56 protein-coding genes and 3 pseudogenes (1 of these 59 only partly in view) are annotated in these 56386 nt (G+C 70.2%); 34 read left to right on the top strand and 25 right to left on the bottom strand.

The annotated features are described in order from the left end of the window. Together ACQPXB_RS28425 and ACQPXB_RS28420 are read left to right on the top strand one after the other, a co-directional pair. A protein-coding gene (locus ACQPXB_RS28425) for a DEAD/DEAH box helicase (RefSeq protein WP_432845062.1) crosses the window boundary here: on the top strand, positions 1–1428 show its 3' portion. 1596 nt of this gene lie to the left of the window's left edge; 1428 of the gene's 3024 nt are visible here — the last part of the coding sequence; its start codon lies off the left edge, out of view; it ends in the stop codon at positions 1426–1428. After that, positions 1421–2152 carry a hypothetical protein gene (locus ACQPXB_RS28420; RefSeq protein ID WP_386944882.1) on the top strand — a complete coding sequence of 244 codons (732 nt, stop codon included), beginning with the start codon at positions 1421–1423 and terminating at the stop codon, positions 2150–2152. Before ACQPXB_RS28425 ends, ACQPXB_RS28420 begins: the two co-directional genes overlap by 8 nt. 42 nt (positions 2153–2194) lie before the next feature. Here ACQPXB_RS28420 and ACQPXB_RS28415 read toward each other — a convergent pair whose 3' ends face one another. Beyond that, positions 2195–2827 carry a GAP family protein gene (locus ACQPXB_RS28415; protein WP_432845061.1) on the bottom strand — a complete coding sequence of 211 codons (633 nt, stop codon included), beginning with the start codon at positions 2825–2827 and terminating at the stop codon, positions 2195–2197. 76 nt (positions 2828–2903) lie between these two features. After that, a complete protein-coding gene (locus ACQPXB_RS28410; RefSeq protein WP_432845060.1) occupies positions 2904–5261 on the bottom strand; it encodes an arylsulfatase in 2358 nt (785 codons plus the stop codon). Positions 5262–5486: 225 nt separating this feature from the next. On the opposite strand from ACQPXB_RS28410, the gene ACQPXB_RS28405 reads away from it, so the two are divergent. Beyond that, entirely contained in the window at positions 5487–6437 is a 951-nt protein-coding gene (locus ACQPXB_RS28405; protein ID WP_432845059.1) for a formylglycine-generating enzyme family protein, read from the top strand. A 22-nt stretch (positions 6438–6459) separates the two neighbouring features. Beyond that, positions 6460–7359, top strand: a complete 900-nt coding sequence (locus ACQPXB_RS28400; protein WP_432845058.1) for an HAD family hydrolase — start codon at positions 6460–6462, stop codon at positions 7357–7359. A gap of 153 nt (positions 7360–7512) precedes the next feature. On the opposite strand, the gene ACQPXB_RS28395 is transcribed toward ACQPXB_RS28400, so the two are convergent. The 7 genes from ACQPXB_RS28395 to ACQPXB_RS28365 form a co-directional block, all read right to left on the bottom strand. Continuing rightward, a complete protein-coding gene (locus tag ACQPXB_RS28395) occupies positions 7513–7710 on the bottom strand; it encodes a hypothetical protein (RefSeq protein WP_432845057.1) in 198 nt (65 codons plus the stop codon). 116 nt (positions 7711–7826) lie between these two features. Then, on the bottom strand, positions 7827–8489 hold the full coding sequence (locus tag ACQPXB_RS28390; RefSeq protein WP_432845056.1) for a GPR1/FUN34/YaaH family transporter: 663 nt from the start codon (positions 8487–8489) through the stop codon (positions 7827–7829). Positions 8490–8664: 175 nt separating this feature from the next. Further along, positions 8665–9771, bottom strand: coding sequence for an NADH:flavin oxidoreductase/NADH oxidase (locus ACQPXB_RS28385; protein ID WP_432845055.1), 1107 nt, complete (start codon positions 9769–9771; stop codon positions 8665–8667). A gap of 48 nt (positions 9772–9819) precedes the next feature. After that, positions 9820–10800, bottom strand: coding sequence for a PDR/VanB family oxidoreductase (locus ACQPXB_RS28380; RefSeq protein ID WP_432845054.1), 981 nt, complete (start codon positions 10798–10800; stop codon positions 9820–9822). Positions 10801–10942: 142 nt separating this feature from the next. Beyond that, a complete protein-coding gene (locus tag ACQPXB_RS28375) occupies positions 10943–12274 on the bottom strand; it encodes an MFS transporter (protein ID WP_432845053.1) in 1332 nt (443 codons plus the stop codon). Between the two features lie 177 nt (positions 12275–12451). Further along, positions 12452–12730, bottom strand: coding sequence for a hypothetical protein (locus tag ACQPXB_RS28370; protein ID WP_366588943.1), 279 nt, complete (start codon positions 12728–12730; stop codon positions 12452–12454). After that, positions 12723–14036 carry a Rieske 2Fe-2S domain-containing protein gene (locus tag ACQPXB_RS28365; RefSeq protein WP_432845052.1) on the bottom strand — a complete coding sequence of 438 codons (1314 nt, stop codon included), beginning with the start codon at positions 14034–14036 and terminating at the stop codon, positions 12723–12725. Before ACQPXB_RS28365 ends, ACQPXB_RS28370 begins: the two co-directional genes overlap by 8 nt. A 288-nt stretch (positions 14037–14324) precedes the next feature. On the opposite strand from ACQPXB_RS28365, the gene ACQPXB_RS28360 reads away from it, so the two are divergent. The 6 genes from ACQPXB_RS28360 to ACQPXB_RS28335 all read left to right on the top strand — a co-directional run bounded on the left by ACQPXB_RS28360 (position 14325) and on the right by ACQPXB_RS28335 (position 18702). Then, positions 14325–15566: a TetR/AcrR family transcriptional regulator gene (locus ACQPXB_RS28360; RefSeq protein ID WP_432845051.1), complete on the top strand. Its 1242-nt coding sequence runs from the start codon at positions 14325–14327 to the stop codon at positions 15564–15566. Between the two features lie 698 nt (positions 15567–16264). Further along, positions 16265–16462: a hypothetical protein gene (locus tag ACQPXB_RS28355; protein WP_432845050.1), complete on the top strand. Its 198-nt coding sequence runs from the start codon at positions 16265–16267 to the stop codon at positions 16460–16462. 295 nt (positions 16463–16757) lie between these two features. Next, positions 16758–16907 carry a hypothetical protein gene (locus tag ACQPXB_RS28350; protein WP_366590570.1) on the top strand — a complete coding sequence of 50 codons (150 nt, stop codon included), beginning with the start codon at positions 16758–16760 and terminating at the stop codon, positions 16905–16907. 134 nt (positions 16908–17041) lie between these two features. Further along, positions 17042–17443 carry a cupin domain-containing protein gene (locus ACQPXB_RS28345; RefSeq protein WP_432845049.1) on the top strand — a complete coding sequence of 134 codons (402 nt, stop codon included), beginning with the start codon at positions 17042–17044 and terminating at the stop codon, positions 17441–17443. Between the two features lie 110 nt (positions 17444–17553). Then, positions 17554–18258: an SDR family NAD(P)-dependent oxidoreductase gene (locus tag ACQPXB_RS28340; RefSeq protein ID WP_432845048.1), complete on the top strand. Its 705-nt coding sequence runs from the start codon at positions 17554–17556 to the stop codon at positions 18256–18258. A 33-nt stretch (positions 18259–18291) separates the two neighbouring features. Further along, positions 18292–18702, top strand: a complete 411-nt coding sequence (locus tag ACQPXB_RS28335) for a YybH family protein (RefSeq protein WP_386944914.1) — start codon at positions 18292–18294, stop codon at positions 18700–18702. Between the two features lie 8 nt (positions 18703–18710). Here ACQPXB_RS28335 and ACQPXB_RS28330 read toward each other — a convergent pair whose 3' ends face one another. After that, the gene (locus ACQPXB_RS28330) at positions 18711–18860 is read right to left on the bottom strand and encodes a DUF4158 domain-containing protein (RefSeq protein WP_432845047.1); all 150 of its coding nucleotides are present in this window, start codon (positions 18858–18860) and stop codon (positions 18711–18713) included. A 227-nt stretch (positions 18861–19087) separates the two neighbouring features. Between ACQPXB_RS28330 and ACQPXB_RS28325 the strand changes: the two genes are divergently transcribed. Continuing rightward, positions 19088–19777, top strand: a complete 690-nt coding sequence (locus ACQPXB_RS28325) for an SDR family oxidoreductase (RefSeq protein WP_432845046.1) — start codon at positions 19088–19090, stop codon at positions 19775–19777. 71 nt (positions 19778–19848) lie between these two features. Here the strand turns inward: ACQPXB_RS28325 and mftR are convergent, their stop codons facing one another. Beyond that, positions 19849–20439 carry a mycofactocin system transcriptional regulator gene (gene mftR / locus ACQPXB_RS28320; RefSeq protein ID WP_432845045.1) on the bottom strand — a complete coding sequence of 197 codons (591 nt, stop codon included), beginning with the start codon at positions 20437–20439 and terminating at the stop codon, positions 19849–19851. On the opposite strand from mftR, the gene ACQPXB_RS28315 reads away from it, so the two are divergent. The 6 genes from ACQPXB_RS28315 to ACQPXB_RS28290 all read left to right on the top strand — a co-directional run bounded on the left by ACQPXB_RS28315 (position 20383) and on the right by ACQPXB_RS28290 (position 25490). Next, entirely contained in the window at positions 20383–21426 is a 1044-nt protein-coding gene (locus ACQPXB_RS28315) for a universal stress protein (protein ID WP_432845044.1), read from the top strand. The genes mftR and ACQPXB_RS28315 overlap by 57 nt on opposite strands. Before the next feature lie 107 nt (positions 21427–21533). Next, the gene (locus tag ACQPXB_RS28310; protein WP_432845043.1) at positions 21534–21815 is read left to right on the top strand and encodes a DUF1918 domain-containing protein; all 282 of its coding nucleotides are present in this window, start codon (positions 21534–21536) and stop codon (positions 21813–21815) included. After that, a complete protein-coding gene (locus ACQPXB_RS28305; protein ID WP_432845042.1) occupies positions 21802–22692 on the top strand; it encodes a universal stress protein in 891 nt (296 codons plus the stop codon). The genes ACQPXB_RS28310 and ACQPXB_RS28305 overlap by 14 nt, the downstream gene beginning before the upstream one ends. A 2-nt stretch (positions 22693–22694) precedes the next feature. Further along, positions 22695–23882: a CHAD domain-containing protein gene (locus tag ACQPXB_RS28300; RefSeq protein ID WP_432845041.1), complete on the top strand. Its 1188-nt coding sequence runs from the start codon at positions 22695–22697 to the stop codon at positions 23880–23882. 94 nt (positions 23883–23976) lie between these two features. Continuing rightward, positions 23977–24594 (top strand): CBS domain-containing protein, encoded by a 618-nt coding sequence (locus ACQPXB_RS28295; protein ID WP_432845040.1) that lies wholly within the window; start codon positions 23977–23979, stop codon positions 24592–24594. Further along, positions 24591–25490, top strand: coding sequence for a universal stress protein (locus ACQPXB_RS28290; RefSeq protein ID WP_432845039.1), 900 nt, complete (start codon positions 24591–24593; stop codon positions 25488–25490). Before ACQPXB_RS28295 ends, ACQPXB_RS28290 begins: the two co-directional genes overlap by 4 nt. A gap of 134 nt (positions 25491–25624) precedes the next feature. Here ACQPXB_RS28290 and ACQPXB_RS28285 read toward each other — a convergent pair whose 3' ends face one another. The 3 genes from ACQPXB_RS28285 to ACQPXB_RS28275 form a co-directional block, all read right to left on the bottom strand. After that, entirely contained in the window at positions 25625–26557 is a 933-nt protein-coding gene (locus ACQPXB_RS28285; protein WP_432845038.1) for a galactose-1-phosphate uridylyltransferase, read from the bottom strand. Between the two features lie 238 nt (positions 26558–26795). After that, on the bottom strand, positions 26796–27287 hold the full coding sequence (locus ACQPXB_RS28280; RefSeq protein ID WP_432845037.1) for a CBS domain-containing protein: 492 nt from the start codon (positions 27285–27287) through the stop codon (positions 26796–26798). Positions 27288–27326: 39 nt separating this feature from the next. Then, positions 27327–27827, bottom strand: a complete 501-nt coding sequence (locus tag ACQPXB_RS28275) for a site-2 protease family protein (protein WP_432845036.1) — start codon at positions 27825–27827, stop codon at positions 27327–27329. 244 nt (positions 27828–28071) lie between these two features. Between ACQPXB_RS28275 and ACQPXB_RS28270 the strand changes: the two genes are divergently transcribed. From ACQPXB_RS28270 to ACQPXB_RS28205, 14 genes and pseudogenes are all read left to right on the top strand, one after another. Beyond that, positions 28072–29073: a zinc-binding alcohol dehydrogenase family protein gene (locus ACQPXB_RS28270; RefSeq protein WP_432856822.1), complete on the top strand. Its 1002-nt coding sequence runs from the start codon at positions 28072–28074 to the stop codon at positions 29071–29073. Positions 29074–29235: 162 nt separating this feature from the next. Next, positions 29236–30117, top strand: coding sequence for a universal stress protein (locus tag ACQPXB_RS28265; protein WP_432845035.1), 882 nt, complete (start codon positions 29236–29238; stop codon positions 30115–30117). A gap of 18 nt (positions 30118–30135) precedes the next feature. Then, positions 30136–30639 carry a CBS domain-containing protein gene (locus ACQPXB_RS28260; protein ID WP_432845034.1) on the top strand — a complete coding sequence of 168 codons (504 nt, stop codon included), beginning with the start codon at positions 30136–30138 and terminating at the stop codon, positions 30637–30639. A 129-nt stretch (positions 30640–30768) separates the two neighbouring features. Continuing rightward, on the top strand, positions 30769–33048 hold the full coding sequence (locus tag ACQPXB_RS28255) for a heavy metal translocating P-type ATPase (protein WP_432845033.1): 2280 nt from the start codon (positions 30769–30771) through the stop codon (positions 33046–33048). 213 nt (positions 33049–33261) lie between these two features. After that, positions 33262–34131 carry a universal stress protein gene (locus ACQPXB_RS28250; RefSeq protein ID WP_432845032.1) on the top strand — a complete coding sequence of 290 codons (870 nt, stop codon included), beginning with the start codon at positions 33262–33264 and terminating at the stop codon, positions 34129–34131. After that, entirely contained in the window at positions 34128–36488 is a 2361-nt protein-coding gene (locus ACQPXB_RS28245) for a phosphoketolase family protein (protein WP_432845031.1), read from the top strand. Before ACQPXB_RS28250 ends, ACQPXB_RS28245 begins: the two co-directional genes overlap by 4 nt. 3 nt (positions 36489–36491) lie before the next feature. Continuing rightward, a complete protein-coding gene (locus tag ACQPXB_RS28240; protein ID WP_432845030.1) occupies positions 36492–37499 on the top strand; it encodes an anion permease in 1008 nt (335 codons plus the stop codon). Next, positions 37496–37663 carry a hypothetical protein gene (locus ACQPXB_RS28235; protein ID WP_432845029.1) on the top strand — a complete coding sequence of 56 codons (168 nt, stop codon included), beginning with the start codon at positions 37496–37498 and terminating at the stop codon, positions 37661–37663. The genes ACQPXB_RS28240 and ACQPXB_RS28235 overlap by 4 nt, the downstream gene beginning before the upstream one ends. Positions 37664–37684: 21 nt before the next feature. Then, entirely contained in the window at positions 37685–38101 is a 417-nt protein-coding gene (locus ACQPXB_RS28230) for a hypothetical protein (protein WP_432845028.1), read from the top strand. A gap of 169 nt (positions 38102–38270) precedes the next feature. Continuing rightward, entirely contained in the window at positions 38271–38909 is a 639-nt protein-coding gene (locus ACQPXB_RS28225; RefSeq protein WP_432845027.1) for a response regulator transcription factor, read from the top strand. 215 nt (positions 38910–39124) lie between these two features. Further along, complete coding sequence (locus ACQPXB_RS28220) at positions 39125–39529, top strand: Hsp20/alpha crystallin family protein (protein ID WP_432845026.1); 405 nt, start codon at positions 39125–39127, stop codon at positions 39527–39529. Positions 39530–39596: 67 nt separating this feature from the next. Continuing rightward, complete coding sequence (locus ACQPXB_RS28215) at positions 39597–42236, top strand: GNAT family N-acetyltransferase (RefSeq protein WP_432845025.1); 2640 nt, start codon at positions 39597–39599, stop codon at positions 42234–42236. Between the two features lie 31 nt (positions 42237–42267). Further along, positions 42268–45005, top strand: a pseudogene (locus ACQPXB_RS28210) (cation-translocating P-type ATPase). An 11-nt stretch (positions 45006–45016) separates the two neighbouring features. After that, positions 45017–46423, top strand: coding sequence for an MBL fold metallo-hydrolase (locus ACQPXB_RS28205; protein WP_432845024.1), 1407 nt, complete (start codon positions 45017–45019; stop codon positions 46421–46423). Positions 46424–46541: 118 nt separating this feature from the next. Here the strand turns inward: ACQPXB_RS28205 and ACQPXB_RS28200 are convergent, their stop codons facing one another. The 5 genes and pseudogenes from ACQPXB_RS28200 to gap all read right to left on the bottom strand — a co-directional run bounded on the left by ACQPXB_RS28200 (position 46542) and on the right by gap (position 49207). Next, positions 46542–47195 (bottom strand): zinc-binding dehydrogenase, encoded by a 654-nt coding sequence (locus tag ACQPXB_RS28200; protein ID WP_432845023.1) that lies wholly within the window; start codon positions 47193–47195, stop codon positions 46542–46544. Further along, complete coding sequence (locus tag ACQPXB_RS28195; RefSeq protein WP_432845022.1) at positions 47189–47335, bottom strand: hypothetical protein; 147 nt, start codon at positions 47333–47335, stop codon at positions 47189–47191. The genes ACQPXB_RS28200 and ACQPXB_RS28195 overlap by 7 nt, the downstream gene beginning before the upstream one ends. A 186-nt stretch (positions 47336–47521) precedes the next feature. After that, positions 47522–47795, bottom strand: a pseudogene (locus ACQPXB_RS28190) (hypothetical protein); the annotation flags it as partial. Positions 47796–47875: 80 nt separating this feature from the next. Then, positions 47876–48163, bottom strand: a complete 288-nt coding sequence (locus ACQPXB_RS28185) for a PLD nuclease N-terminal domain-containing protein (RefSeq protein ID WP_432845021.1) — start codon at positions 48161–48163, stop codon at positions 47876–47878. Positions 48164–48194: 31 nt separating this feature from the next. Further along, a pseudogene (gene gap / locus ACQPXB_RS28180) lies at positions 48195–49207 on the bottom strand (type I glyceraldehyde-3-phosphate dehydrogenase). 167 nt (positions 49208–49374) lie between these two features. Between gap and ACQPXB_RS28175 the strand changes: the two are divergent. Beyond that, the gene (locus ACQPXB_RS28175) at positions 49375–49662 is read left to right on the top strand and encodes a hypothetical protein (protein ID WP_432845020.1); all 288 of its coding nucleotides are present in this window, start codon (positions 49375–49377) and stop codon (positions 49660–49662) included. A gap of 78 nt (positions 49663–49740) precedes the next feature. Then, positions 49741–50007 (top strand): WS/DGAT domain-containing protein, encoded by a 267-nt coding sequence (locus ACQPXB_RS28170; protein WP_432856819.1) that lies wholly within the window; start codon positions 49741–49743, stop codon positions 50005–50007. On the opposite strand, the gene ACQPXB_RS28165 is transcribed toward ACQPXB_RS28170, so the two are convergent. The 4 genes from ACQPXB_RS28165 to ACQPXB_RS28150 all read right to left on the bottom strand — a co-directional run bounded on the left by ACQPXB_RS28165 (position 50000) and on the right by ACQPXB_RS28150 (position 54235). Continuing rightward, positions 50000–51361 carry a wax ester/triacylglycerol synthase family O-acyltransferase gene (locus ACQPXB_RS28165; protein WP_432845019.1) on the bottom strand — a complete coding sequence of 454 codons (1362 nt, stop codon included), beginning with the start codon at positions 51359–51361 and terminating at the stop codon, positions 50000–50002. The genes ACQPXB_RS28170 and ACQPXB_RS28165 overlap by 8 nt on opposite strands. Positions 51362–51364: 3 nt before the next feature. Next, positions 51365–51778 carry an AMIN-like domain-containing (lipo)protein gene (locus ACQPXB_RS28160; RefSeq protein ID WP_432845018.1) on the bottom strand — a complete coding sequence of 138 codons (414 nt, stop codon included), beginning with the start codon at positions 51776–51778 and terminating at the stop codon, positions 51365–51367. Between the two features lie 324 nt (positions 51779–52102). Next, positions 52103–53662 carry an AAA family ATPase gene (locus tag ACQPXB_RS28155; protein ID WP_432845017.1) on the bottom strand — a complete coding sequence of 520 codons (1560 nt, stop codon included), beginning with the start codon at positions 53660–53662 and terminating at the stop codon, positions 52103–52105. 240 nt (positions 53663–53902) lie between these two features. Then, the gene (locus ACQPXB_RS28150; RefSeq protein WP_432845016.1) at positions 53903–54235 is read right to left on the bottom strand and encodes a hypothetical protein; all 333 of its coding nucleotides are present in this window, start codon (positions 54233–54235) and stop codon (positions 53903–53905) included. Positions 54236–54281: 46 nt separating this feature from the next. On the opposite strand from ACQPXB_RS28150, the gene ACQPXB_RS28145 reads away from it, so the two are divergent. Further along, positions 54282–54521: a hypothetical protein gene (locus ACQPXB_RS28145; protein WP_432845015.1), complete on the top strand. Its 240-nt coding sequence runs from the start codon at positions 54282–54284 to the stop codon at positions 54519–54521. A gap of 357 nt (positions 54522–54878) precedes the next feature. Here ACQPXB_RS28145 and ACQPXB_RS28140 read toward each other — a convergent pair whose 3' ends face one another. Then, positions 54879–55739, bottom strand: coding sequence for a universal stress protein (locus tag ACQPXB_RS28140; protein ID WP_432845014.1), 861 nt, complete (start codon positions 55737–55739; stop codon positions 54879–54881). A 5-nt stretch (positions 55740–55744) separates the two neighbouring features. After that, a complete protein-coding gene (locus ACQPXB_RS28135; protein ID WP_432845013.1) occupies positions 55745–56074 on the bottom strand; it encodes a hypothetical protein in 330 nt (109 codons plus the stop codon). Between the last annotated feature and the right edge of the window lie 312 nt (positions 56075–56386).

Genomic DNA, 56386 nt, shown 5'->3' with positions numbered 1-56386 from the left:
ACCCTGCGCCCCTACCAGCAGCGGGGTGTCGCCTGGCTGGTGTTCATGTCGGCGCTGGGGCTCGGCGCGTGCCTGGCCGACGACATGGGTCTCGGCAAAACCGTCCAGACGCTGGCCTTCGAGGCCGTCGAGCGCGCCGGCCACGACCACGGGCCGACGCTGGTGCTGTGCCCGATGTCGCTGGTCGGGATGTGGCAGCGGGAGGCGGCGAACTTCGCCCCGGGGCTGCGTGTCCACGCCCACCACGGCAGCGCCCGCGCACACGGGGACGCGCTCGCCGAGCAGGTCGCCGCGGCCGACCTCGTCGTCACGACCTACGCCACCGCCGCCCGCGACGCCGACGAACTCGAGACGTTCACCTGGCGGCGCCTGGTGCTCGACGAAGCGCACGCCATCAAGAACGCCGACACCGCGACGGCCAAGGCGGTGCGCCGGTTCGCGGCCGGGCACCGGCTCGCGCTGACCGGCACCCCGGTGGAAAACCGGCTGGCGGACCTGTGGTCGGTGCTGGACCTGCTCAACCCCGGGCTGCTCGGCAGCAGGTTCGAGTTCCGGCAGCGGTTCGCGGTCCCGATCGAGCGGCGGGGCGACACCGCCACGGCCGCCGCTCTGCGCCGGCTCACCCAGCCGTACCTGCTGCGCCGGGTGAAGACGGACCCCGCGATCGTCCCCGAGCTCCCGGAAAAGATCGAAATCAGGCAGGAATACCGGCTCACCCGCGAACAGGGCACGCTGTACAGCGCGATCGTCGACGAGATGATGAAGAAGATCGAGAACAGCCGGGGCATCAAGCGCCGCGGCCACATCCTCGCCGCGATCACGAAACTCAAGCAGGTCTGCAACCACCCCGCGCACCTGCTGCACGACGGCTCCCCGATCGGGCACCGCTCCGGCAAGGTCGCCCGCCTCGAAGAGATCCTGGCGGAAATCCTGGCATCGGGCGATCGGGTGCTGTGCTTCACGCAGTACACCGAATTCGGTCATATGCTCGTGCCCCATCTGTCGGAGCGGCTCGGCGTCGAAGTCGCGTTTTTGCACGGCAGCCTGGCAAAAGGGGCGCGAGACGCGATCGTGGAACGCTTCCAGTCCACAGACGGGCCGCGGATCCTCTTGCTCTCGCTCAAGGCAGGCGGTTCCGGGCTCACGCTGACCGCCGCCGGCCAGGTCCTGCACCTGGACCGCTGGTGGAACCCGGCCGTGGAGAACCAGGCCACCGACCGGGCGTTCCGGATCGGGCAGGGCCGCAACGTCCAGGTGCGGAAGTTCGTCTGCCCGGGCACCATCGAGGACCGCATCGACACCTTGATCACGAAGAAGCGCGCGCTCGCGGGCATGGTCGTGGGCGAGGGCGAAAGCTGGCTCACGGAGCTGTCGACGGACGCGCTGCGCGGAGTGCTCACGCTGGGGGAGGACGCGATCGATGACTGAGCCACTCCCGTGGTGGGCGACCCGGTTCATCCGGGCGTTGACGGCGATCGGCGTTCTCCTGCCGGCGCGCGGCCAGGGGCGCGTCGTGTCGCTGGAGGTCGGTGCCGGGCGCGTCGACGCCACGGTGCAGGACGGCCGCCCCCAGCAGGTGCGGATCGGGCTCACGGCGTTCGGGAAAACGGACTGGGCGGCGATCACCCATGCCCTCGCCGCGAAAGCGTCGGCCACGGTCCAGCTGCTCAGCGGCGAGCTGCCCAGTGACGTCGAACAGATCTTCACCGCGCTGCGGCTGCCCTTGTTCCCGTCGTCGGCGCGGGAGGTGTCACTGGACTGCACCTGCCCGGACGTCGAGGTGCCGTGCGGCCACCTCAACGCGGTGTTCTCGGCGCTCGTGGCGCAGGTCGGCGACGATCCGTTCACCGTCCTCGCGTTGCGCGGCCGGGACCGCGAAACGCTGCTCGAAGAGCTGAAGAACCGGCTCATCTCCGCGGAGCCGCTCGATCCGGACGACCGGTCTCCGGCCCTGACCGAGGTCATGGACTCCTTCTTCGACTGCGGTCAGGCCCCGGGCCTGGGCGGCGCGGCGCCGTTGCCCGGGCCGCGAGCGCAGTTCGACGCGCTGCTCGGCCAGGCCCCGCCGTTCGCGATCACGGTGGGCGGTGAAGACGTCACCGAGCTGCTCCGCCCGGCGTACCGGGCCCTCGCCGGAGAGCACGGCGGTTAGCTTCGGCACCCGGTGTTCCCCGGTTCGTCCCGGCGGTGTGGATCACACGAGGTGGGCGATGCCCGAGCCGATGAGGAAGATGCCGTAGCCGGCCGCCACGACGACGATGATGGTGCGGCCGTGTCGTGCCAGCCACGCGTTCACGGCGGTGACCCAGCGGATCGTCGTCTCCGGCCAGATGGCGTGGGCGATGATCGGTATCTCGATCAGCAGCATGTAGATCACGGCGACGAGGATGATGCTCAGCGCCGTCACCAGCAGGCTGGCGTGCGCCTTGGCGATCGCGTGCAGCGAGGCCAGGTACAGCGCCGTCGGCGTGTACATCAGTATCCCGACGCCCAGCAACCCGATCACGCCGAGCTCGCGGCGCTTCTTGGCGGCCTTGGGTCCGCGCGGCGGCCGGAACCAGACCACCAGGGCGAAGGCCACCAGCACCACGCCGATGGTGAGGTCGATCCAGGCCGGCACGGTGTGGTGCTGGGGGCTCTCGGCTCCGCTGCTCTGCAGCACCAGCACCGAGAGGAAGCCGAAGCCGAGGGTGATGAACACGGCGCCGGCCAGGAAGATCAGCGCCCGCTTCCTGGGTTGCGGATTGACCAGCAGGAACGCCATGAACAGCAAGGCGGGCGGGTAGATCGCCGCACCGAACGCGGCGGGAACAGCTTCGGACAACATCGCCGTCGGCACCTCCTCGGGGCCGGCCGGCCGGCGGCGACCCCGGGGGAGGTGCCGTCGGCAGACCGGCGTGCGGCTACTCGCGCATGAGCATCGCCTCGGCCTCGCGCTCCTGGTCGACGTAGGGTTCGCCGCTGACGTCGATCACGACCCGTTTGATGGTGCCGCCGGTGAACCGGTGGGGGCGCTGTCCCCGGTAGTCGTCGGTGACGGCGGCCCCGCTGTCGCGGCCGACGCACAGGCCCTCGCCGGCGAGTTCGAACGCGCCGGGTTGTGTCTTGATGCGGCCTTCGCCGACCTTCTGGTCGCCGTGGTAGAGCGACAGGGTTCCGGTGGCGATGCCGGGCGGGTCCTCACCGTCCTTGTCGAACGAGGCCGCGAGGATCAGGTTCTCACCCGTCGGCAGATCCTCGGTCCCGTCGATCTTCTGCTCCAGCATGCCGACGAAGTTGTAGACGTAGTGCAGGCGGTTGTCCTTGACGTAGAGCGCGTGTCCGCCGAACCGCGCGCCGTGGGCGAACAGCACGCCCTCGGCGCCCTTGCCGGGAATGTCCACAAGGGACCCGATCGAGTAGGACCGGTTGCGGATGTTGACCGCCTGTTGTTCGGGAACGTCGGCGACGTCGGCGTAGTAGACGTACCGGTTGCGGGCCGCGGACAGCTGCGGCCTCGGCGTGTTGAGGATTTCCAGTGGTGACCGGTCGTCGAGCGGGAACGCGCCGTTGGCGTCGGCCTCCGCGAACCAGAGCCGGATCAGCTCCTCGAGCTTCTCGGGCCGTTCGGCCGCAAGGTCGTGCACCTCGGAGCGGTCGACGTCGGTGTGGTAGAGCTGCCACACGTCGTCGTCGAAGTGGCTCCAGCCGCTGATCGTCGGGTGTGTCGTCACGGCCTTCCAGCCCTCGTGCCAGATCCCGCGCGAGCCGAGCATCGAGTAGAACTGGGTGGATCTGGCCGACGGCGCCGAGGGATCCGCGAAGCTGTAGCGCATGCTCACCCCGTCGAGCGGGCTCTGCGCGTGTCCTTTGATCGCCTCCGGCACCTGCACGTCCAGGCAGTCGAGCATCGTGGGCACGAGGTCGATCGCGTGGTGGTACTGGTGGCGGATCTCGCCGCCGTGCCCGAGAACCGCGGGCCAGGAGATGATGCACGGGTCGGCGGTGCCGCCGTTGAACTCGTAGCGCTTCCACATCTTGAACGGCGTGTTGAAGGCCATCGCCCAGCCGTTCGCGTAGTGGTTGTAGGTCTTCGGACCGCCCAGCTCGTCGAGCATCGCGAGGTTCTCGTCGAGGTCGTCGGGGATGCCGTTGAACAGTTTGTTCTCGTTCACCGAACCGTCGGGGCCGCCCTCGCCGCTGGCGCCGTTGTCGGAGACCAGGATGACGAGCGTGTTGTCCCGTTGCCCGGTCTCTTCCAGGTGGTCGAGCAGCCGGCCGATGTGGTGGTCGGCGTGGGCGAGGAAGCCGGCGTAGACCTCGGCCATGCGCGCGAAGAGCCGCTTCTCCCGGTCGGACAAGGAGTCCCACGGCTTCGTGTAGTCCAGCGGCGGGAAGGGCTGCCCGTCCGGGCCTTGGCGGGTCTGGGGAGTGCCGATCGGGTTGATCGGCGGGAGTTCGGTGTCGGCCGGCACGATGCCGAGGTCTTTCTGCCGCGCCAGCACGGTTTCGCGCAGCGCGTCGTAGCCCAGGTCGAATCGGCCGGCGAATCGTTCGATCCACTCCCGCGGTGCGTGGTGCGGCGCGTGGCACGCGCCTGGCGCGCAGTAGAGGAAAAACGGCTTGTCCGGCGCGATCGCCTTGGCGTCCTTGATGAACTCGATCGCCTTGTCGGTGATGTCGTCGGTGAAGTGGTAGCCCTCCTCCGGGGTCTTCGGCTGGTCCACGGGGTGGTTGTCGTACACGAGGTCGGGGTACCACTGGTTCGTCTCGGCGCCGAGGAAGCCGTAGAACCGCTGGAACCCGCGCCCGGTCGGCCAGTTGCGGCGCGTCGCGGCGAGGTTCATCTCGTCGGTCGGGCACAGGTGCCACTTGCCGACGATGTAGGTGTTCCAGCCCCGCTCCTCGAGGATCTCGGAGATCATGCTGTTCTCCGGCGGGATCGTGCCGTTGGCATTCGGGAAACCGATCGCCGCCTCGGTGATGCACGCCATCGCGTTGCGGGTGTGGTTGCGCCCGGTGAGCAGGCAGGACCGGGTCGGTGAGCACAGCGCGGTGGTGTGCCACTGCGTGAACCGCACGCCGTCGGCCGCGATGCGATCGATGTTGGGGGTCTCGATGACGCCGCCGTAACAGCTCATCGCGGAGTACCCGACGTCGTCGAGAACCAGGTACACCACGTTCGGGGCACCCTCGGCCGCCTGTGCTGGTTCGAAGGGTGCCCAGTCGGGCACCGAGTCGCGGATGTCGACGTTGATCTTGCCCTGGAACGAGTTGCTCATGTCACTCCTCGGATCCCCCGGGTGAAGGCGGCCTCGACCACCCCATCCGACCGCGTGCGGCGGCGCCCGGCTTCACCTGCACCAGGTGAACACCGCAGGGGTCGGGCTCGCGCCGTTCCGTCGTGGGGATCGTCCGGCGCAGGTCACCCGGCACGGGTGATGAAGCGCGATCGGGCCCGCTGCGAATGTGTGGCGACGTCGCGCACAGCAGACAGGGGACACCGGATGGCCACGGCGCACACGGGGCAGGGCCGTCGGCCGGCCGTGGCCGCGAAGCCGGACCCGACGACGGGAATGGTGTGGATCGCCGGGCGCACGTTCGCGATGGGCTCCGACGAGCACTACCTGGAGGAAGCCCCGGTCCACGACGCGACGGTCGGCGGGTTCTGGATCGAGCCCACCGCGGTGCGCAACCGTGACTTCGAGCGCTTCGTCCGCGCCACGGGCCACGTCACGCTCGCCGAGCGGGCACCCGATCCGGCGGACTACCCGGATGCGGCGCCTGAGCTTCTCGTGCCGGCGTCGTCGGTGTTCGTCGCACCGCGGCACGAGGTCGACCTGCGCAACGCCTACAACTGGTGGAGCTCCGTGCCCGGTGCGGACTGGCGCCACCCGTCCGGCCCGGGCAGCTCGATCCGCAAGCGGCCCGACCATCCTGTAGTGCACCTGGCGTGGGAGGACGCCGAGGCCTACGCGCAGTGGGCCGGCAAGGACATCCCCACCGAGGCGGAGTGGGAGCTCGCCGCGCAGGGCGGGCTCGACCGCGCCGGCTACGCGTGGGGTGACGAGCTCACCCCCGGCGGCGTGTGGATGGCCAATACCTGGCAGGGCCGGTTCCCGTACACGAATACCGGCGCCGACGGATACCTGGGCACCGCGCCGGTCGGCCGATACCCGCCGAACGGATACGGCCTCCACGACATGATCGGCAACGTGTGGGAGTGGACCGCGGACTGGTACTCCGCCCACGACGAGCGACCCGGCTCCTGTTGTGGCCCGAGTCCGCGGGACCGCAGCATCGCACGGGGTGAACGCGTTCCGCGCAAGGTGATCAAGGGCGGCTCGTACCTGTGCTCGCCGGACTACTGCCGTCGCTACCGGCCTGCCGCCCGCATGGGGCAACCGGTCGACACCGCGACCTGCCACGTCGGTCTCCGCTGCGTGGTCCGGCCCTGACCCCGGGAAGGACGGTTGCCTCGTGCTGACCACCTGGCGTGAGGGCGCGGCGAAGAAGGCGATCACCGAGTTCGTCGAGCACGCCTGGGACGTGCCGGCCGACGAACGGGTGGCGACCTTCGACAACGACGGCACGCTGTGGTGCGAGAAACCGGTTCCGATCCAGCTGGACTTCATCCTGCGCCGCCTCGTCGCGATGGCGGGGGAGACTCCCGAGCTGCGCTCGCGGCAGCCCTGGAAAGCTGCGTACGACAACGACCTGGCGTGGTTCGGCGCGGTGGTCGCCGCGCACTACGCCGGGGACGACACCCAGCTCCCCACCCTCGCGGCCGGGGTGCTCGAGGCGTACGCCGGCATCGGCGTCGAGGACTTCGAAGCCCAGGCGAACGAGTTCCTGACCACCACGCGGCACCCCACGTTGCGCAGGTCGTACGCGCGCTGCGCCTACGCGCCGATGGTCGAACTGCTGGCGCACCTGCGCGACAACGGCTTCAGCACCTACATCGCGTCAGGCGGCGGCCGCGACTTCATGCGGCCCATCAGCCAGGCGGTCTACGGCGTGCCGCGCGAGCAGGTCATCGGCAGCACCGCGACCCTGTCCTACGAGGACGACGAGCACGGCGGCACCATCCGCCACCAACCCGTCCTCGACTACCTCGACGACGGCCCGCAGAAGCCCGTCCGCATCTGGAGCCGCACCGGACGCCGGCCCCTGCTGGCCGCGGGCAACGCCAACGGCGACATCCCCATGCTCCGCTTCACCCACCACGCCGGCAAACCGACCCTGCGCCTCCTCGTCCTCCACGACGACCCCGAGCGCGAGTTCGCCTACACCGCCGGCGCCGAACAGGCACTCGAACAGGCCGGCCGCGACGGCTGGACCGTCATCAGCATCCGCGACGACTGGCACACCGTCTTCTGAGCGGTTGACGCTCTCACCGGGGCTTCCCGCCCACCGGGGCCCGATCCGGAGCCGCCGGCCGACGCGCGATCCACCGACCTTTCCACCACGTGGAAACGCCCGCGGCGCGAAGGCCGCCCGCCGCTTTACCTTCGGGACGGTGATCGACAAAACTCACGGAGGGACCCGATGAGCCCCGTGGTGAGGGCTTTCCTTGGCGGCGTCGAGGTAACCGGGGAGGTCGGCGTCGGCACGGGTGGACCAGCGTTCGTAGGCAGCGCGGCAGGTGGGGAGTACCGAGCGGCCGACCGCGAGCGGGTAGAGCGAGCCCGTGGGCCGGCCGGTGCTCAGGGCGACGACATCGGACGGCACGCTCCCAGGCTTCGTGGTGGATGGTGGCGCTGGTGGCGAGGTCGGAGCCGGCGCTGATCAGGCGCCGCAGAAGATCGCGCAAGCTCTCCGGCGCTTCACCGGCCCACGCGGGGGTGTCAGCGAGTGAGCAGGGGCCGGCCGAGTGGAAGCCCGCGGCCGCCGGTTTCGGTGGACATGAGGTCGGCGTAGAGGTAGACGGAAACGGCGACGAAGGCGAACACGACGGCGCCGCCGGCGCGGGTGAGGCCGGTGGCCCCGGTCATGGTGCCGGCGAGGAGCAGGGCGAGGGCGAGGTCCACCAGGCCGAGCAGGAGGGTGAAGCTCGACGGCAGGCGCAGGGTGACGAGCGTGAGCAGGACGATGGTGACCAACCAGGACAACAGCCAGGTGACCTGGGCGTCGGTGGCGGAAACGACGGAGGTGCCGAACCAACCGTGGGCCAGGCCCAGCGTGAGGGCGGCGTAGCTGGCGTAGAACCCGAAGAACACGGCGAACAAGCTGGCGGACGCGTTCTGCCCGAGGGCCGCGGCCCAGACGGTGGTGATCAACAGCCCGATGACCGTGCAGGTGCCGAGGATGGCGAGCGTGGCGCCGGAGGCACCGCCGGGCATCGCGCCGATGTTGATGAGGCCGAGGCCGACGGCGCCCGCGATGACGGTGGGGATGCCCACGACTCCCGGGTTACCCGCCAGCGGGTTGGCGGTTGGGGCTTCCGGGTCCGTGGGCTTTCCGGTGGCGCCCGCAACGGGGCCTTGTGCGTGCTCGGAGATGACGGTCATCGCGGTGCTCCTTCGTGGTGCGGATCAGATCGGGGCGCCGAGGAAGATGGCGCCCGATACCGCCGGTCGCCCGGGGATACGACCGCGCGTGCTCGAGCCAGTCGTCGAACCGGGCTCACGGGACGGCTCGATACGACGGCGAGCGCAAGCGGCCCGTCCGGCGTCGGCAAGGGCGTCACGGTCGTGCGCGGTTGTATTGGACCGGCGTCCGGACCTCGCCCCCGAGCTCGGTCGCGGCTCGGCGCGCCCAGTACGGGTCGCGCAGCAGCTCGCGCGCCAGCAGAACCGCGTCGGCCCTGCCCGAGGTGACGATCTCCTGCGCCTGCGCGGGCTGGGTGATCAATCCGACGGCGGCGACCGGTATCCCGGCCTCGGCGCGGACGCGCTCGGCGAACGGCACCTGGTAACCAGGACCCCGGACGATCTTCGCATCGGGCACGTTGGCGCCGGTGGACACGTCCATCAGGTCGACGCCGTGCGCCGGCAGCTCCTTGGCGAAGCGGACGGTGTCGTCGGCGGTCCAGCCCTCGCGGTCGTCGTCGGGGTTCTCGGTGAGCCAGTCCGTGGCGGAGATGCGGAAGAACACCGGCAGGTCCTCCGGCCACACCCGCCGGACGGCGTCGACGACCTCCCGGGCGAACCGCGTCCGGCCCTCGAACGAACCACCGTACTCATCGGTGCGGTGGTTGCTGTACGGCGAGAGGAACTGGTGGATCAGATAACCGTGCGCGCCCTGGATCTCCACGACCTCGAACCCGGCTTCCAGGGCACGTTCCGCAGCCGCCGCGAACTCCTGGACGATCTCGCCGATCCGCGCCCGGGTCAGCGCCTGCGGGACGGTCGAGGAATCGCTGAACGGGATCGCACTGGGACCGACCGGCGTCCAGCCGTGCGGTTCGCCCGGTGCGAGGCGGCGGCCGCCGTCGACCCAGGGGCGCTCCACACAGGCCTTCCGGCCCGCGTGCGCCAGCTGGATTCCGGCGGTCGTGCCCTGGGCCTTCAGGAACGCTGTGATACGGCGAAAGCCGTCGACCTGCGTGCGGTTCCAGATACCGAGGTCGTGCGGGCTGATCCGGCCCTCCGGGCTGACCGCGGTGCCCTCGGTGAGGATCAATCCGGTACCACCCGCGGCGCGCGCGGCGAGGTGGGCGAAGTGCCAATCCGTCGGAACACCGACCTGCTCGCCGTCGGGCGCCGCGCTGTACTGGCACATCGCCGACATCCAGATCCGGTTCGGGATCGTCAGCGACCGCAGCCGGTACGGGGTGAAGAGCGTGTTCAACCTCGACTCCTTTGTGGACTTCGGGTTCGGGCCGGGGTCCGGAACCGCCTAGAGATCCAGTGTCAGATGTGCCGTCTTCGCTCGGGAAACACAGATCATCATCACGTTGTTCTCGGCGCGTTCCTCGTCGGTCAGGAGCATGTCGCGATGGTCGGGGACGCCCTCGAGGACAGCGGTCTCGCAGGAGCCGCAGACCCCCTCCTCGCACTGGGACACCTGCCGGACACCCGCGTCGCGAAGAGCGACCAGAATGCTTTCACCGGCGGGAACGGTCCGCCGGACACCCGACCTCGCACACCTGACCTCGAACGCCGCGTCCTGAGACGTGTCGATGTCGTCGGCGGCGAACCGTTCCGTCCGCACCGGAACGTGCGGCGGTGCGGCATTCTCGATCGCGCCCAGCAGACGGGAGGGACCGCAGGCGTAGACGGAGGTGCCCGGGGCCAGCCGCTGAAGCAGCCCTGGGACGTCGAGCCGCCGGGTCCCCGACGGATAGAGGGTCACGCGGTCGCCGTAGCGGGCGGTGAGCTCGGCGACGAAGGCCATACTCTCGGCGCTGCGCCCCGCGTAGTGCAGTTCCCATTGCACGCCGCGAGAACGCGCCTCCTCGATCATGGCCCGGATCGGCGTGATCCCGATCCCGCCGGCGACGAACACCACCGGACCGCTGCCGGCGAATGCGAAGTGGTTCCGCAGGCCACTGATCCGAAGCGTCGCACCTTCGGCCACCTGGCTGTGCAACCAGGACGACCCGCCTCGCGACTCGGGCTCCCGCAGGACGGCGATGCGCAGAAAATCGGCGCCGGGCGGTCCGCACAGTGAGTACTGGCGAGTCAGTCCGGCTTGAGGAATGTCCACGTCGACGTGCGCGCCCGCCGACCACTGTGGCAGCGGCGTCCCCGGCGGTGGCGCGAGATCGAGCGTCATCACCGCATCGGCCACGCTTCGGCGGCGAACGACGCTGAATTCGCTCGGGAAGACGCCGGTGCCACCGGCAACTGTTTCGATGCTGGACGAGGAGAGCGGCACGAGCATCCTTTCAGGGAGAGAAGACGATTTACCGGTGTCCGCGGCGAGGTGCGGGCCGACGTCGCGGTTCGAGCCGCAAGGGCGGCCGACCGGGCGGGCGAGCGGGAGCACCGCTCGCCCGCCGGATCTCGCGACGGTCGGTTCAGGCCACGGCCGGCAGCGTGGCCTGCTCGCGATTCTCCTTCGCTGCCTTGCCGAGCAGGCTCATGGACACGAAGCTGATCACGCACAGGGTGACGGAGTATCCGGCCACGGCCATCCAGGATCCGGTCGCGGTCAGCAAAGCCTGCGCGATGAACGGCGCGAATCCGCCACCGAGGACCGCTGCCACCTGGTAGCTCAGCGAAATCCCGGTGTAGCGCACCTTGACGCTGAAGGTGGCGGCGAGGATCGAGGCAATCGGCGCGTACGCCGCAGCGTTGAAGGCGTTGCCGAGCATGCGCACGGCGAGGATCGCCGCGAAGGACCCGGTGTTGACGATCAGGTAGGTCGGGAAGGCGAGCAGCGCCAACCCGATGAGTCCGACGTAGAAAACCGCTCGGTTGCCGACCCGGTCGGCCACCCGCGCCGCCACGAAAGTCATGCCGGCGTTGACCGCCGAACCCATGATCGTCACCAGCAGCATCGACGAGGCCGGTACTCCGGCGTGCGTCGTGGCGTAGGACAGCAGGAACACCTGGCCGAGGTAGAAATCCGTGCTCGTCACGATCGTCAGGCCGATCGTCAGCGCGACCGAGCGGGGGTACCTGGTCAGCACCTGAAGCAGCGGCGGGCGTTGCGGCCGCTTGCTCTTGGCCGCGAACTCCGGGCTCTCGGGCACGCCCGAGCGCACGACGATCGCGATGGCCACCACCACGATGCTGAGCAAGAACGGGATTCGCCAGCCCCAGGAGAGAAGCGCCTGGCGGTCGAGTGCACCTTGGAGCACGAAGAACATCGCCGCCGAGAGGAGATAGGCGATGGGAACGGCCGCCTGGGTGAAGGCGCCGTAGAACGTGCGACGGTGCCGCGGTGCGTGCTCGATGGCCATCAGCGTGGCGCCGCCCCACTCGCCGCCGGCGGCGAAGCCCTGGAGCAGCCGGAGCAGCACGAGCAGTGAAGGCGCCCAGATCCCGATCGCCGCGTAGGACGGCAGGATGCCGATCGCGACGGTGGCGCCTCCCATGAGCAGGACCGTCGCCACGAGCATCGGGCGACGTCCGTACTTGTCGCCGAGGTGCCCGATGATCACCGCGCCGAGCGGGCGCATGACGAATCCCGCGCCGAAAGCGGCGAACGCGGTGAGCGTGCCCGTCGCCGGATCACTGCTCGGGAAGAAGACCTGGGAGAAGATCAGGGCGGCGGCCGTGCCGTAGATGAAGAAGTCGTACCATTCTATCGTCGTGCCGAGCATCGCCGCCGCGAGTACCCGCGCGGTGCTCACCTTTCTCTGGGGCAAAGTCGGATCTTTCGACTCGGCCGAAGCTTCGATCATGACCGTACCTCCGTTGGTGCGGTGGGATTCGAGGGTGAAAACAGGCTGCAGCTATTTCTCGTACCGGGTTTCGATCTGATCGCGGGCGCCGGAAGCGGCTTTGCTTCGGCATGCCGATGATTCGCTACGAGAGCGAAACAATTAAATGAAGTTCCGCGCGGGGAGTCGTCGATCCGTTCAGGACCGCAGCGACGGACGCGGAATCGGAATTTCCCGGTTGGTCTCCACCCGATGCCGCAGCCATTGCTCGCGCTGCCTTTCGAGCTGGTCATGGGCGTCGAGAGCGTCCCTGCTCTCGGCGACACACCCGGCCAGCTCCGGGTATTCGAGGCGGCAGACCCACTCGCCGCTTTCGGACTCGCGAGTGGACACGTCCATCATGTACGGAATGGACAGTGCGCGCTCGAGGGCGCCGTCGCCAGAGGTGCGGCCGGCGGCTTCGCTCGGCTCAGACACCGGCGGCCAGCGCGGGATCGGTCGTCGGCTTCTCGGTGCCGTCACGGAGCCCTTGCGTCGCGGTGAGCCAGTCGGCGCCGGTCGGCAGCACGACCCCGCCGGAGCGCTGCCGGTAGAGGTCGGGCTCGTTGGCACCGGGGGGAAGTTCGCCGCTGTCGACGAAGGTGCGCAGAGCTCGCAGGATCCTCCGCCGGACGCGGATGACCATCACGTCGGAGCTGCCGAGGTGTTCATGGCGGCGGTCCAGGACGCCTCCCATGCTCTCGGTCATCGCCCGGTCCTCGAGCGGCACGCTGTCGAGGCCGGTGAAGCTGCGCCCACTGCGCTGGGCGTCACGGTCGATGTCGTAGTCGTTGTCGAGCGTACGAGCGGAGCGGAACCGGCCGTGCCAGTCGGTGGTGTTCGGCAGGAGCTTGAGATTCTCGTACGTCTCGGCGCCGATCGCGAGATCGCTGGGCACCTCGTCCGCGGTGGCCAGGTAGACCATGGTGTGCTCGTCGTCGAGGGGCACCCGTGCGGTCACGGTCTTCGAGCTGCCGAGAAGCCCGGTGGGGATCATGGTGTAGAACGGGAACAGGTAGTGGGCGATGCGCCAGTAGGTCTCCTGATCGTTTCCGGCAGGTCGATACGCACCGTAGGACGAGCCGAATTCGGTGTCGACCACCTTGTACCTCGGGGCCCGGTCCTCCAGCATGTGGCGGAGGAAGGTGCCCTCGGGCGCGGCATCGTCGGCCAGGTGCCCCACGTGCAGAAATCCGAAGTGGCTCGTGTCGATGTCGCCTTCGAGAGCCTGGAGCCAGTTGCAGTTGATCTGGAAGACGTTCACCGCCTTCGTCGCGCTCGGTCCCTCGTCGAAGAACTCCAAGGCGGGCAGCGGCGGCGGCTCGGCCTGTGAGCCGAGGTAGGCCCACACGAGCCCGCCCCGTTCGACAACCGGCACGGACCTGGCTCGGACTTTGTCCTTGAAATTGCTCTCGGCCGGCTCGTTCGGCATGTCGAGGCACCGCCCCGAGACGTCGAACTTCCACCCGTGGTAGACGCACCTCAGGCCGCCCTCTTCGTTGCGCCCGAAGAACAACGAAGCGCCGCGATGCGGGCACTGCGCGGAAAGCATCCCCACGGATCCCGAACTGTCGCGGAACGCGATGAAGCGTTCGCCCAGAAGGAGAACGCGGACCGGGTCGCAGTCGGGCGCGGGCAACTCCGTGGACACCAGCGCGGGCATCCAGTACTCGCGCATCATCGACCCCATCGGGGTGCCCGGTCCGACCTTGGTGAGTAGCTCGTTGTCACTCGAGCTGAGCATCGCTTCTCCTCGACTTTGAGGCGCGCCGCGTACACGCAACGCACGAACGGAACCCCTGGTCCGACCCGGGGCAGGAACTCGAACATCGTTCAGCTTCGGTATTTACGCACTTGATCTCGACGCCTGTCAAGCACGTCTTTCGGCAGGTCTGCCCCCGGCAGGTCGACCGTCCGGGGCGGCGGCTGTAGCGTCAGGACGGTGTCGACAGCCCCTGAGAACTCGCCGGCGAGCCCCGCGAACGTTGCCCTCCCGCCTCAGGAACGAGGGCGGACGCGGCATGCCCGGATCGTGCGCGCCACGGCACTCTTGATCGATTCGGCGCCCTCCTCGGGGCGCCGGCCGCTGACGCTCCGCGGAATCGCCGAGGCCGCCGACGTACCCGTGGCGTCGATCTACCACTACTTCCCCGACGTGGACTCGATCGTCGCCGCCGTGGCCACCCAATACGGCAATGAACTCAGCTCCGCTGTCGAAACTGGGGTTTCCCGCCCGACCGAATCCCCGAGTGCGCTGCTGGACACCATTTTCACCATCTATCGAGAGTTCTTCGCGGCGCGACCCGGCCTGCGCGAGCTTTGGTTCGACCGGAAAGCCTCGGAGAAGGTCGTCGAAATCCACCGCTACTTCCGCGCCGGCCTGGCCGAGATCCTGCGCTCGGGAATGCACGTGTATTCGACCGAGCCGCACGATCTTCTGGCTTATCAAACGTGGATCGAAATCACCGGAATCCTCTGGGAACTGGCTTTCCAGTCCGATCCCGAGGGGGACCCGCGCGTAGTCGCGGAGATTCGCGAAGTGTCCGAGCGCTTCCTTCGCAGGCGATTGGGTCTCGAATTTCCCCCGACCGACCGGGAAGGCCGGAAAGACCACGACCAGTCCGGCGCAAGCCTCTCGGCGCCAGCGGGAGAGTCGGCGCCCCATGCCTGGGAGCTGCCACTTCCGCCACAGGCGCGAGGGCGGAAGAACAGGGCGCAGATCCTGTCGGCCGCGTCGGCGATCATCGATTCCCAGGGCCCGCACGGCCCGGACGTGAACGTCCGCGCCATCGCCAGTGCGGCCGGGACGTCACCCGGGTCGATGTATCGCTACTTCGAAGACCTCGATTCCCTGGTGGCCGCGGTCGCCGACACGTACATGCACGACCTCCTGGCAGTTCTCGACGAGGTGGAGGCCGCTTCCGAAGGGCAGGACTTCGCCGCGTTCAACAAGCGCAAGATGGTTGCGTACCAAGCCTTCTTCGCGCGACGTCCGGGCCTGCGGGAGCTTTGGTTCGATCGCCGCGCCTCCGAAAAGGTGCAGGAAATCCATGCCCACTATCGCCGCGTCCTCGCCGAGCGCAACCACCAGGCGATGTCCCGCTACGCCCCCCGTCCCGGGGAACTGTTCGGCCACACGCTGCACATCGAGGTGACGGGCGCCCTGTGGGACCTGGCTTTCACACTGGATCCTGAAGGGCACCCGTACGTGATCGACGAAATCGAGGAGCTCGGCATCGACTTCGTGCGGCGTCTTCGCGAAGGTTCGAGCTGACGAACCGGCACGGATACGGGACGAAGCTTCAACGAAAGTCTGTACATCCGTCGGTTGTCTGTAGAAGGATCTGTCTCACTCTGCCGGTCGGGGGGTGTCGGTCCCCTTGGCGGCACGGGGACAGGGGTCCGAAACCGACGTCACGACGCGCCTTCTCTTGCGCGGCTGGTGGGGCGCTGTGCGGAAGGGAGTGCGCCTGGTGACTGCCGAGATTCGGTCCTGGGCCACACCGACGATGCGATCGTGGTGAGTGCGTCGACGAGTCTGATGCTGTCGTGGTGACTGTGGTGTCGAGTGATCGTTGCAGCCTGTGGAGCCCACCCCGGACGCCAGTGGCCTCGGGGACCAGGATCGCCCGCGGCACCGTAGCCTGCTCAAACGTGTGGGTGACGTCCATCTCAGATATGGACGTTCTAGTCCAGTTGAACCAGGGTTAAGCTGAAACAATCAGACTGCACGGAATGAAATGGACTATATAGTCCAGTACGTTCGCGCTTCACCCAGTTGACACGACGACTTGGCAGAGACCGCACCCGCCTGAAAGTGGACACCGGACGTTGAGATATCAAGCGCCTCAACCATGACAGAAGCGCGAACCAGGCCGCACTGGCCACCGCTCCAGGTTCGCGAATCCACCGAACCCGTTCCCCCGACTTGCCGGGGGTTGGACAGCACCTCGACGACACTCAGGAGGAACGATGAACGAGAAGCCCGCATCCACGATCCACAAGCTCCACGAAGCGGTCGATCTCGAACTTGCCGAGGTCGCCGACAGCGCCGACCCCGAAGGCGACGACGTGCCGGAGCGCGAACTCTACGAGGCGGAACTACGCAGCTTCCACGACGCTGTTGTGGTCGTGGAGAAGGCGGAGGAGACGCGCAACTCCGAAAGTTGATCGAGCGGCACCTGCGTTGCTCGGCCGGCCGCCGCTCATGAACCCACCGTGCGCCGGACGCCGGGACACGGTGCAGGAAGCGGTGCGGGCCGCAGCGAACTTGCCCGAGGTCGGGCTCCGGCAACACCGACCGGACCGCGGGCGGCCACGAGCAGGTGCGTTGCGACCGATGGGCGCCCTGCGGGGAACTTTTCGGGCAATCGTTCGCCGAACCCCGAAAGATTCGCCCCGCGGTTTACGCCAATCGAAGTTGCCGACGGCACAAGCCGCGGCCCCATGGTGATGGGAGACAGCCATGCCGGTGGAGACCACCGAACGGAATTTCGACCCGGACGACCCGGAGTACTTCATCGCCCAGCTCGCACGCGACCGCGAAGCCGCGCCCGCTGAGCCGGCCGCGCCACGGGGCGAGTCGGATGACGCCGGCAGCACGTCACATCCATGACAACCGGGGAGTCACCATTGGGCGACGCAACGCCTCCACCACTGACCATCCTGCAACCGGGAGAGGGAAAGGAAGGGGATCTCGGCGATATCGGAGTGGTCTTCAAGCTCTTCAGCCACGAGACCGGAGGCGCGGTGTCGATCGTGGAACACCCCTTCGCGGTCGGCGCACTGGTCGCTCCGCACCTGCACACCCGTGAGGACGAGTACTCGATCGTGACCGAGGGGGAGATCGGTTTCCGATCAGGCGACCGCGAGGTCGTACTCGGCGCGGGTGGATACATCACCAAGCCACGCGGAGAGCTCCACACGATGTGGAACGCGGGCAAGACGCCCGCGCGGATGATCGAGGTGATCGCCCCGGGCGGCTTCGAAGGGTTCTTCCACGACCTGTCCGACCTGATGGCAGGCAGCCCGCCCGCCGAAGGGGAGATGGCACGCCTCGCGGCCGAGTACGGACTGGAGTTCGCCACCCCCGATTGGCTGCCGGACCTCATCGCCCGCTACGGGCTCACACCACCGCCGGGCCGCGCCTAGCCCTGCCGCGGTGGGCGTGCGTCCTATCGACTGACGGCGGTAGCCGAGTCGAGCAATCCCATCCCGTCACCGAGCCTGCGCGCGCTCGGTCGAACAACCGGAGGAATGTCATGAATCAGAAGGTCGCCGTCATCACCGGTGCCTCGCAGGGTATCGGCGCCGGCCTGGTCGAGGCCTACCGCAAGCTCGGCCACGCGGTCGTCGCCACCTCACGCACCATCACCCCCGCCGAGGACGCGGGCGTCCTCGCGGTCCAGGGCGACATCGCAGACCCGGCCACCGCCGAACGGGTGATCTCCGCTGCCCTCGAGCGGTTCGGCCGCGTCGACACCCTGGTCAACAATGCGGGCGTCTATGTCTCCAAGCCGTTCACCGAGTACACCGCCGAGGATTACGCCACCATCACCGGGATCAACCTGGCCGGGTTCTTCCGTCTCACCCAGCTCGCCGTCGGCCAGATGCTCGCCCAGGGCGGCGGGCACATCGTCACCCTGACCGCCAGCATCGTCGACAACCCCGATTCCCGGGTCCCGTCGGTCCTCGCCGCGCTGACCAAGGGCGGGCTGCAGGCCGCCACCAAGTCCCTCGCCATCGAGTACGCCACTCGCGGCATCCGGGCCAACGCCGTCTCCCCGGGCACCACCCGCACCCCGATGCACGACCCGCAGATGCACGAGTTCCTCGCCGGCCTGCAGCCCGTCGGCCGCATGGTCGAGACCCGCGACGTCGTCGAGGCGGTCGTCTACCTGGAGAACGCGCCGTCCGTCACCGGCGAGATCCTCCACGTCGACGGCGGCATGAGCGCCGGCCACTGACCACGCTCACCCACCCCTTCCGGGAGCACTGCCATGAACCAGAACACCGCGGACAGCGAGACGATCCTGCGCGGCGTCCTCGACGGCTGGAAGGCCGCCGTCGACAAGCATCAGCCCGACCAGGCGGCCGCCCACTTCACCGACGACGCCATCTTCCAGGGAATGCACCCCTACAGCGTCGGACGTCCCGGCGTTGCCGCCTACTACGACTCCCAGCCTCCCGGCCTGACCGCCGAGTACCGGATCCTGGAGACCAGGCGCCTCTCCGACGACCTCGTCCTCGGATACCTCAACGTCGACTTCTCCTTCACCGACCGCCCCACGGTCAACGTCTACCTCAGCATCCTGCTGAAACAGACCGCAACCGGCTGGGCCATCGCCCTCTACCAGGTGTCCAAGCTCGACCAGGACACCACCGGCGAAGCCTCCGACGGGCCGACGTAGCGGGGAGTTTAGACCTGGAGAGCCGCGGGGGGATCACCACGGCGCTTGCCGATCAGCTGCTGGTCCTCGAGGTCGAGGAAGAAGAACCGCTCCAACTCCGGACGCGTCGGCTCCTGGGTGAACGCCTCGTAGGACTCGGCCTGCTCACCGGTCAGCACTCCCGTAGAGGACGTCCGCCCGCGGCTGGCCACAGCCGGCGTCGGGCCGACCCTGTGGCACGCGAAGCTGGAGTGTAGCCACATGTGGATCCGCGCAGCGGAGAGACCTTGTTCCAGGACTTCGCCGAGGAGTGGCTCGACGCGGTGACGCCTCGACTTGAGCTGAACACCGTCGCGAAGTACCGCGTTTCTCGGCAAGCAGTTGTATCCCAGTGGGTGCGTGGCCGTTGATCGGGATCTTCAACGGCCACGCAAGCGGCTATTCGACCAGCAAATGGGCCGGCGAAGTACTACTGCGAGAGGCGCACGAGGCATGCGGATTGCCCGTCGCCGTGTTCCGGTCCGACATGATCCTCACGCACAGCCGCTGCGTGGGCCAGGTGAACGTACCGGACCTGTTCACGCGGTTGCTCCTGAGCATCATCACCACGGGGATCGCGCCGAAGACCTTCTACCGCACCGACGACAGCCGGCCGCCGACGGCACATTACGACGGACTTCCCGTCGACTTCACCGCCGAAGCCGTCAACACCATCGGCACCCGAAACACGCACGGCTACCGCACGTACCACGTGCTCAATCCCCACGACGACGGCATTTCGCTCGACACCTTCGTGGACTGGCCGACCGAAGCAGGCCACCGCATTGATCGGCTCCAGGACTACTCGGAGTGGTTTCGCCAGTTCGGCGACGCGCTGCGGAAACTGCCGGAACCCCAGCGACGTAACACGCTGCTGCCGCTCCTGCACTCGTACGAACGGCCGACGGAACCGGTGCGCGCCGGGATCGCTCCGGCCGAGGAGTTCCGGAAAGCCGTCCGTGACGCCAAGATCGCATCACAGGGCGACATCCCGCACGTCACCAAGGAGCTGATCCAGAAGTACGCGGATGATCTGCGCGCTCTTGCGCTGGTGTGAAGCGAAGCCGGTGTGACTGCGTTACTGCGCCCGCGGACTATCCCACGTGGATACGCCGCGGTGGCCGCGACTCACGCGTCGTCGGTGGACGGGTCCGGTTCGGCGGTCAGCGCGGCGTCGGTGAAACCGGCGGCGAGGGCTTTCATCGCGGCGTCGAGGTAGACGGTGAGGTCGGCGTCCGCGCGGGCGGACCAGCGTTCGTAGGCGGCGCGGCAGGTGGCGAGCACGGAGCGGCCGACGGCCAGTGGATACAGGGACTCGGTCGGCTGGCCGGTGCGGCGAGCGACGAAGTCCGCGATGGCGCGTTCCCAGGAGTCGTAGTGGATGGTGGCGCTGGCCGCGAGATCCGGAACAGTGCTGAGCAAGCGCATGCGCATGCGGAGTTCCGGCACGTCCTCCGCGCGGTAGTGGTTGGCCTCGAGCACCGCACGGCGCACGGCCTCCAGCACGGGCAGATCCTGGGGCATGGCGGCCAGCAGCGAGCGGATCGCGGAGACCTCGTGGTCGAACTCGCTCCACAGCACATCGGATTTGGCGTCGAAGTAGCGGAAGAACGTCCGCTTCGTGATGCCGGCCGCGGAGGCGATCCGGTCGACCGTCGTCTGATGGAAACCCTGTTCGGCGAACAGTTTCAGAGCGATGTGGATGGTAGATCGACTCACCGGCACCTCGCGCGCCGCGGAAGCGGCCCGCGCTTTCGTCCCGCCGGAAAGGGACTTCATGCCCTGACCGGTTCGGCCGTGGGTACGCGACCGTGGGGTGTGCCGCCGAACCTCGGCGGCCGGGAACGGAGGCAGGTCGTGACGGGAACGGCCGTCCGCGCCGCGGTGGTGGTGGGCGTCGACGAGTCGGAGGCGGCCGTCGACGCGGTCCGGTGGGCGGCGGAGGAGGCCGAGCGCCGTGGGTGCGTTCTCTGGCTGTTCCACGCAGGACTGTTCGACTCGGACCAGGCGACCGACGTCGAACGGACTCGGCAAGCGTCGTTGCTTGTCGAGCGAGCTCACCGCTGGGTTGTCCGGGCCGCGCAGGTGGCGCAGGAGGCGGTGCCGGGGATCAGGACCGAGTACCTGGTCCGCCTCGGGCTCGCGGCGGACCTGCTCGTCGAGCTGTCTGCCGACGTCGCGCTGGTCGTGGTGGGCTCGCACGGGATCGGCGGCCTGCGTGGGGCGGTGATCGGTTCCGTGGCGCTGCGGGTGGCCGCGAGCGCGCACTGCCCGGTGGTGATCGCGCGCGGACCCGGGAAGCCCGGCGGGCCGGTGGTGGCCGGCGTCGCCGGGGCCGACGATGACGAGCGCGTCCTCGAGTTCGCCTTCGACGCCGCAGCGCGGCGGCACGTGCCTTTGATCGCGGTCCATGCGTGGCAGGCGGGACTGCTGGACGACCCGGAAATCGTCGAAATGGTCGCGCAGAGCGAGGAAACGGCGTTGGAGCGCCGGCTCGACGAACTGTCCGGCATCCATCTCGGCGTGACCACGCACACCTGCGCGGTCCGCGGTCACTCGGCGGCACGAGCGCTGATGAGCTTCGACGACGCCCAGCTGGTCGTCATCGGCAGCCGTGGCCGCGGGCCGGTAGTGGGCGGGTTGTTCGGCTCGACGGGGAACCGGTTGCTCGCTCAGTCGGCGTGCCCGGTCGCGGTCGTCCACTGAGGGTGGAGGTGGAGCTGGGTGCCCGCTCCGCGCGAGGAGCACGAACGAAATGAGTCGCCGGGCCTGATCGAGGGAGGGCCCGCCCGTAGCCGAAACGAGGAGAAGTGATGCACGCGCAACCCGGAGACTGGCTCGTGGTGAAAGGAGTCCGGGTCGACCTGCCCGAGCACCGAGGCCGGATCGTCGCCGTCGGCTCGCCGGAGGGCGACCCGCCGTTCACGGTCCGCTGGCTCGCCGATGATCACGTGTCGACGGTGTTCCCCGGCCCGGACGCCGTGGTGCTCACCGAAGCGGAGATCACCGCACTCGACGAGCAGGATCGCGCGAGGCTCGAGCGGTTGCGCGCGCTTCGGCGTTCCGGAGGGGGTGTACACAGTGTCCGGCGGTGACAGCCGCGTGGTACTCGCCGGAATCGACGGATCGTCTTCCGCGGTGCACGCCGCGGTCTGGGCCGCGGCGGTGGCGGCGCGCCGTGGCGCGATGCTGAAGCTGGTGCAGGCGTACACAGTGCCGGAACCGGGTATGTCGGGTATGTCGGTCACGGCCGTCCGGGATGGGTTTCGCTCCCTCGCCGAGTCGGGGCTCGCCGAGGCCGAGGGTGCCGTACTGGCGGCGTGGCCCGCGCTGCCGATCGAGCGGTGTGCGGTCGAGGGCAGCGTTGTCGGCGTCCTTCTGCGGGAGAGTGCCGTCGCCAAGCCGGTGGTGCTGGGATCCCGTGGGCTCGGTGGGTTCACGGGGCTCCTGCTCGGTTCGACCGCGGTCGCGGTCGCCGGCCACGCGCCGTGCCCCGTCGTGGTGGTGCGCGGTCGCAAGCCGGACGACGCGCCGCCTGCGACCGGGCCGGTCCTCGTGGGGCTCGACGGATCGCCGGACAGCAACGATGCGCTCGGATACGCGTGCGAAGAAGCCACTGCGCGCGGCACCCGGCTCGTGGCGGTGCACACCTGGAACGAGATCACGCCGGAGGGCGTGCTGCGGAAATCGGACAGCCGCCCCGAGGACGTCGCAGCCGCGGAACGGCGGCTCGTGGACCAGCAGCTCGCGCCGTGGCGCGAGAAGTTCCCCGACCTGCCGATCGACGTAGTGGTCGTGCACGGTCGGCCGGTACGGACTTTGCTGGAGCTCGGTGAGGACGCTCAGCTGGTGGTGGTCGGCAGCCGCGGCCGGGGCGGGTTCACCGGCATGCTCCTCGGTTCCACGAGCCAGGCGCTGCTGGTCCACTCCGCGTGCCCCGTCGCGGTGGTACGCCCGGGGAGCCGGCCATGACCGTGACGACACCGGCGCCGAGCCCGCGTTCTGCGCCCGAATACGCGCTCCTGCACTACGGCATCCACTACTACGACACCGCCGGCCTGCGGCTGCGGCGACACGGCCTGACGCTCAGCCGAGTCGGCCCGAGCTGGCAGCTGGACCGCGGCGACGGCAGAGGGTGCCGGGTCGAGGCGCCCGCATCGGATCAGGTGCCGCACGAACTGCGCCGGCTCGTCCGCGCCTACAGCCGGGACCTCGAGCTCACCCAGGTGACCGGTCCGTGCACGCGCCTCCTGACCCAGGACGCGTGGCCGGCCGGCACCGCTCGGGCCATGGTGCTTGGTTACCTGGAGACGCAGATCGAGGCGCTCGCCCGGGCCGATCTGGCCGTGCGCCTGGGTGAACCCGAGGGGGTGCACGACCTGAGGGTGGCGGCACGCAGGATCCGGGCGGCTCTGCGGACGTTCGCCCCCGTGCTCGGGGGACGCCGGCTGGTCCGGGGCCTGTGCGCGTCGCTGCGCTGGCTCGGTGCGGGTGTCGGGCCGGCGCGCGACACCGAAGTGCAGCGGCACAGGTTCTCGCGCAGGCTCGATCAGGTGCCGGAGGAAGCGGTCGTAGGGCCGGTCCGCGCCGACGCGGAGCGGCACTTCGGCGCAGCGGCCGAGGAATCCGCATCCGAATGCGCCGAAGTCCTCGATTCGCACCGGTACCTCCAGCTGCTGAACGCGCTCGAGGTGTTCGGCGTGGTGCTGCGGGAGCAACCTCGCTCCGATCAGGGCAAGGCGGCGCTCAAGCCGGCCGGCAGTGTGCTGCCGCGTCTCGTGTGGACGGTCGTGGCGGAAACCGACAGGCGTCTGGAAGCCGTGTTCCACGAGTCCGCACCGAAGTCCGTTCACGCGGTACGCAAGAGCGCCAAGCGGCTCCGGTACGCGCTCGAAGCGGCGGCCGAAGCCATGCCGTTCGTCCCGGACCGCGTGCTGGCGGACTGCCGGGCGTTGCAGGATTTGCTGGGGGAGTATCAGGACTCGGTGGTGGCCCGCGAAGAGCTGCGTGCACTTGCCTCGGCGGCGAGTGTGGCAGGGAAACCGGTGTCGACCTACGAACTGCTGATCACGACCGAGGTTCACGCAGCGCAACGGTGCGTGGCCGCGTTGCCCGCGGCGTGGGAAACCCTGCGGCAGGGCCTCGAGCCGTTGCGCTCTTGAGGACGTTGGTCCTCGGCGGCGGTGACTCCGGACCGGCGTGGCCGGTGCTCGGCGCCGCCTACGTTCGAGGCAGCAGAAGGAGAAGGAGAACTTGATGCGCGCACGCGATCTGATGTCCGCACCGGTGGTGACGGTGACCCCGTGGGCGCCGGCCAAAGAGGCAGCGGAAGTGCTTTCGGAGAACGGATTCACCGCTCTCCCGGTGGTCGACGACGACGAACGTCTGATCGGCATCGTCACCGAGGCCGACCTGATCCGCGAACGGGTGCCCGCCGACGTGCGGTCCGGGCACCTCGACCCCGACACCCGCGCGGCGGCGGCCGACGTGACGGTGCGAGACGTGATGACGACGCCGGTCACCGCGATGTCGTCCGGGACCGACGTGGCCGACCTGTGCCAGGCCCTGGTCGACGCGAGGATCCGGGCGATGCCGATCGCCGACGGCAGCCGCCTGGTCGGGATCGTCACGCGCGGCGACGTCGTCCGGGTGCTCGCGCGAGAGGACAGCGCCATCGCCGCCGACGTGCGGCACCGGCTGGAAATCTACGGCGGCACCGGCCGATGGAAGGTCCAGGTTCGCGACGGGGTGGTGCGGATCGTCGACCGCTACGACGACGAAACCGACCGCCACGTCGCCACGCTGCTCGCGCTGGCAGTGCCGGGCGTGGTCGGCGCCGACACCATCTCGTCCGGAGAGGATCCGTGGTCATGACCGAGCGAAACAACACCGTCGTGGTGGGCGTCGACGGATCGGCGGGCGCTGAAGAGGCGGTCCGCTGGGCTGCGCGCCTCGCCTCCGGGCGGGCACTCGACCTGGAACTCGTACACGGTCTGCAGATCGCCGCCTTCTGCTACGGCGGTGGCTTCCCCGGGAGCGACGTGCTGTTCGAGCAGCTCCGACAGGAGGGCGACGGCATTGTCGCCAAGGCTCGTGAGCTGGCGCTTTCGGTCGACTCGGCTCTCACGGTGCGCACCGACGTGCTCACCGACACCGCGACACCCGCTCTTCTCGACCGCTCGCGACACGTCAGGATGATCGTGCTCGGGCGCACCGGAACCGGCGGGTTCACCGGCATGCTGGTAGGGGCGACGGCCGCCGCGGTGGCGAGCCACGCGGCCTGCCCGGTCGCCGTGGTCCGCGGGCGGCACGGCGACGGGTCCGTCCCCGTGGACGGTTCGGTGGTGGTCGGCGTGGACGGCACGCCGAACAGCGAGGCGGCCGTCGCGGTGGCGTTCGAAGAGGCTGCCTTCCGGGGTGTCGGGCTGGTGGCGATCCACGCCTGGAACGACGTCACGTACGACTCGGTCGAGGGCACGGCACGCCTGATGCCGCAGCCGGAGGTTCTCGAACCGACGGAAAAGCGGCTGCTGGCACAGCGGTTGGCCGGCTGGCAGGAGAAGTACCCGGATGTCGAGGTCCGCCGCGAGGTCGTCCGCGACCGGCCGCGGCATGCCCTGCTCGCCGAATCCGACACCGCTCAGCTCGTGGTGGTCGGCTGCCGCGGTCGTGGCGGGTTCGCCGGCATGCTGCTCGGTTCGACCAGCCAGGCCCTGATCCACCACGCCTCGTGCCCCGTGATCGTCGTCCGGCCCGAAGCGAAGCAGTGACGGGCCGAGGTCGTGGACGTTCGGCAAGGTCGCCCCGGAAGCGCTCGCCGACTGTCCTTTTAGGACCTTTCGTCGCGAGCGTACCCGGGGTGATCGAGTGCGCTCGTTCACCCCGCTCTTCGCCGGGCACCACGTCAGGGTGTGACAGCGGCGGCAACCCGCGTGCGGAGGCGTGCGGCGGCTTGGTCGGGGGAGACCGTCACGACCGGGATCCCCGTCGCGAGCTCGAGGCCCGCCGCGATGTCGAACCGGGGCAGCAGCTGTAAAGACCATGCGAGAAAGGGCGCGTCCTCGTATCCGCTGGGCGCGGTCCGCAGAACCAGGTTGTACGCCGGATCGCCGAACGCGGTCCGCAGCGCGGACAGCACCGCTCGCAGGCACCGCGCAACGGCCTCGACACCGCTGCGCGGCGCCGCGGCGAAATCCGCGTCCGGTTTGCGCAGCGTGAACCGAACCTCGCAGTCGGCCCGTGGCGCGAAGGGACTGAAAGCGATCACCTCGTCGTCGGCGAAAACGATCCTGGTGCCGATGTTGAGCTCTGAGGCCAGGATGTCTCTCGCGAGGCTCCGGCGATACGTGGAGTGGTGGTCGCGGGCGATCTCGAGCTCACGGCGCGTGGCCGAGGACAGCACGGGCAGGCCCGCGACCTGCGAGTGCGGGTGGGAGAGGGAGATACCGGCGGCGCGGCCGTGACTGCGGAAGACGGCGACTTGGGCGGCGTCAACGCGCAGTGCCAGGTGGCGCGCCTGCCACGCCGAGAGCACGTCGACCACTTCCGAAGTGGTTGCGGTCGCCGGGTCCCAGTCGTGGGACGGTGATTCGATGACGACCTCGTGCCCGTCAGACAGCGCGTACCGATTGCGTACCGCGCGCACGCGCCAGCCGCCGTCGACGCCGGCGAGCCGCCAGGTCTCGGCGGGGGTGTCCTCGCCGGGGCCGGGGCAGAACGGACACTCCGTGCGCGTGAGGACGTGCGGACGCGGAGCCCGGCCGGACGCGAGGACCGACCACTCCTGCGAGTCGGAGTTCCAGCGGAGTTCTCCGCCATGCCAGCGTTTCGTCGTCATTCTGTGTCCTTCCGCACGGGGGAGAGGAACGTCCCTCTTCCCGCTCGCAGCAGTCGAGGATCCACTCCGGCGCGACCGGCCGGTAGGCGTCGACGGCCAGTTCAGCGGTAGCCGCATCTGCATGGCGGCGCCCTCTGTTCGTGCTCGCCACCGCACAGCCAACGGCGAGGAAACCCGCGCGGAAAGAGGCGAAAGGCCCTGAGGGGCGGGGCCGGCGACCCCGAGCCCGTGTGCCGATTCAGGACGCAGCCGACCGTCCGACCCGCGCGCCGAGGTCGGCCAGTTCCAGCGCACGGGCGAGATCACCGGGCGTTACGACCCCGGCGAGTATGCCGGGGTCGACGACGAGTACCAGATCCTGGCCAGGACGCTGCGTCGTCCGGCCGAGCACGTCTGTCAGCGGCGTCTCGGGAGCTGCCACGAAGCAGGCGGGAGGCTTCGTGCACACCGCTTCGAGACGGGTCGACGTGCGGACGTTCTCCGGCACGCGTGCCAACCGCGACAGGCTGACGACGCCGATCGGGTGTCCTTCGAAGGACACCACGGGAAAAGTGCGGAACGGCGCCTGCGGTGGCGTGTCGAGAAAACCCTGCACGGTGTACCAGCCGGGCGTGGTCGCCGGGGACCGACTCATCACGTCCTCGAGCCGGACGCGCGACAGCTTCTCACGCAGCGGCGCCGCGGTCAGCTCGGTGCGGGCCGTGAAGGCGAGGAACCAGCCGATGGCCACGAGCCAGAGGCCTTCGATGCTCCCGGTGTCGAGGAACAGTCACAGGCCCATGCCGACCAGCGCCGCGGCGAGGACCCGGCCGCTTTGCCCCGCGGCGCGGCGAGCGTGGCTCCGGTCTCCGGTGATCTTCCAGGCGATGGCTTCGGCGATGCGGCCACCGTCGAGAGGAACGCCTGGCAACAGGTTGAAGAGCGCGAGCATGCCGTTCGTCCAGCCCAGCCACGTCAGCGCGACGACCACGACGGCCGGCAGAGAGGAAGCGAGGAGAACGGCGGCGCCGAGGAAGACCCCGCCGAGGAGCAGGCTCGCCGCCGGCCCCGCGCCGGCCACCAGGAACGCGGCAATGGGCGTGGGCGGATCTTCCGGCAGTTCGGTGGCGCCACCCAGCAGCCACTGAGTGATACGGCCGGCTTCGAGGCCGCAGCTGCGCGCTGCGATGGCGTGACACAGCTCGTGGACGAGCAAAGACACCAGGAACATCACGGCACAGAATGCACCCACCGCCCAGTACACAAGCGCGGACGAACGCCGGGCGCTCACCGGAAGAAAGTGGGGGAGGAGCGGATCTTCCCGACTTGCCGACCGCCGTGAGCGGTTACCGGGACTGGGCCGACACTCACGGTTGACCATCCACAGTGGTCAATTCACGGCAGCATCGCGGCAGAGACGAACGTCCTGGCGCGCAGGGACCACCGCACGGTCCGTTGTGCTCCGCGGCGGCGCATGCTGGTGCGGACCGTGCCCGCGACGCAGGAGGCCGACCATGACGAATCTGCCGACGACGATGACCGCGTGGCAGGTGACCCTTCCGGGACCGATGGCTTCGAAGCCGATGCGGCGAACGCGCGTTCCGGTGCCGCGACCCGCGCCCGGCGAGGTGCTGGTGCGGGTGCTCGTGTGCGGGGTGTGCCGGACCGACCTGCACGTCGCCGAGGGCGACCTGCCGGTGCACCGGCAGGGGGTGACGCCGGGACACGAGATCGTCGGCGAGGTCGTCGACGCGGGCGGCGGGGTCTCCGGTTTCGCGCCCGGCGACCGGATCGGGATCCCGTGGTTGAGGAAAACGTGCGGCCGCTGCCGATATTGCCTCCGAAACCGGGAGAACCTGTGCACGGGGTCGCGCTACACCGGTTGGGACACCGATGGCGGATACGCGGAGTTCGCCGTGGTCCCGGCGGAGTACGCGTTGCCGTTGCCCGAGAGCTACCCGGACGAGGAACTCGCACCACTGTTGTGCGCGGGCTTGATCGGATACCACGCGCTGGAGCGGGCCGAAGTGCCCGAAGGCGGTCGGCTGGGCATTTACGGCTTCGGCGGAAGCGCGCACCTCACGGCACAGGTGGCCCTCGCCCGAGGCGCCACCGTGCACGTGATGACCCGCAGCACCGAAGCGCGCGAGCTCGCCCTGGAGCTCGGCGCGGCTTCGGCCGGAGCAGCCGCCGACCCACCGCCGGAGCCGCTGGATTCGGCGATTCTGTTCGCGCCGGTCGGAGAACTCGTCCTGCCCGCGCTGGAGGCGCTGGATCGAGGCGGCACGCTGGCGATCGCGGGCATCCACCTGTCCGACACGCCGCCGCTGAACTACCAGCGGCACCTGTTCCAGGAACGGCAGGTCCGCAGCGTCACGGCGAACACCCGGGCGGACGCGCGAGAGTTCCTGGCGTTCGCCGCGGTGCACCACCTCAGCGTCAGCACCGTCCGGTACGCCCTGGACCAAGCAGACCGGGCGCTCGCCGATCTGGCCGGTGACCTGGTGAACGGCGCGGCGGTGCTGCGAGCCGCCTGAACGGCGCACTGGCCACGCCGAGCTGTCCGAAAGTCCGTCGGACCTGCGCTGACCTTGGTCCCGGGGCCTGGGGACGAACGACCGCAGTGGCGGCGGCGGCCGCGCCCTACCGTCGTTCCCGGATGCGTGGTGAGCGCACCGGAGCCCGGAGGGAAGGCCTCCATGAGCGCAACCGCCAACCACCGGATAGTCGTCGCGGTCGACGGTTCGGGGACCGCCGCGACGGCCGCGTTGTGGGCGGCCACAGAAGCTGTTCGAAGGGACGTGCCGCTGCTGGTTTTCACGGCGTACGGCATCGAGGACACCGGTTTCGGCGGCAAGGTCTACCCGCCGTCGGAGTGGCTCGCGGTCAAGCAGGCCGAGGCGGACGGTCTGCTGCGCCGCACGCGCGCGACGGTGCAGGCAGCCGTGCCCGGGCTCGAGATCGCCACCGAAGCCAGTGACCGCGGAGCAGTCCCGGCGCTGCTGGAGATTTCGCACCGGGCGCACCTGCTGGTGACCGGCGAGCCGGCCGGGGCGATCGCAGGGCTATTCAGCGGTTCGCCAGACGTCGACCTCGCCGCGAAGGCCCACTGCCCGGTGGTGGTCGTGCGCGGCGCCGAAAACGTCGACGGCCCGGTGGTCGTGGGCTGCGACGGCAGCCCGCTGAGCGAAGCGGCGATCGCATGGGGCTTCGAAGAAGCTTCAATCCGCAACGCCCCGCTCATCGCGCTGTACGTCTGGCACGATGGCGACAGCGCCGGGCTGTTCAGCGACGGCAACGTCGCGTTCCAAGGCGAGACCGTGCGGGAGTCCGGCCACCGGTTGCTGGCCGAGCGGCTGGCCGGCTGGCCGGAGAAGTACCCGGACGTCCGCGTCGAGCGGCGCGTCGACCACGACAAGCCGCGCCACCGGCTGCTGTCCACGAGCCATGGCGCGCAGCTGCTCGTCGTCGGGAGCCGGGGCCGCGGTGGGGTCACCGGGCTGGTCCTGGGTTCGACTAGCCAGGCCTTGCTGCACCACGCGGCCTGTCCGGTGATGGTCGTCCGCGCCGAAATCGCCTAGCCACGGAGGAGTGCGCCCATGAGCAGCACCATGTCCGCGATGATGACCGGCGACCCGATCACCGTTTCCACGCAGGCTCCGTTCGAGGACCTCGCGCGGCTGCTCACCGGCACCGGGATCAGCGCGGTCGGCGTGCTCGACAAGACCGGCGTGCTCGTCGGCGTCGTCTCGGCGGCGGACTTGCTTCCGCAGCTGTGGGACGGTCGCAAGTCCCGGTGGCGTGAGCGCCGGCCGGCCGGCAAGGCGACCGCTTGCGTCGCGAAGGATCTGATGACCAGCCCGGCCGTCACCATCGACGCAGGCGCGCCGCTTTCGGCGGCCGCGGAGGAGTTCGCCCGGCGCGGCGTGGGCCGGTTGTTCGTGCTGAGCGACGACCGAGCCGGCGGGGTGTTGTCGCGTCGCGACCTCGTGACGGTCTTCACCCACGGTGATGTCGTGCTGAAACGAACGTTGATCCGAGACCTGCCCGGTGTCGTCGAGGTGCGCAACCGCCTCGATTGCGTGTGGAACGACGCGGCCTGAACCGGTCGCCGGAACTCGATGTCCGCTCCTGCCACCAGGAGGAAGCCGTGCCACAACCGATCGATCCCATCGCCCGGGCGGCGAACACCGCGCAACTGGTCGCGTTGCCGGGCGGCGGCGCGGGCCGACGTGCGAACTGAGGCGCTACCGCCGCGGCTGCGGGAGGCCGCGTTGCTCGCCGCAGTCCTGCTCCTCGTGGCGGGAGGCGGAGTCACGTGGTGGCTGGGCGCGGCTCAAGCCGCGGAGCGGGTGTGGGCGGCCGCGGCTGTGCTGACGCTCGTCCCGACGCTGGTGTGGGTCGCGGCCGACCTGCGTGCGCGACGGTGGGGTGCCGATCTGCTCGCCGTGCTCGCCCTGGTGGCGACAGTTGCGGTGGGCGAGTTCCTCGCCGGCGCCATAGTCGCGACCATGGTCGCCACCGGGCGGGTACTCGAAGCCGGTGCTCGGCGGCAGGCGAGCCGGAACCTGACCGCGTTGCTCGAGCGGGCGCCTCGCGTGGCCCACGTGCGTACCGCGGCCGGTCCCGAGAGCGTGCCGGTCGATTCGGTGCGGGCCGGTCAGCTGATCGTCGTTCTGCCGGGCGAGGTCGTACCGGTGGACGGCGTCGTGCCGCACGGCGGCGTTTTCGACGAGTCGGCGCTCACCGGTGAACCGCTCCCGGTGACGCGGCAGGCGAACGACACGGTGCGCAGCGGGGTGCTGAACGCCGGCGCCGCCGTCGACGTCCGTGCGAGTGCCACCGCCGCGGCGAGCGCCTACGCCGGGGTCGTGCGGCTGGCCGAACAAGCGGCCGCCCGATCGGCGCGGGTCGCCCGGATCGCCGACCGCGCCGCGATCTGGTTCCTGCCAATCGCCCTCCTGATCGCCGCGCTCGCCTGGCTGCTGACCGGTCAGGCGGAGCGCGCCGTCGCGGTCTTGGTGACCGCGACGCCGTGCCCGCTTCTGCTGGCGGTTCCGATCGCCGTCACCGCCGGCATGTCGCGGGCGTCGAAGGCCGGGGTCGTGGTGAAGGACGGCGCCACGCTCGAAGCTCTCGGCCGCGCCGCGGTGTTGCTGGTGGACAAGACCGGCACCGTGACCGCGGGACGGCCCGAGATCACAGACCTCGTGTGCGCGCCGGGTCACGACGCAGCCGAGGTGCTCGGACAAGCCGCCGCGGTGGAACAGTTCTCGCCGCACGTGCTGGCGGCGGCTGTGGTGCGCGCGGCTTCGTCCGCCGACGTGGTGCCGGCCGGCGCCGAGGACGTCACGGAGGAGGTCGGATCCGGCGTCCAAGGCGTGGTGGAGGGGCGCCGAGTCAGGGTGGGCCGACGGCCCGCCGGTGCGGAGCTGCCCGCGTGGGCTCGCGGCGCCGCCCGCCGCGGCCGGCTGGACCTGGCGTCGGTGCTGTGGGTCGAGTGCGATGGCGAACCTGTCGCCGCTTTGCTCGCCAAGGACCCGATCCGGCCGGATGCCGCCCGCACGATGCGGAGACTGCGAGCGGCAGGCCTCGGCGACATCCGGCTGCTCACCGGAGACCGCGTCGACAACGCGCGTGAAGTCGCCTCGATGCTGGGCCTGGACGACGTCCACGGAGAGGCCACGCCGGAGGAGAAGCTGCGCGCTGTCGAAGCCGCTCGCGCGCGCGGGGTGACGGTGATGACCGGCGACGGTGTCAACGACGCCCCTGCGTTGGCGGCCGCCGACGTCGGAGTCGCGCTCGGCTCACGGGGCGCCACCGCGGCCGCCCAAGCCGCCGACGCGGTCATCCTGGACGACCGGCTCGCCCGGCTCGCGGACGCCGCCGAGATCGCTCGCCGCTCGCACCGGATCGCGGTGCAGAGCGCGGTCGCCGGCACGGCGTTGTCGATCGTGGCCATGCTGGCCGCGGCAGGTGGTTTCCTCGCGCCGGTGCTCGGAGCCCTGGTGCAGGAGGCGATCGACGTCGCGGTGATCGTGAACGCGCTGCGAGCGCTGCGTGCTCCTCGCCTCGGCGCCCCGGCTCCCGCCGGAGTGCTGCGGCGGTTCGAGACCGAGCACGAACGGCTGCTCCCGGCTCGGACCGCGGTGCGCCAGGCCGCCGATTCACTCGCCGGAGGTGCGACCACGGCCGCGGACCGTGCCGTCCGCACGGCCGCCCGCCTGGTGACCGAGGAGCTGCTGCCGCACGAGTACGCGGAGGAGAGCGAACTGTATCCGGCGCTGGCGGACGCTCTGGGCGGCCCGGAGAGCACCTTTCCGATGAGCCGCGAGCACGCCGAGATAGCCCGGCTCGCGCGGCGGTTGAACCGGCACCTCGGGGAGGCCCCGGACGGCATCCAGCCCGACCAGGTCGACGACCTGCGCGCCACGCTCTACGGACTGGACGCGGTGCTCACCCTGCACTTCGCCCAGGAGGAGGAGGCGTATTTCACGCTGCCGTCCGCATGAAGTGCGGTCCTCACCCTTGAACTCCGGCGGTTTTCGTCCTTTGTGGACATGCAATGCGGGGGACGTAAGTCCCCGGGACCGGTGACAGACGCCAGCGGTGCAGGGGACAGCGCGTTCCTAGGCTCGGTCGCGACACGAACGGGACCGACCTGTGGGTGCACTTCACTCGATGACCACAGCGGTGCCGAGCCGCCCGGACGAGGGGGAGACCCGATGAGCGCGACCGAACCCAGGATCACCGTCGGCGTGGACGGCTCGGCCGGCTCCACGGCGGCTGTCGCGTGGGCTGCCAGGGCCGCGGCACGCCGCCACGTCGGCCTGAAGATCGTGCACGGGCTGCAGTTCGCCGGCCCGTATTACTTCGGTGTGGGGGCCGAAGCATTGTTCGACGCGATCCTTGCGGACGGGCGGCGCGTCGTCGCCGATTCTCGTGGGCTCGCGCTGAGCCTCGACCCGGGCCTCGCCGTCTCGACGGAGCTGCCCGACGAAACCCCAGCGCGCGTGCTGATCGAAGAATCGCGCCACTCCCGGATGGTCGTCGTCGGCAAGACCGGGGCCGGCGGCTTCACCGAGCAGCTGGTCGGCGGCACCGCGGCGACGGTCGCCGCTCATGCGCACTGTCCCGTCGTGGTCGTCCGCGGCCAAGGTGAACCCGGAGCAGGTCCGGTCGTCGTCGGTGTGGACGGCAGCCCGACCGGCGATCAGGCCATCGCTGTCGCGTTCGAAGAGGCCTCGCTGCTCGGCGCGCCGCTGGTCGCGCTACACGCCTGGCACGACGGTGCCGCGCACAACACGGCCGATTCGGCCCACCCGGGCGCCTTCGACGAGTGTGAGAGGCGGCTCCTCGACGAGCGGTTGTCCGGCTGGCAGGAGAAGTACCCGGACGTCGGGATCCAGTGGCGCCTGGTGCGGGACCGGCCTCGTCAGGCTCTGATCGAGGCGAGCGCGACGGCCCGGCTTGTCGTCGTCGGCAGCCGCGGCCGGGGCGGCTTCGCCGGGATGGTGCTGGGCTCGACGAGCCAGGCACTGGTGGAGCGCGCAGCGTGCCCGGTGATCGTCGTCCGTCCGGAGGCCGAGGCATGACCGCGCTCGGCAACCGGCCGGCCGTGCTCGGCAGCACCGAGCTGGCCCAGGTCCACGCCCTGTGGCGGGCCGCGAACTACCTCGCGGCCGGTCAGATCTACCTGATGGCCAACCCGCTGCTGCGTGAGCCCCTGCTGCCCCAGCACGTCAAGCCGAGGCTGCTCGGGCACTGGGGAACCTCACCCGGCCTCAACTTCGTCTACGCCCACCTCAACCGGGCCATCCTGACCCACGACCTGAACGCCATGATGGTCACCGGCCCGGGGCACGGCGGCCCGGCACTGCTGGCCAGCACCTGGCTCGAAGGCAGCTACTCGGAAGCTTGGCCGGACGTCACGCGGGACGCGGAGGGCATGCGGGCGCTGTTCAAGCAGTTCTCGTTCCCGGGCGGCGTTCCCAGCCACGTCGCGCCGCAAGTGCCCGGTTCGATCCATGAAGGTGGTGAGCTGGGGTACTCGCTCGCGCACGCCTTCGGCGCGGCGTTCGACAACCCCGGCCTGGTGGTCGCCTGCGTGGTCGGCGACGGAGAGGCCGAAACCGGTCCGCTCGCCACGTCCTGGCACGCCAACAAGTTCCTGGACCCGGCACGCGACGGTGCGGTGTTGCCGATCCTGCACCTCAACGGCTACAAGATCGCCAACCCCACCGTGCTCGCGCGCATCGCACCGACCGAGCTGGATGCCCTCTTGCGGGGTTATGGGTACGAACCGATCTACGTAGAAGGCAGCGAACCCGAGGCGATGCACCAGGCGATGGCCGCCGCACTCGACTCGGCGGTCGCGGACCTCGCGGTGATCCACCGCCACCGCGACCGTCCCCGGTGGCCGATGATCGTGCTCCGCAGCCCCAAAGGGTGGACAGGACCGTCGGTTGTGGACGGACAACAGGTCGAGGGGACTTGGCGGGCGCACCAGGTTCCGTTGTCCGAAGTGCGGACCAACCCGGAGCACCTGCGGCTGCTGGAGCACTGGCTGCGTTCCTACCGTCCCGAAGAGCTTTTCGACGATCGTGGCCGCCCGGTCGCCGACGTCACGGCGATGATCCCGTCGGGTGAGCGCCGGATGGGTGCGAACCCCCACGCCAACGGCGGAGTCCTGCTGCGTCCGCTCACACTTCCGGATACCGCGGCCCACGCCATCAACGTGTCGCGGCCGGGCGCGACGGTGGCCGAGCCGACCCGCGTCCTGGGTCGGTTCCTGCGCGATGTGTTCGCGTTCAACGCCGACCGGGCGAACTTCCGCCTCTTCGGACCCGACGAGACCGCGTCGAACCGGCTCGACGCGGTCTACGACGTCACCGCCAAGGAATGGCAGGCCGCGGTCGAACCGGTCGACGAGCACCTCTCGCGCGACGGCCGGGTGATGGAGGTGCTTTCGGAACACCTGTGCCAGGGGTGGCTCGAGGGATACCTGCTCTCGGGGCGGCACGGACTGTTCTCCTGCTACGAAGCCTTCGTGCACATCGTGGACTCGATGGTGAACCAGCACATCAAGTGGCTGCGGGTGCACCGGGAGATCCCGTGGCGCCGGCCGGTCGCGTCGCTCAACTACCTGCTCACCTCGCACGTCTGGCGCCAGGACCACAACGGTTTCTCCCACCAGGACCCGGGTTTCGTCGACCACGTCGCCAACAAGAGCGCCGAAGTGGTGCGGGTCTACTTCCCGCCGGACACCAACACCCTGCTCGAGGTCGCCGCCCACTGCCTGCGCAGCCGCGACTACGTCAACGTCGTCGTCGCGGGCAAGAACGACACGCCCGACTGGCTCGACGCCGAGGCGGCCGCTCTGCACTGCGCCCGCGGCGCGAGCATCTGGGAATGGGCCTGCACCCACGCCGACCGCGAACCGGACGTCGTGCTCGCCTGTGCGGGCGACGCGCCCACACTGGAGGTCCTCGCGGCCGCGCAGATCCTGCGAGCGGCGCTGCCAGACCTGGCTGTGCGCGTGGTGAACGTCGTCGACCTCATGCGGTTGCAGCCTGCCTCCGAGCACCCGCACGGCCTCGGCGACCGCGAGTTCGACGCGCTGTTCACCCCGGACCGGCCGGTGATCTTCGCCTACCACGGCTACCCCTGGCTGATCCACCGCCTGGCCTACCAGCGCACCAACCATGCCGGGCTGCACGTCCGCGGGTACACCGAGCACGGCACCACGACCACGCCGTTCGACATGCTGGTGCTCAACCACATGGATCGGTTCCAGCTGGTCGTCGATGTGATCGACCGCGTGCCGGGGCTCGTCGCCACGGCGGGCTTGCTGCGGCAGCACATGACCGAGGAACAGGGCCGCCACCGCCGGTGGATCCGGGAGCACGGTGAGGACCTGCCGGAGGTGCGGAATTGGGCCTGGGAGGGCTGAGCCGTGAGCACCACGGCTGTGCTGGCCGTGGCGATCATGATCACCCTGGTCTTCGACTTCACCAACGGGTTCCACGATTCGGCGAACTCGGTGGCCGCGCTGGTCGCGACGCGGGCTGCCGCGCCCGGATCGGCGCTGCTGCTGGCCGCCGCCTGCCACGTCGCGGGTCCGCTTCTGGCCGGCACCACGGTCGCCGACACGGTCGACGGCGTGGTCCGGCTTCCGGCTTCGGACGTGCTGCCCGCGGTCGCCGCGGCGGTGACTGCCGGGATCATCTGGAACGTACTCACCTGGTGGCGGGGGCTGCCGTCGAGCTCGTCGCACGCGCTCGTCGGCGGCCTGGTCGGGGCGTGCGCCGCCGTGACCGGACCGTCGGGGGTCTACTGGGGCGGCGTCGACGGGTTCTACGTCTCAGGCGTGCTCGGGGTCCTGGCCGGCCTTGCCGTGTCACCGGTGCTCGGCGCCGGGCTGGGCGCGGGCGCCGACCGTCTCGCGCGCCGGGGCCTGCGCCGGGCGCGCCGCCGGGCGGACACGCTGATCCGGCGGTCGGAATGGGTCACCTCGGGTGCGCTGGCCTTCAGCCATGGTGCGAACGACGCCCAGAAGTCGATGGGCGTCATCACACTGCTGCTGGTGTCGACCGGGTACCTCGGCGCCTTCGTCGTGCCACTGTGGGTGAAGCTCGCCGCCGCGGCGGCGCTGACCCTCGGTACCGGGTTCGGTGGCTGGCGGGTGGTCAAGACAGTCGGCCGTGGCATCTACCGGATGCGCCCGGTCGACGGCTTGGCGAGCCAGGGCACCTCGGCCGCGGTGATCCTCACCGCGGCCGCCGCCCCCGTCAGCACAACTCACGTCGTCGCGGCATCAGTGGTCGGAGCCGGCGCCAGCCGCCACGCTCACCACGTGCGGTGGCCGGTGGTCGGCGAGATCTGTTCCGCGTGGCTGGTCACCCTGCCGGCATGTGCCGTGCTGGGCGCCGTCGCGCTGCCCGGGTGGAGGTGGATGGCGTGAGGTTGCCGAAGGCCTGGTTCTTGCCGAACAACCCCGACGTGCTCGGGCTTTTGCGGGACCAGGCCGACACCGTGTCCGAGGTGCTGGCCGCTCTGGCCCGCTGGGTGCGAGGCCAACCGGCGGACGGGGACCTGCACGCGCCTCTGCTGGTCCAGTCGGCATAACGCCGCCAGGTGCTCGTGGCTGTGCGAGAGGCGTTCAGCACCCCCATCGAGGCCGAGGATGTGTTCGAGCTGGCGGAGCGGCTCGGTGAGATCGCTGACGCCGCGTACATGCTCATCCGCGAGCCGAATCTCTCCCGTACGCCGCCTGACGACCACCTCGAGGCGATGGTGCTCATCGCGGTCGCCGCTTTCGACGAGCTGCAAGCGGCCCTGGGCCTGTTGCCACACCCCGATGCGGCCGGTCGCGCCGATGCCGCGGTGTCCTCATTGGATCGCGCGGAGCACGCGTACCGCAGGGCGATCGCAGGCCTCGAGACGGAGCCGGAAGCCCGCCGCGAAATGCGTCTGCGGGAGCTGTACCGCCGAGCCGAGCACCTCACCCTGGCGGTGCAGCGGCTGGGACGGCGCACCTGGTACGCCGTCTACAAGATCTCCTGATCCGAAGTGAGCTGACCGCCGGACGTGGAATGCCCATGTGGGGCCCTCGTCGTCCCCGGTGGAGCTGACATGACCTCCGCCCCGAGTCCGGGGACTTTGGTCATCGCGATCCGGGAGCCGGCGATCGTACGCTGATCCGCGTCATCGTTCTCGACCCGGGAGGTTCCCGATGTTCCGCGTTTTTCTCGTGGACGACCACGAGGTCGTGCGTCGCGGTGTGGCGGACCTGCTGGACGAGGACGAGGAGATCACGGTGATCGGGCAGGCCGGCAACGTATCGCACGCACTCGCGCGGATCCCGGCACTGCGACCCGACGTGGCTGTGGTGGACGTGCGAATGCCCGACGGAAACGGCATCGAGCTCGCGCGCGAGCTGCGTTCGAAGCTGCCCGAACTCAAGTGCCTGATGCTCACCTCGTACACCGACGAGCAGGCCATGCTCGACGCGGTGATGGCCGGCGCCTCCGGGTTCGTGATCAAGGACATCAAGGGCATGGACCTCGTGTCGGCGGTTCGGGAGGTCGGTGCGGGCAAGTCCCTGCTCGACGCCCACGCGGCGGCGGCCTTGATGGCGAAGCTGCGCAACAGCCAGGCGAAAAAGGGCCCGTTGACCGACCTCTCGGACCGAGAGCGCAAGTTGCTGGAGCTGATCGGCGAAGGCTTGACCAACCGGCAGATCGCGGAGCGGATGTTCCTGGCCGAGAAGACCGTCAAGAACTACGTGTCCCGGCTGCTGACCAAGCTGGGCATGGAACGCCGGACTCAGGCCGCGGTCTTAGCTACGGAGCTGCGAAATCAAGATCGTTGACGGGCGACGGGAAATCGGCTCGGGAAGCGGGCTCTGCCGGCACGTGGCTCGGTCGACGGCGTTGCGCTCGGGTGCTCGGCCTCCAGCGTGTTGGAGCGCGACCTCCGCCGGTGACGAAGGTCCCCGCAGTTCGGGTAGTCCGGCCGCGTCGGCACGCGCGGTCCGGACGGTCTCCTTGTGGTGTGACGAGGTCGTCGCGGAGGAAGGAGAACAGGATGACTGGTTTGGTGCCGGGTTCGCGCCCGGCGTTGCCGAGCATCGCGGCGTGGCTGGAGAACCCCTGGCCGTTCGCCGAGCACAACCCCGTGCGCATCGAGGAGTCCACAGAGGATGGAAAGTACGTCGTCCGTGCGGAGCTACCCGGATTCGACCCGGAGCACATCTCCGTGACCACGCATAACGGTCTGCTCAGCATCACGGCCGAACGGGAGGCGAGGGAGACCGCCGAGGGGCGCAGTGAGTTCTACTACGGCACCTTCGGCCGGACGATCACCCTGCCGGCGGGTGCCGACCCGGCGAAGGTCAAGGCGACGTACTCCGACGGCATCCTCGAGATCTCGATGCCCGTCTCGGAGCACCCGCAGGACAAGCGCGTGAAGATCCAGGTCACCAACGACTAGGTGGCCACCGCGGTGGGCGTGGCCGGTTCGGCCGGTTGCGCCCATCCTTGTGTCCCGAGGAGAAGCGATGAGCGTGGAAGCGGGCTCCCGGGCCCTGCTCACGGACGGCGAGGTGGTGCTCGTGCGGGCGTTGCACCCTCCCGACACCGCCGCAGTGTTCGCGCTGCACACTCGGCTCACCAAGCAGGACACTTACTTCAGGTTCTTCGGCGCCCGACCGGCCACTTTGGACAAATTGGCCGGCGAGATGGCCGCCGATCCGGGTCCCGGGCACTACGCCGTGGGCTGTTACCGCGGTGGCCTGCTCGTCGGCGTCGCCAACTACGAGGTCCTCGGCGATTCCGACGAGGCCGAGGTCGCGCTGGTCGTGGACGCGGCGCTGCGCACGCACGGCGTCGCGACGCTGCTGATGGAACACCTCGTGTCGCACGCCCGGAAAGCCGGCTTGAAGCGCTTCGTCGCGCTGGTGCTCGCCGAGAACGCCCCGGTGCTGCACGTCCTGTCCGACCTCGGCCTCCGGTTCGAGGCCGCGATCGGTGGGCCCGAGCGGGACGTCGTGCTGACTCTGGACGAGGACCCCGCCTACCTGGACGCGGTGCTGAAGCGCGACGCGGTCGCCGACGCAGCCAGCCTGGCTCACCTGTTCAGGCCGTCCTCGATCGCCGTGATCGGTGCGGGTCGGCGGCCGCGATCAGTAGGCCACGCGGTTCTGGCCAACCTGGTCGCGTCGGGCTACCCGGGGCCGGTCGAGGTCGTGAACCCGCACGCGGTCGAGATCCTCGGCGTGCCCACCGTGCCGTCCGTGGCTCGGCTGAGACGGACACCGGAACTCGCGGTCGTGTGTCTGCCCGCGGCACCGGCCGCCGAGGCGGTCGAAGAGTGCGGGAAGCGGGGGGTCCGGGCGATCGTCGTCATCTCCTCGGGCCTGACCGGGACCGACGCCGGCACCCGGGTCCACACGGCGGTGCGGGAACACGGGATGCGGCTCGTCGGGCCCAACTGCCTCGGCGTGGCTTCCACCGACCCGGCCTGCCCGTACGATCTCACGTTCCTCGCGACGCCCGTCCGGCCGGGGAACATCGGCGTCGTCACCCAGTCGGGTGGTGTCGGCATCGCTCTGGCGGAGTCGCTGGGCGACCTCGGTCTCGGCGTCTCGACCTTGGTCTCCACCGGCGACAAATACGACGTCAGCGGCAACGACCTGCTGATGTGGTGGACGGCCGATCGCCGTACCGAGCTCGCCGTGCTGTACCTGGAGTCGTTCGGCAACCCACGCAAGTTCAGCCGTCTGGCCAGGCAGCTTGGCCGCACCCGCCCGGTGCTCGCCGTCCGTTCGGGCAGCGGCAGGACCGCACAGCGTGCCGCGGCCTCGCACACCGCCGCCGCCGCGACTCCGGCCGTCACGCGCGACGCCCTCTTCGAGCAGGCCGGCATCATCGCGGTCGACACGGTCGCGGAGCTGGTCGACGTCATCGCCGGACTGTCGTGGCAGCTGCTTCCGGGAGGCCCGCGGGTGGCCGTGGTCAGCAACGCCGGTGGCGCCGGAGTCCTCGCTGCCGACGCGTGCGAGCGCGAAGGCCTGGTCATGGCCGAGCTGTCGGGCCGGACCCGGGACCGGCTCGCCGGACTGCTTGCGCCCGAGGCCGCGGTGTGCAACCCGGTTGACACGACCGCGGCCGTTCCGCCGGATGTGTTCGCCGGAGCGCTACGCGCGGTGCTCGCCGATGACGGCGTCGACGCGGTGATCGCCGCCACCGTGCCGACCGCCGTGGGAGACCCCGGGACGGCGCTGGCCGAGGTGCTGCCGCCCGAGTACAAGACCGTCTTCGCGGTCCGGCCGGGGCAGCGTGCGCGCGTCACATCGCTCGTCCCCGGCAGCCGCCGGGGAGTGACCGCCTGCTACGACGACCCGGCGGCTGCCGCCGCGGTGCTGGCGCGGCTGGTGCGCTACCAGGAATGGCTGCGCCGGCCGGAAGCCGACGAACCCCTTGCCTCGTCGGCAGATCGCGCCGCGCTGCGGGCGTTCGCCGCGGGGCGGGAAGGTTGGCTGTCGCCCGTGGACGCCGCCGAGTTGCTGCGGCTGGCCGGTGTCCCCGTGGTCGAGACCCGGTACGTCGAAGCCGGCGACTCGATGGCCGCAGCGGTCGCCGACCTGGAGTCACCGGTCGTGCTGAAGGCCGACGCCGACGGGCTGCTGCACAAGAGCGCCGGGGGTGGTGTTCTCCTGAACGTCCGGGGCGCCGACCGGATCCTCGAAGCGTTCCGCACTCTGCGGGCGCGGTTCGGGTCTTCCCTGCGTGGGGTCACCGTCCAGCCGATGGCCCAACCCGGCCGGGAGCTGCTCGTCGGCGTGCGCTCGGATCCGGTGTTCGGTCCGCTGGTGGTGTTCGGCCTGGGCGGGGTCGACACGGACCTGATCGACGACCGCGCTGCGCGGCTCGCGCCGCTCAGCGTCGCCGACGCCGACCTGCTGCTGGAGGGTCTGCGCGCGTCGAAATCGCTCTGGGCCCCGGAACAGTTCGACCGGACCGCGGTGCGGGATCTGCTGCTCAAGGTCAGCCGGCTCGCCGAGGTCCTGCCCGAGCTCGCCGAGCTGGACCTCAACCCGGTGCGGGTCCGCGCCGAGGGCTGCGTGGCGCTCGACGTCCGAGCGCGGTTCGAGCGGCCCTCGTCGGCAGACCCGTTCCTGCGCCGCCTGCCGGATTGACTGCGGGCCCCGAAGCGAAGGAAACCCGACGATGACGATGCACCTGAGACCCAAGCCCGGGGTAGCCGACGCTCCGGCGATCGACGCCCGCGAGCCTGTCGTCCGGCTGCTGCGGGACCTCCGTACCGGCCCGAACGGTTTGACCGCACGGGAAGCCGCCCGGCGCCTGCAGGTGAGCGGGCCGAACACCCTGCCGGCGCACGGTGGCCGGAAGTGGCCGCTGGAACTGGTCCGTCAGTTCGTCCACCCCCTAGCGCTGCTGCTCTGGCTCGCGGGCGCGCTGGCCTGGGTGGCCGGCACGACGAACCTGGCGATCGCGATCGCCGGGGTGATCGTGCTCAACGGCCTGCTTGCGTTCGTCCAGGAGCAGCAGGCAGAGAAGGCCGTGGAAGCGCTCGGGCGCTACCTGCCTGCCCGCGCGTCGGTCCTGCGCGACGGGAGCCCCCAACACGTTCCGGTCGCCGAGCTCGTGCCCGGAGACGTCCTGTTGCTGGATGAAGGCGGCCGGGTCCCGGCTGACGCCCGGCTGATCGAGGGCCTGCTCGACGTCGACGCGTCGATGCTCACAGGAGAGTCGCTGCCGGTGACGCGCACGGCCGCCGCCACCGACGACGCGGCCCGGCCGCTGGATTCGCCGGTGCTGGTGTTCAGCGGCACGGTGTGCGTTGCCGGTGCCGCTCGTGCAGTCGTGCACGCGACCGGGCGGCACACCGAGATCGGACGGATCGCGTCCCTGTCGGCCCGGGTGGGCCGCGAGGAGAGCCCCCTGGAACGGCAGGTGCGCCGGGTCGCCTGGCTGATCGCCGGCGTAGCCGTGCTGGTGGGGCTCGCGTTTCTGCCGCTGGGCTGGCTGGCCGGGTTGTCGTGGTCGGCGGCGTTCGTGTTCGCGATCGGGCTGCTGGTCGCGAACGTCCCGGAAGGGTTGCTGCCGACCATCACCCTCGCCCTGGCCGCGGGCGTGCGGTCGATGGCGAAGGCGGGCGCTCTGGTCAAACGGCTCTCGGCCGTCGAGACTCTCGGCTCCACGACGGTGATCTGCACCGACAAGACCGGCACGCTCACTCGCAACGCAATGCACGTCGAGGAAGTCAGCGGCGGGCTCGGCGACATCCTGCCGGACGCCGGTGTGCTAGCCGAGACACTGGCTCGGTGCAGCACGGCCGACCTCGCCGCCGAAACCGGCGACCCGACCGAGCTGGCACTGCTGGGCTTCGCGTCCGAGCAGGGCACCCTGCTCACCCCGGCCGAGCGTGCGGTTGATCGCGAGAGCCTGTACGCGTTCGACCCGAGGCTCAAGCGAATGTCCACCGTGGACCATGCCGGTGCATCGCTGCGCGTGGCGACCAAAGGTGCGCCCGAGCAGGTGGTGCCCCTGTGTGCCACGGTCCTGGCTGCCGGCGGTGCCGAGATCCCGCTCACCCCCGAGCTGAGGGCACCGATCGCCGGGCGCGTCGACGAGATGGCGGGCCGGGCGTTGCGCGTGCTGGCTGTGGCCCGCCGCGAGGTGCCCGAGCTGCCGGGCGGCCGGGGCGAAGCCGAGTCGGACCTGTGCTTGCTCGGCCTCGTCGGCCTGGTCGACCCGCCACGTCCCGAGGTCGCCGCGGCGGTGGCCGACTGCCATTCGGCCGGGATCACCGTCCATGTCGTGACCGGGGACAACGGCCTGACCGCCGCGGAGGTCGCGCGCCGGGTGGGAATCGGTGCCGATCGCGTGATCAGCGGAGAGGACCTTTCTCGGCTGCCGGAGCAGGATCTCGACGAGGCTTTGACCGCCGGCGGGGAGATCGTGTTCTCCCGAGCCGCGCCCGAGGACAAACTGCGCATCGCCGACGCGCTGCGCGACTGCGGCGAGGTCGTCGCCATGACCGGGGACGGCGTCAACGACGCGCCGGCGTTGCGCCGCGCCGACATCGGGGTGGCGATGGGCGTCGGCGGTACGGACGTGGCCAAAGAGGCCGCGACGGTAGTCCTGACCGACGACAACTTCGCGACGATCGTCGCGGGTGTGCGGGAAGGGCGCCGGGTCTTCGACAACGTCCGTAAGTTCGTGCTGTACATCTTCGCGCACGCGGTGCCCGAGTGCTTCCCTTCCTGCTGTTCGCGGTTTCGGGCGGCGCGATCCCGTTACCGCTGACCGTGCTGCAGATCCTCGCGATCGACCTGGGCACGGAAACGCTGCCCGCGCTGGCGCTCGGCCGTGAGCCCGCGGAACCCGGGTTGATGTCCCGGCGTCCGCGCCGGCGCTCGGAAGGCGTGGTCACGGGGCGGACGCTGCTGCGTGCGTGGGGGATCATGGGCCTGTTGTCGGGTGTCTTGGTTCTGGGTGTGTATTTCGCGGTTCTGTCCGTGGCCGGTTGGCACCCGGGCGCCGAGATCTCCGCCGGTGCGCCCCTGCACCACGCCTACCTCCAGGCGACGACGGCCAGCTTCGCGGCGATCGTGGCGTGCCAGGTCGGCACCGCGTTCGCGGCCCGAACCGAACGTGTGTCCCTGTGGTCGGTCGGCGTCACGACGAACCGCTTGCTGCTGGGCGGCATCGTCTTCGAAATCGCCTTCGCGGCTGCCCTGATCTATCTGCCGCCGATGCAGGCGCTGTTCGACACGGCCGCGCTGCCCGGGTGGGTGATCGCGTTGCTGCTGCCCATGCCGGTCCTGGTGTGGGGCGCGGACGAGCTTTTCCGCCGCGCGACCAGGGGTCGTCCGGCGCGCGCTGCCGAAACCCGAGCACATCCGAGTGCAGCGCCAGAGCCGCGCAATCCGTTGCGGTGAAAGGAAGATCGATGGCCGAGACGGATCAGGAGGCCGACGTGCCGAGCGCAGGCTGCCTCGCGGATCGTCGTGAGCGGAGGCGGCCCGGTCCGGCGTTGACGTTTCTCGGCGGGGTGGCAGGTGTCTCCGGCGTGCGCTACCTCGTGGAAGGCCCCAGCACGACGCTCCTGATCGGATGCGGGTTTTGCGCGGGACCGGAGGTGGCATGGCAGCGCAACTTTTCGCCGGGGCCGGCCGAGCTGCACTCGGCCGACGCGGTCATCCTGCCGAGCGCGGACCTCGCGCACTCCGGCTTCCTGCCGCAGCTGGTCGCAGAAGGCTGGCACGGGCCGGTGTACGCGACGCCGGGAACCGCTGCTCTGCTGCCGGTCGCGTTGTCCGATGCCGCTCGGCAGTTCGCGGAGGACGCGGTGGCGGCGGAGGTGGGTGGCTGGTCCGTTCGCCGTCCGGTGCTGCCGCCGTTCCGGGAGGACGACGTCGCTCGCGTGGTCTCCCTGGTCCGGGCGGTCGAGTGGGGCACCCCGCGTCGGCTGGAGGGAGCGGAGTTCGAGTTCGGCCACGCCGGCGGGCGGCTCGGTGCCGCTTGGGTGCGGGTGTCGATCGGGGGCCGCTCGGTGGTGTTCTCGGGCCCGCTCGGCAGTGCCGGCCACCCGTTGCTCGGGCCGCCGGACCCCCGTCCGCCGACCGAAGCGGTCGTGCTCGCGGCGCCTCGGCCGGCCGGTGACAGCTACGTGGCCGGCCGGTTCGCCGGGGCGATCCACCGAGCGCTCAAGCGGGGCGGCGGCGTCGTGGTGCCGGCTTCGGCGGTGGGCAGCACCGAAGTGGTGCTGACGATGATCCACGACTTGACTGAGGCCGGGCGGATCCCGCGGCTGCCGGTGGTGCTCGACGGCCCGGCGGGCCTGGCGGGCGTCGAGGTGCATCGGCGGGCCGTGGCCGAGCGATGGTCCGAGCTGCGCCAGGACATCCGCGTTGAGCTGCCCGGGCTGTTCGCCGAGCACACGAACGGGGGCCCTCCCGACCGGCCGTCGATCGTCGTGGCCGGTCCGGCGACGGCGGACACCGGTCGCGTCCTGGGGCACCTCGCCACCGTGCTCCCCGATGCACGCGCCGGTGTTGTGTTGCTGGGCCCCCAGGGGCAGGGAACCCGGGTGGCGCAACTCGCTCAGGGAGCTCGGCACCTCAAGATCCACGGACGGTACCTGCCGGTGCGGGCGGAGGTGACCGTGCTGGCCGGCACCGGTGAGTTCGCCGGTCCCGCGGAGGTGCAGGCGTGGGCGATGGCGGCGCCACCACCCGAAACCGCGTTCCTCGTCGAAGGCGAGCCCGACGCGTCGCGCGCGCTCGCCAAAACGCTACACGCGCGAGCCGGCTGGTGCGCTGTCGTCCCGGACGACGGCGAACGCGTGCTGTGGTGAGCGCCTCGACGGTGCTCAGCGGCGCGTGCTGCCGGCCGAGGACCTCAGCACGTCGCGGAACGACACGACGCCGACGACACGCCCACCCTCCACGGCGTCAACGCCAGCACCGGGGTGCTCATGATGTCGCGTGCGTGCATGGCCGGTCTCCGTTAGTTCTTGTGCCGGATGGCCCCTCCGGCACGAGACCGGGCCGGTGCAGCGAGCGTCGACCGTGCGGAGTGACTACCGGACGAGGGCGCCTGCGCGCGCCGGTCAACTCCGGAGAAGCGCCACCTTCAGCGCGTTGCTGTCCTGTGGGTGGGCGAAGACGTCGTAGGCCTGCTCCATCTCGTCGAGCCCGAACCGGTGGATGACGAACCGGCTCGTGTTCCGGCCGGCCCGCGGCCAGCATCGGGGTGCTGGACGTGTCGACCAGTCCGGTCGTGATGGTGACGTTCTTGATCCACAGCTGCTCCGGGTGCAGCGTGGCCGGGGGGCCGTGCACGCCGATGTTCGCGACGTGCCCGCCCGGCCGCACCAGCCGGGTGTACAGCTCGAACGTCTCCGGCGGTCCCACCGCCTCGATCGCGACGGCCGCCCCGAGGCCGCCGCTTGCCTCGGCGACCGCGGCCGTGGCGCCGGCCGGCTGCACGAGACCGTCGGCCCCGAACGACTTCGCCGCGTCGAGCCGCGAAGTTTCCCGATCCACCACGACGATCGGGGCAGGCCCGAACAACCGCGCATTGGTGACTGCCGCGAGCCCGATCGGCCCGGCTCCCACGATCACCACGGTGCCGCCGGGTTTGACCGTCCCGTTGCGATACCCACCTCGTACGCCGTCGGCACGATGTCGGCCTGCATCAGCGCAGATTCGTCACTCACCGTGGCGGGCAGCACGTAGGTCGACGTGTCGGCGAACGGGACGCGCACGTACTCGATCGGTACGCCGTCGATGGTGTGGTTCAGCCGCGCTCCGGCGGTACTCGCACCGGCCGCACGCGACCGCGACGGCCAGGCCCGTCGTAGACGAGTGCCTTCATCTTCTCTCCTCGTTTCTGGTGGAAAGGAGCAGGATGGGCGCCCGCCGGTCGACGGTCGCCCATGGAGCACCTGGGTTCAGCACAGCCACCGGTGCTCGCCGACGAAGCCGGCCCAGCGACGGCCGAGCCCCCAGGTGTGGCCGGCCGAAGTTGCCACTAGGACGACGAGGACGAGCGCGTAGATGACGTGGTAGTCGACGATCGGGATGGCGGAGTGCGTCGCCTCGCCGGTGCTCATCGTCTTCGCGAGCGGCCACGCCGGCGAGCCCGAGCATGAACAGCCAGTCGGCCCACCAGGTGCCGGCCCAGGCGTGGAACATCGGTTCGAACGGCCCGACGTGGTTGTCGGAGTAAGTTTGTGCCGATGCCGCAATGGTTCCCGGGGCCGAAGGTCACCGTCTTGAAGGCCCTTGGGCGAATTCTCGCTCGATCATCCGAAGCGGACCGAGGTCGCTGCTGTCACCCCGCCTGTGTCGGAGTTGGCCGGTCGGTTCTCCCGCGGACCTGCCCGCCCACAGGAGAAGTACAGGATCGGTCCCACGAAGTTGACGGCGATCACGAGCGCCCACAACCACTTCGGGCCACGGACGCGCTCCGCCGGGCGGTGGGCGAGGTCCCACCAGGCCCCGGCGGCCAGCATTACCTGCACGCCGGCTGCGACGATGATCGTGGCGCGTTCCGGGCCGTCCAGATCGTGCCATCGCTTGCGTTCTCGCATGACGTTTCCTCTCAGCGGACCCGCTTCGGCGTTACGCCAAGGACCGACCGATCAGCTCCACCAGCTCCACGGTGCGGGTGGCGTATCCCCATTCGTTGTCGTACCAGCCGAACACCTTCGCCAAGTGTGAGTCGGTCTTCGTCAGCTGCGCGTCGAACACGCACGAGGCGGGATCGCCGATGATGTCGCGGGAGACGACCGTGCCTCGGTGTAGCGCAGGATGCCCTTGAGAGCGCGCTCGGCGGCTTCGGCGAACGCGTGATTGACCTGGTCCGCGGTCTCCGGCTGCTCGAGTTCGACGGTCAGGTCCGTCAGCGAACCGTCCTCGACCGGAACCCGCACGGCGACTCCGTCGAGCTTGCCGGCCAGCGCCGGCAGCACGAGCCCGATCGCCTTGGCGGCGCCGGTGCTCGTGGGCACGACGTTGACCGCGGCCGACCGGGCACGGCGGGGATCCTTGTGCGGTCGGTCCAGCAGCGCCTGGTCGCCGGTGTAGCTGTGGATCGTCGTGAGCAGGCCCCGCCGGATCCCGAAGGCCGAGTGCAGCACCTTCACCATCGGTGCGACACAGTTCGTGGTGCACGAGGCGTTCGAGATCACGTGGTGCTCCGCGGGGTCGTAGTCGTCCTCGTTGACCCCGAGCACGATCGTCACGTCGACGTCCTTGCCGGGCGCGGTGATCACGACCTTCCGCGCGCCCGCGGCCAGGTGCACGCCGGCGTTCTCGCGGGTGCGGAACCTGCCGGTCGACTCGACGACTACGTCGGCGCCGTACTCGTCCCAGGGCAGCCGAGCGGGATCGGCTTCGGCCCCCACCTGGATCAAGTGGTCCCCGACGCGCAGGGCTTCGCCGTCGACGATCTCGACGGCAGTGCGGAGCCTGCCGTAGGTGGAGTCGTGGACGAGCAGGTGCGCCAGCATCTCCGGCGAGGTGATGTCGTTGACCGCTACCACCTCGATCGGGCTGTCCGGTGTTTCCAGCACACAGCGCAGGATGTCCCGCCCGATCCTGCCGAAGCCGTTGATCCCGAGCCGTACCGTCATCGTCTTCTCCCCGTCGTCGGCGGTTCTGCCCGATCGTGTGCTGCGCGTTCCGTCCGGTCGTAGGGCCCTTCGTCCTCGCGGTTCGGGCAGAACGGAAGATTCGAGCGGCGCAGGGACGGCGTTTCATTGCAGGCACGGGTGTCCTCGCAGGCGACGGGAGTGCGGTAGTGGCGTTGCCGGTGCTCGGCGCGACGGTGGTGGCCGGCGTTGCGGGGGCGACGACGGTGTGGCACAGCTCGATCGGCGCCGGAGACCTGCTCGGCCGGTCGACCGCGAACGGGCTGTGCGATGGCGAATCGGGCCTCGGCTGGCTGATCCCGGTCAGCCTCCCGCCGCTCGACGAGGAGCTGCCCGTCGCGCTGGGCAACCACTTCGCGCTCGTGCCGGCGCAGCCCCCACTCGGGCGTCCGACCTTCGCCGAGCGGCTCGCGGAGGTGCACCACCCCATCGCCTGAATCAGGGGCTACGAACCGGTTCCCACCTTCGGGCCCCCGTACGCCGTGGCGCGGAGCCCGGCGCCGCTTGGCTTGGCGATGAGCCGGTGCTTCGCCGGGAAGGCCGTCGGGGTGCTGACGAACGTGCCCGGCCCGGCTGAGCCGATGACGCCGGCCGGCACGGACGTCGAGGGGATCGTCGGCTGGGCGCCGTGCAGCGGCCGCCAGGCGATCACCATGCGCGTCTTCACCTACGCCGGACAAGTGCGGTTCGGTTCGGCACGGACCGCGAGCCGATCCCGACCCGGAGGCATTGGTCGGCGCGTTGGGCGCGGAGTTCGCCGCGACCGGCCGGTGATCAGGTGACGGTGGCGCGCAAGGCCGTGACGTCTCTGCTGATCGCGTCGGCCAGCGCCCGGGTGTCCGGGACGGTGGCGGCGTCGGAGGTGACCCCGAACGTGACGCTCCCGGCGTAGCTGAACATCGCCACTCCGGTTCGAATCCGCAGTGCGATGGGGACGTAGGGGTAGATCTCGACGATCCGGCGCCCGAGGACGGACAACGGCTCCTCCGGACCTCGCACGTTCGTCGTCACGGTCACGATGTTGCGCTGCGGCAGGTGCGCGGCGGCCCGGACTGCCCAGGCGATCGGTGCGAATGGTTCGTGAGCGGCGGTGGCGGTCACCCAGGTGCCCGCGTCCGCTTCTTTGCCGGCCTTGAGCGCGGTGAGGCGCCGGTGCACCCGGACGAGCCGCTGCACCGGATCGGGCAGGTCGACCGGCAAGAGGGGCAGCAGAAGGGAAACCTCGTTCTCGAGGGAGTAATCCGTCCGCACCGACACCGGGACCAGTGATCGCACGCTGTCGGCGGACGGGGTTTCGCCGCGCTGCAACAGTATCTCGCGGAACCCGCCGGTGACCGCGGTCAGCAGGACGTCGTTCACCGTGACGTCGAACGCGTCGGCCACGGCCTTGACGTCCGCCAGGGGAACCGACGCCGTGGCGTACCGGCGATCGTGTCCGAGCGGTCCGCTCAACGGAGTAGGCGACGCGGGCAGGAGTGCCGACGTCATCGCGGCCAGCCCGCGTGCCGCGTCGGTCACGCGGCTCGCGACCTGGGTCGGGTGCAGAAGGCTTTTCGCCACCAGGCAGGTCTGGTCCCATGGGTAGCGCAGCATCGTGCCGACCGCGTCCAGCAGGAGGTTCGCCGCGCCGGGATCCGGTGCCTGTTGACGACGCGGCGATCCGGTCGGGGTCTCGCCGAAGAGGACGGTGAGCAGCCGAGCAGCTGCTTGTCCATCGGCCAGTGCGTGGTGGACCTTGGCCAGGATCGCCCAGCGCCCCTCGGGCAGTCCTTCGACGACCTGGAACTCCCACAGCGGCCGGTCTCGATCGAGGCGTTCACCCATCAACCGGGCGACCAGGTCGCAGAGCGTCGCTTTGTCGTGCGGCGCGGGCAGCGCCACCCGGCTGAAGTGCCGCACGGCGTCGAACTCCGGGTCGTCCACCCAGATCGGCGGCCCGAGGTCGAAGGGGACCGTGCGGATCCTCTGGCGGAACCGCGGGACCGTGTCCAGCCGTGCGAGCACCGCCGAGACGAATTCGTCCTGGCTCGGCGCGGGTCCTTCGACGATCGAGAGCGAGGCGATGGCGAGCGACGAGCGGCGATCCTCGTCCTCGATTTCGAGGAAGGCCGCGTCGAGGGGGCTCAGCCGGTCCACGGCTCAGTGCCCGATGTCCAGCACCACGTGGCGGATCCGGTCCTGCGACCCGACCTGCGTGAAAACGCGGAACGGCAGGGTCGCGCGGACCCCCACGGCGAACGTGCTCACACCCTCGAACGAACCCGCGAAGCGCACGGCTCGCAGTGCCGGCCAGCCGGGCGTTGTCACCAACTCGTCTCCGGTGGCGGCGAGCATCCGGCCGGAGTCGTCGGTGCCGAGTGCCGGAGCGCGCACGACGACCTCCAGGGCAGCGCCGCCGGGAACCGGCAGCGGGTCGCCCTTCGGATCGGAGGTGACGACCGGGACGTAGCTAACGGCGAACCCGGCCTCGGCCATGCCGTTGAGGTCGAACACGACCCGGTCGAAACAGTCGTGGCGACCGGTCCGCACGAGGTACAGCGCGTCCCGGCTCATCGAGGGGGAGCTTCGCGCGTTCGTGCTCCACACTGACGTGGTCACCGCGCAGGACAGCTTACCTGGGACGGGCGCACTGGTGCTCGGCGAGACCGTGGGCGTGCTTGCCGTGGGAGGGGGCGCGCCGCTCGTGGCCGGCGCCGCGCCCCGGTCGTTCCCGCAGGCGACGGGGGCCAGCGTGCAGGCGAGCGCTGCGACGATAGCCTGAACCTTTTGCGGTCGGCTTCGGTGTGCGGAGACACTTCGGGTGGTTCCGTTCGTGCGGCATGTCCCGGCCCCTTCGCGGAGTGGCGGTGGGCGTTGCGTCCCGTCCGCGGCTCTTCGTCACTGTGCTGCTCCGTGCGCGGGCTCGCTCCCGAGACTGAACCTCCCACCGTCTGCCGTGCCGAGGGAAGGATCGGAGTGCCTGGTGCCAGGAGACTTTCGGGGTTCGCGCGAAAGCAGTGCCAGCGCCTTGCCGAGTGATTCGGCCGGGGTGCCGGTCGTTGGCAGCGGCTGTGCTTCGGGCCAGGGGTCGGCGGCCGCGGTCATCCGGCGTGCGATGTCCGGCGTGGCATCGGACAGGGTGTTCAACCGGTCGGCTATCCGTTGTGCGACAACCTCTTCCGGTGCACTGCAGCACACGGCGGCCAATTCCGCGCCTGATCGCTCGGCCGCCGTGGTGGCAAGCCGGCGGTGCCGGGCGGCGTTCCAGGAGGCGTCCAGCACGACGGTCTCGCCGAGGGCGAGCAGTTCGCCGGCGCGGCGAACGAGCTCCGCGTAGGTCGCGTCGGTGTGTTTGTCGTCGTACAGGCCTTGCCGGTAACCCTCGGCGGCTCGGTGCGTCGGTGCGAGACCAGCGATTTCCTTGCGCAGTCGGTCGGACTGGAGCAGCACGGCACCCAACCGGTCGGCCAGTCCGCCGGCGACCGTCGACTTTCCGGTGCCGGGTTCCCCGCCGACGAGGATCAGCCGCACCCGGCCCAGCCGGAGGTGGCGCAATGTGATGGCGGCGTACTCACGCGCCGGCGCGCCGGCTTCGGGATCGCCCTGTGCGTGCCGCAGGCAGGCGACTTTCACCCGGACGAACGCGCGGTAGGCGAGGTAGTGGTGCAGCAGCGCCGGGGGAGCGGGATCGCCGGTGAACTCCCGGTAGGCGGCCACCAGCCGCTCGCCGAGTTCGGGGGCGCCGAGCCGCTCGAGGTCCATCGCGAGGAAAGCGACGTCGTCCAGCACGTCCACGTGGCGGAGGTGGTCGTCGAACTCCAGGCAGTCCAGGACCCGTGGTCCGTCATCGAGGCAGAAGATGTCGTCGGCGAGCAGGTCCCCGTGACCGTCGACCACGTGCCCTTCGGCGATCCGGCGGTCGAACAGCGCCTCTCGCCCGGCGAGGAACTCCTCGGCCAGCGCTTCGATCTCCAGGGCCGAGGTGGGATCGAGCACGTCGCCGTGGAAGGAACGGACCTGCTCGAAACTGTCCCGCCACCGGTTCCGGACCGCATCCCGGGTCTCGTCGGCGTTGATCCGCTGGCCGCGTTCTGCGCGCGCGTGGAACGTGGCCAGCTGCCGAGTGAGCCCTCGGATCTCCGCGTGCAGGGCAGCGCCCTGGCGGACCAAAGTGGACATCCTCCGGTACTCAGGCATCCGCCGCATGACGACCAGGTGGTCGCACACCCTTCCATCGGGCCCGGTGACGTCGGCGACGCCGAGGTAGACGTCCGGCGACAGCCGGCGGTTCAGGGCCACCTCCCGATGGCACATCCGCTCCCGGGTCTCGCGCGCGGAGAAGTCGACGAAGCCCAGATCGACCGGCTTCTTGAGCTTGTAGACGAGGTCGCCGGCGAGGAAGACGACGCCGATGTGGGTTTCGTGGACGGCGGCCCAGGAAGCAGCGGAAGGGATCATGCCCCCAGAGTCGGCGCCCGCGGTCGGGGAGCCAAGGGCGTTATGTCACCGGCTCCGCGAAGGAAGTCCTCGCGGCAGCACGAACGTTACCGCAGGCGAGGGCACCGGCACCCGCTCCGCCATCGGCGCGGCGAGCACCGTGGTTCTCCCCGGAGGGAAAGGAACACGCGGGGCCTTCGCTCTGCGTTGGGCGGAGGATGCCGATGATCTACTGTGGACAATTGTGAGGAGTTCGGGTGATCATCGTTTCGAGGGGCTTTTCGCGCGCTTCTCCGCGTCGGTTTGGCGGCGGATCAGGACGGTCACTGAGGCCCCGGCAACCAGCAGGCCCACGCCGGAGAGCCGCCACCAGCCGGATCGGACGCGATCGCCCAGCAGAAGCACGGCCAGCGCGCCGGGGAACACGACGCCGGTCATCGTGGTGACCGCACTCGGCGCTGTCGGCGTGCCGTGCCGCAGAGCGGTGGCGTAAGTCGTGACGCCGAGCACGGTGAAGGTCAGGCCGAGCACCACGTCGAAAGTGATGCCCGGTTTTGCAGCACGAGCGGCAATGCGCGAGCCTCCGTAGGACAACCGCGCGATGACGGCTCGGGGGACGGAACTGTCGTGCGTTCGTGTGATGGCCGCGATGGAGATGCACCGCCGCGAGCCCGCTCAGCAGGCCGGGCACGACGGGGCCGGGTGCCATCGGGCCGACCCGTGTGGTCCCTCCCGCGGCGACGGGGCCGAGGCCGCCGGCGGCGGCCCCGACGGCCACGAGGTCCCAGCTCTGCACGACGGTGCCGAAGGCACGGCGAGCGAACAATGCGGCGAAGGCGATCTGCATCGCCAGGACGGCCTGCACGGCGAACACGGGTAGAAACGCCAGCGCCGCAACGGTCATGACCCAACCGAGCAGGTCCATCGACAGCCCGGCGCCGTACCGGAGGGCGCGGGTGGGTTGCGGACGAACGTCGGACCGCATCGCGCGGGACCCGAGCGTCGTTGCGAGGCCGTCGAGCGCAGCGGCGGCGACAGGCGCCCCGAATCCGATCACGATCGACATGTGCGGTGTCATCGGTCGTGGCCCGGCGCCAGGCGGTGGCTGTGCACGCCATGAAGGTGGTCTGTCGGCACCGAACACGATGCTGCCGAACGTCGCCGGGGCGGAGGACCTTCGCCTTCTCCGAGCCGGAGCCGGAGCGCCGACCGGCCGGCTTTCCGCAGAGAAGGCGGGTCAACGGGGCGCCGAGTCCGTGCGCACGATCAGGACCGGGCACGCCGCATGGTTGAGGAGCGCCTGAGCGGTGGAGCCGAGCAGCAGCCGGGGGAAACCCCCTCGGCCGCGGTCACCGATCACGACGAGCTGGGCGTGCCTGCTCTTGGCCAGGAGCTCGTGCCGCGGCCGGTGAGCCACCACGACCCGGTCCACGGACACACTGGGGTGCCGGCGCGCCGGGGCGGCAAGGTGGTCCTCGAGCGCCGGTCCTGCGTCCGAGTCTTCGCCGCGCGCCGGCTCGTCGAAGGTTGCGCGGACGGCGACGAGGGGCACTCCGAGCGTGTCTGCTTCGGCGAAAGCGGCCTCGGCGACCGCGGCCGCCGCGGGGCCGCCGTCGATCCCGGCGAGTACCGGCCGCGCGGGACCGGGTTCGTCCCACTCGGTGCCGCGGACGATCGCGACGGGACACGGTGCATGGGCGGCGAGTGCGGCGGAGACGGAGCCGACGAGAAGCCCCGTGAATCGTCCGTGGCGAGCGCCGACGACCACCCAGGACGCCGACCCCGCCAGGTCGAGGAGCGCTGGTGCGGCGCGGTCGTGGTCGATCCGTTCCCGCACTTCGAGGGCTCCGGCGGCATTCGCCAGCTCATGTGCCACCCGGAGATGGTGGCGGCCACGCTGCCGCAGAGCTGCTGTCACTTCTTCCGGTGGCGGAATCTCCGCTGCCATCAGGTCGGTCAACGCGGTCGCGTGGGCCAGTTCGAGCGGCAACCGGTGGCGGACGGCGGCGCGAGCTGCCCAACGGACCGCGTCAAGCGCTTCGGCGGAGCCATCGACCCCGGCGATGATCGGCATCGGGTCGCGGGCCGGCCGGCTCATCGCACTCACCTCGACATCCGTGCTCGGCGGCGCTGCGCGTACGCGGGGCCACGGAACACCGTGGCGCCCACGATGATTCCCAGAACGAAGCCGAAGTCGTACAGGTGTCCGCTGTTGTAGACCGCATACACGCCGACGTGATCGTTGAACAGGGAGATCAGGAACGTGATGGGGCAGATGAAGCCTTGCCAGAGCCCGAGCCAGAAACCCGGCCGGGAAACGGTTTCCGCGAAGGGGTTCGCGCCGGCCGCGCAGGAGGTCAGGACCAGCGTCAGGAGCAGGAGGAGGCCGGCTGCTGCGGCCCGGCGGCGAGCCGGTCGGGGATGGGTGGCCATCCGGTCACACTGCCCGGCGAACGGGTGTGCCCGGCAGAGCCGAACGTCCTCCCGGTCTGGGACTTGCGCGAGTGCGCACGGACCGGCCTGCGCTTGCGGTGATCCTGCAGGCTTGCGACAGCACCGCGGAAAGCCGCGCGATCCGGTCCGGCGCCGACGGGAAGCGCGGGCGCGGAATTTGCGGACAAGCGCACGAACTCGCGAATACCGCCTGTCGCGTACGAGCATGAGCTCCTCAACCGCCGGTGTCGTGCGGATCGCCGCCCTGCGGGAGCCGGCCGATCGGCAGAGCACGCGTGGTACTTCCGGCGC

The sequence above is a fragment of the Amycolatopsis sp. CA-161197 genome, from assembly GCF_050942255.1.
Classification (GTDB): domain Bacteria; phylum Actinomycetota; class Actinomycetes; order Mycobacteriales; family Pseudonocardiaceae; genus Amycolatopsis.
The sequence above is the reverse complement of the archived record's forward strand: the minus strand, read 5'-3'. Positions and strand labels throughout refer to the sequence as shown.

Coding starts and splice junctions, on each gene's coding strand:
- ACQPXB_RS28420 (WP_386944882.1), top strand. CDS start 1,421: ATGACTGAGCCACTCCCGTGGTGGGCGACCCGGTTCATCCGGGCGTTG.
- ACQPXB_RS28415 (WP_432845061.1), bottom strand. CDS start 2,827: ATGTTGTCCGAAGCTGTTCCCGCCGCGTTCGGTGCGGCGATCTACCCG.
- ACQPXB_RS28410 (WP_432845060.1), bottom strand. CDS start 5,261: ATGAGCAACTCGTTCCAGGGCAAGATCAACGTCGACATCCGCGACTCG.
- ACQPXB_RS28405 (WP_432845059.1), top strand. CDS start 5,487: ATGGCCACGGCGCACACGGGGCAGGGCCGTCGGCCGGCCGTGGCCGCG.
- ACQPXB_RS28390 (WP_432845056.1), bottom strand. CDS start 8,489: ATGACCGTCATCTCCGAGCACGCACAAGGCCCCGTTGCGGGCGCCACC.
- ACQPXB_RS28375 (WP_432845053.1), bottom strand. CDS start 12,274: ATGATCGAAGCTTCGGCCGAGTCGAAAGATCCGACTTTGCCCCAGAGA.
- ACQPXB_RS28365 (WP_432845052.1), bottom strand. CDS start 14,036: ATGCTCAGCTCGAGTGACAACGAGCTACTCACCAAGGTCGGACCGGGC.
- ACQPXB_RS28355 (WP_432845050.1), top strand. CDS start 16,265: ATGAACGAGAAGCCCGCATCCACGATCCACAAGCTCCACGAAGCGGTC.
- ACQPXB_RS28350 (WP_366590570.1), top strand. CDS start 16,758: ATGCCGGTGGAGACCACCGAACGGAATTTCGACCCGGACGACCCGGAG.
- ACQPXB_RS28340 (WP_432845048.1), top strand. CDS start 17,554: ATGAATCAGAAGGTCGCCGTCATCACCGGTGCCTCGCAGGGTATCGGC.
- ACQPXB_RS28335 (WP_386944914.1), top strand. CDS start 18,292: ATGAACCAGAACACCGCGGACAGCGAGACGATCCTGCGCGGCGTCCTC.
- ACQPXB_RS28315 (WP_432845044.1), top strand. CDS start 20,383: ATGGAAACCCTGTTCGGCGAACAGTTTCAGAGCGATGTGGATGGTAGA.
- ACQPXB_RS28310 (WP_432845043.1), top strand. CDS start 21,534: ATGCACGCGCAACCCGGAGACTGGCTCGTGGTGAAAGGAGTCCGGGTC.
- ACQPXB_RS28295 (WP_432845040.1), top strand. CDS start 23,977: ATGCGCGCACGCGATCTGATGTCCGCACCGGTGGTGACGGTGACCCCG.
- ACQPXB_RS28290 (WP_432845039.1), top strand. CDS start 24,591: ATGACCGAGCGAAACAACACCGTCGTGGTGGGCGTCGACGGATCGGCG.
- ACQPXB_RS28285 (WP_432845038.1), bottom strand. CDS start 26,557: ATGACGACGAAACGCTGGCATGGCGGAGAACTCCGCTGGAACTCCGAC.
- ACQPXB_RS28270 (WP_432856822.1), top strand. CDS start 28,072: ATGACCGCGTGGCAGGTGACCCTTCCGGGACCGATGGCTTCGAAGCCG.
- ACQPXB_RS28265 (WP_432845035.1), top strand. CDS start 29,236: ATGAGCGCAACCGCCAACCACCGGATAGTCGTCGCGGTCGACGGTTCG.
- ACQPXB_RS28260 (WP_432845034.1), top strand. CDS start 30,136: ATGAGCAGCACCATGTCCGCGATGATGACCGGCGACCCGATCACCGTT.
- ACQPXB_RS28250 (WP_432845032.1), top strand. CDS start 33,262: ATGAGCGCGACCGAACCCAGGATCACCGTCGGCGTGGACGGCTCGGCC.
- ACQPXB_RS28245 (WP_432845031.1), top strand. CDS start 34,128: ATGACCGCGCTCGGCAACCGGCCGGCCGTGCTCGGCAGCACCGAGCTG.
- ACQPXB_RS28225 (WP_432845027.1), top strand. CDS start 38,271: ATGTTCCGCGTTTTTCTCGTGGACGACCACGAGGTCGTGCGTCGCGGT.
- ACQPXB_RS28220 (WP_432845026.1), top strand. CDS start 39,125: ATGACTGGTTTGGTGCCGGGTTCGCGCCCGGCGTTGCCGAGCATCGCG.
- ACQPXB_RS28215 (WP_432845025.1), top strand. CDS start 39,597: ATGAGCGTGGAAGCGGGCTCCCGGGCCCTGCTCACGGACGGCGAGGTG.
- ACQPXB_RS28205 (WP_432845024.1), top strand. CDS start 45,017: ATGGCCGAGACGGATCAGGAGGCCGACGTGCCGAGCGCAGGCTGCCTC.
- ACQPXB_RS28185 (WP_432845021.1), bottom strand. CDS start 48,163: ATGCGAGAACGCAAGCGATGGCACGATCTGGACGGCCCGGAACGCGCC.
- ACQPXB_RS28170 (WP_432856819.1), top strand. CDS start 49,741: ATGAGCCGGTGCTTCGCCGGGAAGGCCGTCGGGGTGCTGACGAACGTG.
- ACQPXB_RS28160 (WP_432845018.1), bottom strand. CDS start 51,778: ATGAGCCGGGACGCGCTGTACCTCGTGCGGACCGGTCGCCACGACTGT.
- ACQPXB_RS28155 (WP_432845017.1), bottom strand. CDS start 53,662: ATGATCCCTTCCGCTGCTTCCTGGGCCGCCGTCCACGAAACCCACATC.
- ACQPXB_RS28145 (WP_432845015.1), top strand. CDS start 54,282: ATGGCCGCGATGGAGATGCACCGCCGCGAGCCCGCTCAGCAGGCCGGG.
- ACQPXB_RS28140 (WP_432845014.1), bottom strand. CDS start 55,739: ATGAGCCGGCCGGCCCGCGACCCGATGCCGATCATCGCCGGGGTCGAT.
- ACQPXB_RS28135 (WP_432845013.1), bottom strand. CDS start 56,074: ATGGCCACCCATCCCCGACCGGCTCGCCGCCGGGCCGCAGCAGCCGGC.